This window comes from Variovorax humicola (assembly GCF_037889915.1).
Taxonomy (GTDB): domain Bacteria; phylum Pseudomonadota; class Gammaproteobacteria; order Burkholderiales; family Burkholderiaceae_C; genus Variovorax; species Variovorax humicola.
Genome location: NZ_JBBKZV010000004.1, coordinates 167,799 through 225,469, shown reverse-complemented (window position 1 = coordinate 225,469; position 57,671 = coordinate 167,799). Strand labels below are relative to the sequence as shown.

Genomic DNA, 57,671 nt, shown 5'->3' with positions numbered 1-57,671 from the left:
AACCTGACCATCGATTGGCGCTACGCGGAAGGAAAGAACGAAAGGTACGCCGAGTTCGCCAAAGAGATGCGAGAGAAGGGTGTGGACGCGGTCGTGACGGGCACGTCGACGGCGGCGCGTGCCGTGGTCGAGGCTGGAGGAAACATCCCCGTCGTTATCTTCGGGATCAACGATGCGCTGCGAACCGGTCTCGTGGCGAGCTTCACTCGTCCGGGCGGACAGGTCACGGGGCTGTCGAACTTCGCCGGCGACCTCGTGCCAAAGCGGATCGAGCTGTTCAAGGCTGCGGTCCCGACCGTCTCCAGGATCGCATTTGCCCGCTGCCCGGAATGCGGGCGGATGTCTGGGCTCAGCAGCGCAAGTATCGATGCGGCTTTCCAGAGCTACCGTGAAAGCGCGGGATCGCTTGGAATCACCCTGATCCCCGTGGACATCAACGCGTCCGCCGACTTCCCGGCGGCAACCGCATCGATCAAGAGCGAGCAAGCCGATGGAGTACTTCTGACGCCAAACCAGATCAACGCGAAGCTGCGGGACGACTGGATTGCTTTCGAGGCGGCGCAACGAGTCCCTGTGATGGCGGACTATCGCAGCTATGGATCTCTGCTCTCGTACGGCCCCGACTACGCCGCGGTGTTCCGTCGCATGGCGGAACTGGTGGTGAGGATATTGAATGGCGAGAAGCCCGGCGACATGCCGTTGGAGCAGCCGACCAAGCTCGAGTTCGTTGTCAATCTGAAGGTCGCCAGCGCAATTGGCTTGTCGATCCCGCAGAGCGTGCTCCTTCGCGCCGACGAAATCATTTCGTGAGGCACAGCCCAGCGCTCACGAGCCGCCTGCTGGCTCATCTTTCCCCCGAAATGAAACGCCCCCGATGGGCGATCGGTGCCTCACGCCATGAACTGGAGGCCCGCGGGCGCCTCCGAATCGAAGTCGATGATCTCGCGTTGCAAGTCGTCCAGCGAAGCGGTCTTCGGGGCGGCGGCGGCCGCGTTGGGATGCAAGCCCCCGACTTCACCATGTGACGCGCAGGAAGTCGTCCCCCAACCGGCGGTTGCCGTTGCAAACGTCGAAGGCGCGAACCATGAAGCGCCAGTGGCCGGCGTTGCGACGGCTGCCGGGGTTGTCCTGGCCGCGGTAGGTGTTGCCGAAGGCGGCGTTGCGTTTTGCGGTGTTGTCGAGGTATTCGTCGCCGTTGCCCAGCGCCGAATGCGGGCCGGTGCGATGGCCGTAGCGGGTGTCGGCGGCGTCGCGGTCTTCGATCCAGGTGTTGGCCGCGGTGCCGGCGGGAAAGCCGGCATGCGGCGGTCCACCGGGGCCGGCGGCGGCATAGGCGGCATCCCACTGGATGAACTGGCGGATCTCGCAGCAGGAGGCGAAGAGGCCGTTGGCCGGGTCGTCGGCGAATTCGGCGTCGAAGTTGAAGGTGGCCTGCCGTATCCCGCCGACCAGCGGCGGCGTCAGCGAGGTGACCGCGTGGTACGCCGGGCCGTGGACCAGCGCGCCACGGCCCACGCCCTCGGCGCCGATCTCGCGGAACAGGCGGCGTGCCGTGCCCGGCCCCAGCTTGCCGTCCTGGCCGATGGCCTGCACCGCCTGCCAGCGCACCACTGCATTCACGAAGTCTTCGTCGATGACGGCCGGCACTGGCTCGATGCCAAGCACGTCGCGCAATTCGCTGACGCCGGCCGTGCCGATGACCGTGACCACGCGCTGGTTGAATGCGATGGCCGCGGCGATCTCTGGCGCGGTCAGCACCTTGCCCTCCGCGCGCGGCCGCGGCGGCTCGAGTGCGAAATCGCGCTGGAGGATCCTGCGCGCGCCTGTGCCGGTGCAGGGAGCGGTGTGGTCGGTGCGGGTTGTGTCCTCTTCGTCCTGTTGCGGTGTCGTTGCCTTGGTGGCCGACTTGCGGCGCATCACCGGCGCGCCGGTTTGCTGGATGACGTGGGTCAGTTCGTGCGCGATCAGATGCCGTCCGCGCGAGGTGGCGGGCGCGTACTGGCCAGCGCCGAAGACCACGTCGTGGCCGACGGTGTAGGCGTGCGCCTGGACCTCGCGCGTCGATTGCTCGGCCGCTGCGTCGGCGTGCACGCGCACCTCGGAGAAGTCGTGGCCGAAGCGGTCTTCCATGTCGCGGCGCAGCGCCGGCTCCAGTGGACTGCCCGTACTTGCAAGGCTGCGATGCACGCTCGCAGGCACGGCCGCCGCGCTTTCTTGCGAAGCTTGCGCGGTGGCGCGCTGGATGCGAGGGGCAACGCCGTGTGCCGCTGCATGCGCGGGTCCCGTCAGGACCTGGTCGGCGACGCGGTCGGCTTCACGCTCCAGTGGATCGTTGCTGGCGCCGATCACGAGTTCAGCCTGCAGGAACTCGCGTTCCTTGCGCTGCGCAAGATCGTCCGTCGATGACTTCGCGCTGCACGCGCTGCACGGGCTGCATGCGCACTGCCGCTGCAGCAGCCCGCTGGCGGCGGCCGGATTCGACACTGCGCGGGAGGCCCGCGCCTGCAGGGGTGCAGCGGCTTTCATGGTCGACCTCCTCGGGTCATGTCCAGCCTTTCGTCTCGGCGTCGCTGAAGGGGCGGTCGCGCTTGGAGGCCTCGTGGTGGGCCGATTGCAGCAGGTGCGCCATCGACACCGGCTCGTTCAGTTCGGCCGCCTGGAAGGCCGCGTTGATCGCCATGTTGCGGATGCCGCCACCGGAGACGCCGAGCCGCGCGAGCTTGTCGAAGTCGATGGCGCCGCACGGTGTCCGGGCCGGAAACGCCTGGCGCCAGATGGCCTTGCGCATCGCGGCATCGGGAAAGGGGAAGTGCACGACGAAGCGGATGCGGCGCTGGAATGCCGGGTCCAGCGCGGCTTTCAGGTTGGTCGTGAGGATGGCCAGGCCACGGTACGACTCCATGCGCTGCAGCAGGTAGCTCACTTCGATGTTGGCGTAGCGGTCGTGGCTGTCCTTGACTTCGCTGCGCTTGCCGAACAGTGCGTCGGCTTCGTCGAACAGCAGGATCGCGCCGATGTCTTCCGCGGCGGCGAACACACGGCTCAGGTTCTTCTCGGTCTCGCCGATGTACTTGCTGACCAGCGCCGACAGGTCGATGCGGTAGAGGTCCAGTTGCAGCTCGTGCGCGAGCACTTCGGCGGCCATGGTCTTGCCGGTGCCGCTCTCGCCGGCGAACAGGGCCGTGATGCCGAGGCCGCGCTGGCCCTTGTCGGCGAAACCCCAATCGACGTGGACCTTCAAACGGTTGCGCACGTGGGCACCGATCTGGCGCAGGGCGGCCATCTGGGGCTCGGGCAGGATCAGGTCGTTCCAGTCGGCGACGCTGTCGATGCGCTGGGCGAGTTCGTCGAGCTTCGAACGGCCGATGCTTCGGCACGCGGACCACATCGCGCTGCCGGGGTGGTCGCTGGTGGCGAGCGCGCGCGCGAGCGAAGCGCCCTCGGCCTGAATGGTCCGCGCGCTCAATCTGAACTGGCCGGCGATCGCATCGAGCGCGCCGTCGAGGTGCGCGGCGCCATCGCCCAGCGCCTGTTGCCACAGGCGCTTTTGTTCGGCGGGGTCGGGCTTGTCGACGCGCAAGCGCACTGCGGCGCGTTCCAGTGGCTGTGGTTGGGCAGCGCCGATGAACACGAGGCTGTGCAGGCGCTCGATGAAGCGGATGGCCGCGGGCGGCAAGGGGTCGGCGCCGGCAGACACCAGCAAGGTGCCTCCGAGCATGAAGGTCTCGCGTTCCCAGAGCGTGGAGAGGGCATCCGTCTCGGCGCTGGCGGTGGGGATGTCGTCCGCCTGCAGCACGTGGAGCACCAGCCCCAGTCGCGCAGCCACGTCTGCTGCCACATCGACCTGCCCATTGGCATCGTCGCCGGTCAGCCACAAGGCCGGGCTTGCGGTCGCAGCTTCGAGGGCGGCGGCCACGTCATCGCAGACGCCGCGATGCGCACCGGCGATGAAGGCCGACGGCGTCACGGGGCGCATGAGGCTGCGCAGGCGCGGGTCGAGATAGCTCACGCCGGCCAGGTGGTGCAGAACGCGTTCGTCGATGCGCAGGGGTGCACGCGTGAGCCCGGCTGCGTCGTCGAGTTCCAGCAGGCGCCAGCGCCGCAGCGGGCTGGCGGGGGCGAGTGCGCTCCAGTGGGGTTGGGCCAGCGTTGCCAGGGCGAGGCCGAAGGTGGCGCCCGGCCTGCGCGGTTCAGGGGAGGCGTTTTCGCAGAGCGTGGCGAGACGCGCGTCCATTTCGACACCGGCGCACAGCAGCAGCACGTCGCGTTCGAAGGCGCTGAGGCCGAAGAAATCCGCGAGCACATCGATCGCCGCAGGGGAGGGCATCGCGGCCAGCGCGGATTGCGCGGCTTCTTCCAATGCCTGCGCGTCGCCCGCATCGCCGAGCCGCTGCTTCAGTCTCGCGAACTCCGCCACCATGACGCGCTGGTTCGCATCGAGCCAGGAGACTTGCTGTGGCGAAGACTGCGTGGGCATGCGATGTTTCCCGGGTTCGTGCTCATGGCGCAGGCGCGGCGGCGTCGGCCGCTGCGGCGCGCTCGGCATCGCGCATCCGCTTGTATTCGACGGCGGAAACCACCCGCCGGCCCTTGTGCAGCACGACCTCCCAGTCGATTGCCAGGAGGCCTTGCCCCTCCGCGCCGCGGCCGCGTGTTTCCTTCTCGCGGATCACGTCGCGGCGGTCGTTGCGGAAGCGGCGCGAGTCGGCATCGACGATGACGATGCTCGGGTCGCCGAAGAAATCGCGCAGCACCTTGAGCTCGGCGTCGATGCCGCTGGCATGTGCGCGCGCGAACTCTTTCGCGGGGCCCTCCTGGCTGGCATCGAGCGATTCGGTGCCGATGCGGCGGTCGTAGTTCTTCGTCTGGCCGCGCTCGCGCAACAGGTGCACGAGCGAGGTCTGCAGGCCGAGATCAGAACTGGCGAGCAGGTCGTCGATGTCCACGTAGCCGCTCATCCAGGTGTCGACGTCGACCGGGTCGTGGTAGCCATGCCCCTTGTCGCCGATCAGGCCGTGGCGGTTGGTGAAGCGCATCGGGATGTTGGCCGGGTCGTCGATGAAAGCCTGCATCTGGCGGTCGAATTCGCTCGGGGTTCCCTCGGCGATCGGGGTGACCGTCAGCACGCCGTTGTCGTTGGCGTAGGTCAGGCCCGTCGACATGCCGTTGAGACGGTCGATCAGTTCACCCAGGCGCGGCATGCCCGAGAACTCGCCCTTGCCGACGTCGCGCAGCGGCACACGGCGCTGGATGGACTGCGCAGCCGCGCCGATGGGTGGCATGGCGCTGCTTCGCATGGCTGCGGTGGCCGCATGGTTCGCCTGTGCTTCGAGATGGGTCTCGCCGCCCGGCGTGCTTGCGCCGGCGGCACCGTGCCGTTGCTGGACGACATGGGCCAGTTCGTGCGCGATGAGCTCGCGGCCGGCGGGGCTGCCGGGGGCGTAGCGGCGCGGTGCGAACGAGATGTCGCGGCCGGTAGTGAACGCCTCCGCGCCGAGCGACAACGCAGCCTGCGCGGCGGCCTCGTCGGTGTGGATGCGCACGTTGGCGAAGTCGTGGCCGAAGCGTTGTTCCATGAAGCCGCGGGTCGCCGTCTCGAGCGGTTGCACCGCCGCGTTCGTCGCGCCTGCGCCGGCCGCGCGGCGATCCGGGACGAGTCGGGCGATGGCCGCCGGCTTTTTTCGTTGTTGCTGCGACTGGCTTGCCATGCGGGGGTTCATTTGCGCTCCTTCTCAGGGCCGGCTCAGCAGGCGCGCCGTGGCCCGGGCCAGCACGGGCGCTTCGTCGTCGTCGAAGAAGGTGAAGCCGGGCGAAGGGTTCACCTCGAAGCAGAACCATGCGCCGTCCGCCGAACGGCGCAGGTCGATGCCGGCCATGGCGAGACCGAGCGAGGCGGCGAGGGCGCGCAGGCGGTCGGCCAGGGCTGCGTCCACCGTCCATGGCCGCATCCGCGCGGCGAGGGCGCCCGGGTAGCGGTAGTCGTCCGCGTCGCAGTCGATCCGGTGGCCGAACACTTCGTCGCCGATGACGTGCGCGCGGTAGTCCGGGCCGGGAATGTATTGCTGGAACTGCGTGGGGCAGGTGGCGAGCCGGGCCAGGCGATCGTCGTTGCAGAAGTAGAAGCGCGAGACGATGCTGCGCACGGCGCTGTTCGACTTGTAGACGATGTGGCAGTGCCGTGCGTGGAACGCGCGCAGCGCCTCGCGGTCGTTGGTGACCAGCGTGTCGGGCACGTCGAAGCCAGCCTGCCGGATCAGCGCGATCTGGTAGGGCTTGGACCCGTTCGAGGCCATGGCGGCGGGGCGATTGACGACGCGCGAGTGCGTCAGTTCGAGCCAGGTGAGGACGGCATCCTCGACCTCGGATGCATACAGCCACGGCGCGCTGCCGGGGCCGGCGCGGGCGACGCTGTCGGTGCGATCCCAGGCGTCGGGGCGGATGTAGGCCGAGCGTACCGCCCCGAGGTCGCAACGCTGGTCGCCGACGTGCAGCCAGCCATCGCCGGTGTCGGCGTCGAAGGCGAGCGCGGTCTCGAGCACGCGGGCCTGGTCGACCAGGAACATGGGTGTGCCGAGATGGCTCAGCGCGGTGCAGACGGCCGCGAGCGGCACGTCGTGCGGCGAGCCCCAGAGCAGCACCGGTGCGGTCATGAATGCCAACCCTCGATCACGGCAGCGCTGATGGACGGTTCTTCGACATTCGGGTGAAGGCCGATGCCGACCAGCGTGGCATCGTCGTCATCGCCATCGAACAACAGCTCGAGCAGCTCGACGCCAGCAGCCTCGGCCAGGCGGCGTGCACCATGGCGCCGCCGCGCGGACGCGGTGCCGATCACCTTGCTTCCGACGACGCTGCAGCGGGATGTTGCCGGCGCAGGAGCGGCGGCTTGTGCCTCGCGCTGCACCACACGATGCGATGGTGCGACGTTCAGGCCGGCTTGCGTCGCCAACTGCCGCCACTGCTCCCAGCGCCACGCCGGCCCCGACAACGAAGGCGCGGCCGGCCGGTTCCACACGGGGCAGGGCAGCGCGCTGAGCCAGGCGAGCAGGAAGGCGCTCATCTCCGCGGCGACGTATTCGCGGTCGGCTTCGACGACGTGGGGCAGGTGCGCGGGCGAGATGCCTGCGAGGCGAGTCATCACGCCACCCAGTTGCTCGGCGGCTATGCGCTCGCCAGCCACCATGGCGACGGAGTTCGACGCATCGCCCACGCGATACGACCAGCCCGGCGACGACAGGTCCGCCGGCGCCAGCAAGCGCGCACCTTCGCCGCGGTGGCGCGCGACGAAGGCCGCCGCGGCGCTGTCGCATTCGTCGGCCAGTACGAGCAGGACAGGGTCTTTCATTTTTTCTTGCGCGGCTTGCTGGATGGCTTGGCGGCAGCCTTCGCCGCCGGCTTTTTCTCGCTTGCGGCGGGGGCATCGTCCGGCGCGACCGGCTGGTCCGCTTTCGCAGCGGGCGCTGCCCCCACTTGCGGCCGTTCCTCCGGCGTGATGAACGCGCTGCGGGTCGCCGGCGGCGCCGCCACCGATCGCGGCGCCAACGGCTGCAAGATCACGTCCCGCGTCTTGGGCGTCACGTCCGACACCTTGCTGATCACGTCCGAGACCTTGGTGACCACGTCCGACACCTTCTCGCGCACTTCCTTCGTTTCCTTGGTCTCCTTGGCGTCCTTGTCCTTGTCCTTGCCCTTGGTGCGAACGGTGACCACGGCTTGGGCGCTCCTGGTCGGATCGGCCACGCTGGTCGCGGTGACGGTGAAGCTGCCGGCAACGCCTGGCGCCGTGTAGGTGCCGGTGCGGTCGATCGCGCCGCCGCTGCAGCTCCAGTTCACGGCGGTGCTGATGCCGTCCGGCAGCGCGAGGCCGACGCCGCTGACGGTTGCCGAGAAGCGCTGCGTCGCGCCGACCAGCAGCAACGCGCTCGGCGGCGATACGCCGACGCTCACCACCACCACCAGCACGCTGGCGGACAGCGTCGTGGTCAGCGGCGAATTCGGAACCGGCGGCACTGTCGCGGTGACCGTGACCAGGCTGCTCGACGCCGGCGCATTGATGGTCACCGGCACGTTGACGTTCGACTGGCCGATCGGCACCACGGCCGGGCTGGCCACGGTGACCGCGATCTGCGGCTGGCTCGTCACCGTCAAGGCCACGTTCACGGCCGCCTTCGCCACGCTGGCCAGTTGCACCTGGGCCACGGGGGCGCCGCCGCCGATGATCGTGCCGGGTGCGATGAAGAAGGACCCCAGCGAGACCGGCGTGTCGGCGAACTGCAGCAGGAACCAGCTGTCGAAATCGCTGCTGCGGCGTCCGAGCCCCGAAGGCAGCGCGAGGTCGGTGCGCAGGGTGTTGGGACGCGAAGTGCTCAGCCCGGGCCGGCCGCGCGTGGCGCCGTCCAGGTACAGGCGCTGCTGGCCCTGGTCGCCCCAGACGAAGTCGCCCTTGAGCCGCACGCGCACGCGGGCCTGGCCGCCGGTGGCGCTGTTGACGATGGTGGTCGCGGCGGCGCTCGGCATCCAGGTGAGGCTGTTCGTGGCGGGGTTCCACGAGATCGGGCTGCCGGAAAGCACGACCGTTGCCGGCATCGTCGGCGGCGGATTGGCGCCGGCCGGCTGGTTCGGCACGGCGATGGGCATCTCGATGGTGACGACCATCGAGCTGTCGTTGGCTGTCATCAGCGACAGCAGCGTGGGCGTGTTCTGCAGCGTGACCGAATACTGCGCGATCGGTGCGCCGTCCAGCGTGACCGACAAGCCCGCCGCGAACTGGGCGAGCGACACCACGTCGTCGTTCTGCCAGCTGATGCTGGTGATGTGCAGCGCAGGCGGAATGTCGGTCAGGGGTGCGAAGGCGGGGCGGCAGTCATTGAGGGTGCTGTTCGCGGCGGTGCCGGTCCAGTTCAGGAGGCCGATGCGCGCGAGATGGTGATGGACGCCCTGCGGCGGCTGCGGCGTCGCGTGGTTCCATTCGACAGTGGCAGCGGCGCCTGCGCGGGCCGGAACCAGCCAATAGTCGCCGCATGCGAACTGTCCCGGTGTCAGCGCGACCTGCACCCCGGCTTCGAGGTCGATCCAGCCGCTGCCGCCGGCCGGTATCGCGACCAGCCCGGTGGCACCGTCCCAGCGCCGCATCTTCGGATGCAGGTTCGTGGCGATCGGGCGCGGTGGCGATGCGAAGTTGACGGTCGATTTCGCCGGGTCGACCGTGGCGATCTGGATCATCTGCCCGGGCACGCCATGCAGCTCCTCGAAGTCGCCGAGGATCTCGACCCACTGTCCGTTGGCAAGGCCCAGTGCGTCGTCCGGTCCGGTGCTGGCGACCGTCAGCGTGCTGCCGTTGAAGGACTGCACCGGCGTGACGACGCTGCCGTTGTCGCGCGACCACTTGAAGGTCGCGGTGCCGTCGGCGCCGCTGTCGTGGATCTCGATGCGATAGAGCTGGTTCTCCAGTCCCTGGTAGCCGCCACCGGGCGGGATCAGGCAGGGACCGGCCTGGCCCTGTGACGGCGCGGCCCGTGCTGCGAGGCTGCCGCTGCCAACGCCGGCGAGCGCATCCCATTCGGGGAATGCGGTGCCGCATGCCGCAGCCGACCCTGAGGGTGGCGTGACCTGCAGCAGCTTCAGTTGCCAGACCGTCTTGGCGCGGGCGGCGGTGTCAGGGCCGCCGAGCGCGGTCTCGCGGATTGCGGGATCGTCGAGCGCGCTGACGTGGCGTTCCCACACGTCGAGGTAGGTGACGTACAGCCCGTTGGCCAGCGAGAGGATGGCCGCCCCGGTGGTCGACGTGCCTGCATGGTCGGGGTTCGGAAAGTCCGGCTGCGTGAGGTAGGTGGCGGTGCGTTGCAGCGTGCCGGTGAAGGGGCCGGTCGCGGGGGCTGCGGGTGGCGGGGGGCGCTGGATGGCTCCGGACAAGCCGAGCACGACGCCGGTGTCGGTCGGGCTCACGCTGGTGATGCGCAACTGCTGCTGCGTTCCGGCGGCGGCGCTGAGCACCACCCATTGGCCTGGCGCGAAGGGGGCCAGTTCGGGCCGCGGTATGGGCAGCGTGGCGTTGGTGTCGCCGTTGCTCGTGAAGACGAAAGCGTCGTCGGCATCGTTCTCGCACAGCAGGCCGTCCACGTAGAAGCGGCCGGGCGTGATCGCGAGGTCGGTCCCGTCGGCGGTGAAGCGCAGGCCGAAGCCGCCGCCCGCGTTGGGCGCGCCGCTGAGCCCGATCACGTCGCGCGCCACGCTCGCGCTGCGATGCGCGTCGATCTGGTGCTGTTCGTTGCGATCGGCGTCGAGCTGCACGCGGCCCTGCTGTTCGAGCACGGCGGCGTAGTGCTTGCGCGGGTCGAACGTGTTGCGGCTGAAGTCGGCTTTCATCGGAGTTCTCCCCTCGGCGGCTCAGGTCTCGAACAGCAGGCCGCTGTCCAGGCCGACCCGCAGGTATTCGGCAAGGCGCAGGCGCAGATTGCTCTCGCGTTGCTGTGCCATGACCTCGTGGTAGACGCCCATCTCGCCGCCGTCGTCGGCGCCGGACAGGATTTCGGCGGCGGAGCGCCGGCTCAACTGGCCATAGGCTGCGTCGGCGTAGCGCAGCGAATTGAACATCGGCACGACGCGCGTGCGGTCGGCGCTTGCGGCCGGCTGGCAGCGGAAGCGGCGCGGCACCAGCGACTCGAGCGGCAGGTAGGAAAAGCGCACGTTGCCTTCCTGGCGCCGCTCCGACCACACGGGCGCGGGCCAGGCTGGCGTCTCGGCGACGGTTGCGGCTTGCGCATGGAGGATGCAGTTGGATGCGGACTGCAGTGCCTCGGTGTGGATGCGGCCGATGACGGTGCACTGGTCGGCGCTCAATGGCGCGCCCGGGCCGCTGCCGTCCGGTGCGGCAAAGGCCACGGCCGCCGGGTCGCCGGCATCGACGATGCAACTGGTGAGCGACACGCTCGCCAGTTCGTGGATGCGCAGCGCGCCGACGATGCAGTGGTCCAGTTCGACCACGGTGCCCGGCGTCTCGACGATCAGGCTGGGGGTGCCGGGCTTTTGCTGCGCGCTGCCGTCGGCAGCCAGTGCCATGCCGGGTACCAGCGTGCAGTGGACGAGCCGCAAGCTGCGCAGCGCTCCGCCCGACGCGGTGGCCGCCACATGCAGTGCGCCGCCGGCAATCACGAGGCCGTTGAGTGTCAGCTCCGAGCCGTTGGCGCCGCTGATTTCGAGCGCGCCCGACAACTGCACCACCGGCCGGCTCTGGTCGGCCGCGCGCCATTCGACGACGGCATTGGCGGCGAGCGCGATGGCGGGCGTCTCGACGCGCGTGAGGCTGCCGGCGACCTCGACGGCGCCGCCGGCCGCGACCTGGGTCAGCGCCGCCTGCAAGCCGCCGGGCGTCTGAACCGCGGGGACGACCGGCGCCAGCGCCAGGTTCAGCGTGTCCTGCCGTTCGTACTCGCCGCCGCCCAGGGCGGAGACGCTGCCGTGGTGGAAGCGCACGACCACCGGCGCGGCAGGTGCCTGCGCGAACACGATGCGGCCGCGTTCGGGGTCGACCAGGACCGCCCCGGCCGGCGCGGTGTGCGCCCATTGCGTGCCCGCGGCGTCGAGGTTGGACAGGTCGGCCGCCATCGGCACGGTACCGTCGGCCAGGCCCTCGATGAAGAGCGACGCATCGGGTCCATGGAACGCGGCAGGGCTTGCCGCCAGGCCGCGCCGCGTGATGGGCAGCGGCAGGTTGGACTCGGTCGCGCGCGGCGCATCGCCGGGCATCGGCTGCGGGTCGCGCAACAGCGGCATGTCGGCGCCGAGCGGGTTGAAGAACCAGCGCAGGGCGTCGACCTGGAATGCGCTGACTCGCGTGAGTCCGGTGCTGGCCCGGCGCCACAGGTGGATGCCGAGGTGGGGCAGGTTGAAGCGCCCGCCGCAGGCACCGATGCCGCGCACGTCCACGCTGCGGGCGGTGGCGTCGAAGGCGGTGCCGATGCGTTCGAGCACAGCCTCGTGCCGCAGATCGAGGTTACCGCCAGCGCCGGGGCGCACATGCTTCATGTGCTGCGTCAGCGCGAGCTGCAGGAAGTACTCGGTGGCACGCGCATCCCAGCCGGTCACGTCGCGCGCGAGCCCCTCAAGAACGGTCACGGTGCCCTTGCCGCGGCGCAGGTGGATGGTGTTGGCCACCTCGGCGCGCGGGCTGCTGATGGCGGCCGTCACGCCGTTCAGCTGGCGGTAGCCGATCAGGTCGCCGATGTAGGGCACGACCCAGTCGGCGCAGGTTTCGATGAACTGGTCATCGTAGAGCTGGGCCAGGTCTTCCTGCAGCACCTGCACCGGATGCGCGAGCACGTCGAGCAGGCGGGCCAGCACGTTGCCGCGCTCGGCGTCGCGCAGCCGGTAGAGCGAAGGCAGCAGTTGCAGCAGGGCGTTGCCGTCGAGCGGGGTCATGGCGTCGCTCCGGTGGGCGGGGCCTCGGCCCAGATGGCCTTGAGGTCGAGCGGGCGCGCATCGAGCGTGAGCAGTTCCGCGGCGAGCATCGTGTTGTCCTCGGCGAGCTGGGGCAGGGCGGCGTTGAGTTGCGTGTTCTCGCGCAACACCACCAGGTGCCTCAGGGCGACTTCGAACAGCGCGTTGTCGGTGCGCCGCAAGTCCGAGAGCCGCACCGCGACGACGCCGGGCACGGCCTGCAGCAGCGCGATGACTTCACTGCGCGGCACCGGCTGCCCGAAGGCGCGCGCATCGAAGGCCCAGGCCGCGCGCGCGGCGGCGTCGGCGGCGGCGAGGACGGCGTTCATGTCCCGTGCCGGGTCGACCATCAGCGTCGCGCCGAAGGTGAAGGATGCGCGGCGGTACGAAGCCACGCGCACCGGCACGTTCGGCTCGGCCGCGTCCGCGATCGCTGCCAGCAGGTTCTGATAGACGGGGCTGTCGGGCGGAACGTCGGCGCCCTCGATGCCGGCCACCGTGACGAACACGCCGCGCGACTGGCCGTGCCAGCTCCAGGTGGCCAGCGATTTGGCGATGCCGCCGAAGGCGCGCGCGAAGTCCTCGTAGTCCTGCAGCGAGACGATGCGGTCGAGTGCCCGCAAGGTGAGCGCGGCGTTGGTGCGGATGTCCTCGGGGCCGTCGGCGTCGGTGCCACCGCTGGCATCGACCGGGTTGGTCACGCTCTGCACGCCGAGCGGGCGCACCTGCAGGAGGCTCAGCCTTCCTGCCGCGATGTTGCCGGCCGCGCCGATGCCCTTGCGGTAGCTGGAAACGATGTTCTCGCTGCCGCTGGCGGGCCGCGCGCCGTTGATGCCGTCGCCGAAGGTGACGGTGGTGGTGCCGTCGTCGTTGAGGCGGGTGGTGTAGATGCGGTCGCCGCGCGCGCTGCCGAAGAAGTTGGGCCGCTCGCTCCACAGCACGCCGTTGATGCGCAGCGCCAGCGTGGAAGCCACGCCGCTGGCCGTCGGCGCGCTGACGTACGTGAGCGGCGATTGGCGCAGGGTGAAGCTTTGCGAGGCGCGTGTCGCATCGCCGCTGCCGAGCACCTCCTGCACGGTGCTTCCGTGCGTCGCCGCTGCCACGTTGCCGTTGATGGTGACGGTGTCGCGCACATAGGCGTTGAGGAGCGCGCTGGCCAGCGTCAGGCTGGTGTAGCCGCCGGCCGCGATGACCTGGTCGACTTCGAGGATCTGCACGACCTCGCTGGCCGTGGTGCCGCGCGATGCGTCCAGCTCGCCGGTGACGACGATGTTCTGGCCGGCATGGAGGCCGTCGACCCAGGTGTCGAGGTCGATCACGCTGTCGGCCGCCAGCGGCTCGTCGCTGCGCGGCAGGCGTGCGAGCACGAGGGGCTCGCTTTCGGCGAGCACGCTGGTGCCGCGGTAGACGGCGAAGTTGTTGAAGGTGATGTCGACGGCCCCCTCGTCGCTTTCGCCGAGCAGGCTCAGGTTCAGGCTGGTGGCCTTGCCGGTCAGCGTGAAGTTGGACATGCCGGTTTCCGCGGTGCTGTCAACGCTGGCGACGAGCCAGTGCGGGCCTTGCGCGTCGGTCCAGGTCATGGCGGCGAAGCTGGGCGCGTCGTCGCGCGTGGCGGCGATGCGCGGATAGGTCGTGTCGAGCACGGGCTGCTGGCGCGTGGTCTGCGGCTGCCAGTCGCCGCCGCCGCCGACGCGGTCGCCCGAATACTGCGTGTTGATCGGCGTGGGCAGGCTGCGCGTGTCGGGCGCGTTGTGGCCGAACAAGGAGGCCCGCGTGCGCAAGGCGTAGACAGCCGGCGTCGCCGGCGGCTGCCAGGCCGCAAGGCTGGCGAAGAGGTCGCGTGGACGCAGGCGCCAGCGCCAGGCGAAAGACCTCAGGTCGGCGGCACGGGCGACGAACGGCGTGGCCTGCACGGTGGCGCGGCTCGCCAGCATCGACCAGTTGGTGGGCGCAATGCGCGACACCGCGATGTCCAGCGGCCGGGGCTGGATGCGCTGCAGCGCGAGCGTCTCGATGGCGCGGTCGATGCCCTGCGCGAGGGGGATGCGCACCGGCAGCCGGGGCGGTCGCGGCGCGGCGGTGACGAGGGGGCGCAGCGACACCAGCGTCTGCTGCTGCACAGGCATCGGCGTCACCGTCGCCACCGTGCGCAAGACGGGCCGGCTGCCTTCGTCGTCCGGCACGATCACCAGCGAATCGCCGGGCTTCAGGCCGGTACCGACACCGCTGAACAGGATGCTGGGCATGTCGGCGGACACCGGCTGCGGCCTGGACAGGCTGGGCCGGAAAGCGTTCCACTCGACGCGCGCGGGAACGGCGAGCGTGGTCTCGAAGGTCAATGGCAATTCGCCGGGGCCGGGCACGCTCTGCAGGCGAGTGCCTGCGGGTATCTCGACGGGCCCGGGGGCCGTGGCGGGCGCACCGGGCGCGGCGGTCATCGTGAAGGCCAGCCAGGTGCCGGCCGCCACGCCGGGCTGCGGCACGTAGCCGACCAGTTCGGCCAGCCAAGTGAGCGAACGGCGTTCGCCGGCAGTGCGCAGGTAGGACTCGTTGCCGATGCGCTCCTGGTAGAAGGTCAGCACATCGGCGATGCCGGCCCACGCATCGACCAGGCCGATGGTGAAGTCGCCATCGGAGCGCGTGCGCAACTCGGGCAGGTTGCCCAGCAGGGACTCCATCGTCTGCTTGAACTGCGGCTGCGTGCCGACACGCCGCGCGATGGTCGCGAGGCCGGCGCGGTTGGTCACGGGCGCAGGCGTTTGCGGCGCGGTACCGGCGCAGGCGCCGCAGACGTCCAGGTCGCTCGAGGGCGTGGTCACTTGCCACCTCCCACGCTGAAGTCGAAGACGCCGCGTTCCGGGAAGTCCGGGTTGTTGTCGAGGCGCGCGAGTTCGAGCCGGCCGATGGCGAGCATGCCGCTGTCCAGCGCGGCGCGGCCCGGCGCGTCGCGGCGCTGGAAGCGCGTGATCTGCACCGACGCGACGCCGTCGATGGCCATCGCCGCCGCATAGAGCGGGCTCGAATACACGTCCTGCCCGATGCGGAAGTTGTCGGGGTGAAAGAAGCCGAGCTTGCCGTTCGGCAGCATCCGGCTGCTGAACACCTGGGCCACCGCGCGCGCAATGTCGGCGCGGAAATAATCGGGCTTGGCCGTCACCCGCATGCTGACGTCGAGCGGCACCGGGATCGGGGCTTCGACCTCGATGTCGTGGCCGGCCATGCGCAGGCCTTCGAGGGCTTTCTTGATGGCGTTCCTGTCGTCGTCCGTCAGAGCGCCGCCGCCGAGTTTCTCGGCGGTGATGAAGACGGTGTGCCAACTGCCCGTCCATCGCATCGTGGCCGCGGCGCTCTGGATGCCGGGCAGCGCCGCAGCGACACGGCCGTAGTCGTCGACGGTCACGGCGCGCTGCTGGGTGCGCAGCGCGAAGGGGGCCTTGGCGCGCACCGAGGCGATGCTCTCGGGGTCGGTGCCGCCCTGCGCGGCGAGTGGCTGGCGCACGCCCAGGATGGCCGGGTTGTCGGCGACGATCTGCGTGAGCGTCTGCGCGCCGACGTTGCCGGCGCGGCCATTGCCGATCCGGTAGATCGCGCTGAAGCGCGTTCCCGATGGCGGCCGGCGGCCGTGCAGGCCGTCGCCGAAGCGCAGCCATGCAGCGCCGGCATCGTCGGGCTCGACCACGAAATCGTTGTCCTCGGCATTGCTGCCCAGCAGGTCTTGCCTCGGGGTCCAGTCGCGCTGCAGGCCGCTGAGCCGGCTCTGCAGTTGCACTGCGGGAATCGCCTGTGCCGGGGAGGGTTTCGACAGGGCGGCGGCCGATGACGCGAGGTCGTTGGGGTCGGCCGGCATGGCCCACGTCAGCGGCGCCTGCGCGAGTCGCGGGCGGAAGCGCGGAGGCACGGGTTCGAGCTCTGTGTCGGCACAGGGCAGGCCCGTGTCGGCTGGTGCGCGGAACAGCGCGGGCGCTGGCACGCTGCCCAGCGTCTCCCGCGTGGTGATGTGCCGCCCGTGGTCGGCCAGCACGACGTTGCCATGTGCGACGCTGATGTCGGCCACGTCGGTCTCCGCGCTGCCTTGCGCGATGCGGGCCGAGAGGCACAGCGGGAACGCCAGCGCATCTTCATCGGCCCATTGGATCTCGGTCACCGGCTGGTCGTAGAGCGGGTCCGACAGCGGCCTGCCGTTGGCGTCGTTCAAGGCAACGGTGACGAGGCGCACGGCTTGGCGGTGCTGCGGATCGGCGTCCGCGGGCAGGCCGGTTTCGGGGCCCAGCATTTCCTCGAACACCAGCACGTCCCCGGCCTTGAGTTGCGCGAAGCGCCCGCGCAAGGTGGCCCGCGTGGCGCCGCGCGGCAATGCGCAGCGCCGGTCGCCCCAGGTGTGGAAGCCGATGGTGGCAAGTGATGCGAACAGCGTCGCGGTTTGTGCCGTTTCGAAGACCGTCGGATTGCCCACCAGCGCCGCCGCATAGCCGAGCGTCGGTATCACCGGCGCGCCCGTGAGGCCGTTCGGATTGCCGACGAGCGGCGTGCCGGCGGGCAGCGACACGCCTTCGCCACTCACCGCAACGATGGCCCAGGCGCGCGCGCTGCAGCCTTCGTGCATGAAGTAATCGACCAGCCGCGCATGCCGCCGCACGGAGGTGCGCAGCCTGGCCGTGCCGAGGTAGGCCTCGGTGGCAACGGCGTCCTGCTGGTAGCTGAGCGCATCGGCCACGTAGGCGAGCAACTCGACGACGGTGATGCCGAAGTCCGCGACGTGGCTCTCGTTCCAGTCCGGCACCAGCACGGCCAGCCGGTCGAGCAGCGACTGGCGAAAGGCGGCGTAGTCCTTGGCCAGGTAGTTGAGTTCGGGCGCGGCCTGGACGACCGGCAGGCAAGCGGGCGCTGCGGACGTGTCGAACGGCGAGGGGCAGTCGATCTTGAACGAGAACGCCGCCTGCGACAGCACCGGGTCCATTCCCGTCATCGGCAGCCCGCTGCCATCGGGTTGCACGAGGCTGAGCGTGTAGGTGGAGAAGTCGCCGGCCGCGTTGACGTGCAGCACGAGCGCGTCCCCGTCGTACTTCGGCGGCTGGTCGATGAAGAGTCCGGTGATGCGTTCGCCGCCACTGATCGCGACGTTCGCTGCCACGATGCCTGCCGGTGCAGGTGCGCGCAGGAAGTGCACGCGCAGCCCTTGCTGGAACTGTTTGCCGACGTCGACGACTTCGAGAAAGTCGATGCCGTTCAGCGTGGTCGAATTGGCGACGTCGATCCGGCGTTGGGCGTCGCAGCAGAAGGTCTGGTCCATGTCAGTGCCCCATGGTGCGGAGCGTCTTCCTCGACGCATGAAACCTGGACGAGCACGGCGAGGTCTGTTCGTGGGCACCCGCGGAACCGGCTTTGCCGGGCCGCTGGGTGCGCCCCCTCGAGGGGGAGGCGCCGCAGGCGCATCGGGGGTGGTTCATCACCGCGGTGCGTGCCGAGGGTGCTGGGTATCCCCCTCCGCGAATGTCCCCCGCCTTCGGCTCCTCCTTTATTTCGCTGCGGGGGATACCCAGCACCCTCGGCACGTGGAACGGTGCGTTGTGCGGGCCGATCAACGACAGCGCGTCCGGATCACGTCGATGGTGTGCTCCACGCAGCGAAATAAAGGAGGAGCCGGCAACCGCAGGTTGACGGCGGGGGACATTCGCGGAGTGGAGTACGCCGTCGGCGTGATCGCGCCCCAACCCCGAATCACGCGCACCCCAACGAGTCGAAACGCAAGCCGTCATCCTATGCACCTCCCCGAGTGAACTCGGCAGAGATCTGCCGCTGCGTAGCGAGCACGACGTACTGCACCGTCACCGTCACCGTGCTATCCGACGAATCGACCTGCAGCCCCGTGAACTTGACCAGATCGCCCAGCCACTGCTGCAACGCGCCCTGCACGAGGAACTGCGTCGCGGTCGCCAGCTCCGGCCCCGTCGGCGCGAACAGCAACTGCGCGAGCCCGGTGCCGAAAGTCGGGCGGTTCAGGCGCTCGCCCGGCGAGGTGAACAGCACCTGCTCGATCAGGTCGCGAATGTGATCGTCGCCCAGCGCCTGTGCCGTGCGGCCCTGCGCGTCGAAACCATAGGGATAGCCGAGTTGCATCACATCCCCTTCACACGGACCTGCGTCGTCGTGATCAGCACGCCGGTGCCGTTGGGCGCACACACGGCCTGACTGTCGGCGAGCAGCACGGGTTGCTTGTTGGCCATCACGCGCGTGGCCTGCGTCACCCACTGGGCGCTGATGCAGGGGCAGGGCGAGCCCGACACGTTGAATACGCAGCCGGCCACCGTGTAGGCAGCACTCACCGTCGTCACAGGCTGCTTGCTCAGCATCACGCGCGGGAACGGCGCGCTCGGCATTGCCTGCCCCGCATGCACGCAGGTGACGCCGGCGCCCAGGTGGAGGAGGAAGCCGGGCATCAGATCACCTCCAGCGCACCGTCGTTGATCGAAACGCCGGAAGCCGTCAGCGCGACGCTGAACGCACCCATCGCCAGCTTGATGCCGCTCGCGTCCATCGTCAGCGTGAGCGGCACCGGCACGGCAGGCGCACCGACCTGCAGCGTGAATCCGCCGGCCCCCGGCAGGTCGCTCATCTGCAGTGAAATGCTCTCGGTCTTGAAGAACTTGTTCTGCGGGATGGCGGGCGTGGGCGGGCCGCCCGTGGCGTCCCAGAAACAACCGCTCCAGATCGGCATGTCGATGCTGCCGGCCTCGAATTCAACCCACACATTCGCGCCGATCGGCGGCACCGCGAAAAAGCCGATGCCAGAGCCGCCATACGGGGCGCAGGGCAGCGCCCAACTGAGCGTGCCCGAGCCGAGCACGGCCGGCACGCTCACCTGCACGCGCCCGAGCATCATGGGATCGATGTTGTTCTCGACCTTGCCGCGGTACTTGCCGTAGAACTGCGTCATGGAATCACCGCCGGAACAGTAGACCCCCAGCCCTCGCGCGTCAGCGTGAACGACTGGGTGTAGTTTTCCTTCCGGATGCGGTGCGTCACGTTCTTGACGTACCACAGCCCGTCATGCAGGTAGCCCGCGCCGCGCACGCCGACGAGGCCGCGCGGCTGCAGGAGGTCGCCATAGCGCAGCGCGTCGAGATCGCCCGTGGCCTGCACCGCGTCCATCGAATCCTCCACCTCGGCCTGCGCGCGGCCGAAGGCCTGCATCGTGTCGACGCCCGACTCGCGGAACTGGCGCGTGCGCACATTGGGCTGGCTGATGAGCCAGGCCGGCAGCGCGGCCAGCGGCGGGCGCAGGCTGGCGAACAGGTTCACCGGCAGGGCCTGGTTGGTCAGCCGGTCCTGCACCTGGCCGGCAAGTTGCACGGGGCCGAGGCCATCGCTGTGCACGCTGAAGCGCGAGACATTGGTGTTCGGTCCCATGTTGACCGTGATCGCGCTCTGCGGCAGGCCGACGCGCACCGGCGGCCCCCAGTAGGCCGTGTTCACCATCGGCACCGGGCCGGGCACGACGTAGAAGACGTAGCCATTGCGCGTCGCGAGTTTCTGCAGATGGCCGAGGTCGCTGTGCGTCTGCGCCGGCACGCGGTCGATCGGCAGCGGCGGGTCGATGACCATCGGCGGAATCACCATCGGCGTCAGGCCGAGGCTCGCGTATTCGGCGATCAGCTTCAGGGCGATGAGGCTGTCGTCGAGCGCGGGATGCAGCGTGCTCTGCTCGGCCAGGTCCATCTTCACGCTCACGTCCTCGCCGGTCAGCGTCACGCGCGACTGCCCCGGCTCGTCGCTGGGCGAGAACTCGCGCTGCGTGACGAAGCCATCCATCAGCACGCGCGGCGTGGCATTGAAGGTCACGATCAGGATCACGCGGTTCCAGGTCTGCAGCAACGGGCTGGCCAGCAGGCTGTAGTCGATCAGGTCGGCGGGGCCCGAGCGGCCGGCCTGGAAGCTGATCTGGAAGCCCGAGCGCTCGCCGCCGGTGCTCACCTCCACGCCTTCCAGCGCTTCCATCAGCAGGGCAGGCGCCGGCACCGGCACCGACGGGCCGATCAGCAGCGTGAGGTGGATGCCGAGGAAGTCCATGGTGGCGCCTGTTGCCGGTTCAGAACTGCGGCACCGCGATGCGCAGCACGCGCCCGAGCGTGGCCGTCAGGTCGAAGGGGTCGAGCGCGTTGTTGGCGTCGCAGATGCGCCAGTACTGCTCCGGGTCGCCAAGCGTGCGCGCGGCAATGAGGTCGAGCCTGTCGCCCTGCGTCACCGTCACGCCGACCAGCAGCGGCATGTCGTTGCCCTGGGGCAGCATGCGGCGGCTGAAGTAGCTCGTCATGCGGCCGGTGGCGTCGATGCGTGTCAGCACCGGCAGGTTGGCGTAGCGGCTGGTGGTGGCCATGATCGCTGTCTCAGATCGAGGTGCCGATGCCCGGCGCATACGAAAGGCCACCCGACGACGGCACGTTGCCGACCGTTTTGAGCGTGGCCATCGTTTCCTTGCCGACCTGGTGCGCGAGGAACAGCGCATAGCCCGGATGCGTCACCGGCAGGTCGTTGTAGCTCAGCACGCGCAGGCCCAGCGACACGCGCGCGCGGATCGGATTCAGGTTCGCGTCATAGGCTTCCTCGACGATCGAGAAGTTGCCCACGCGCACCGGCAGCACGCGCTGCGGCCCCCAGATGAACAGTGTGAAGGGTCCGGAGGGCGGGATGATCTCGATGGTGCCGGCCATCAGCAACACGGTGTTCGCGATCACCAGCGCGCTCTTGGGATAGACCAGCATCTCGAGCGCCGAGAGCTGCGGGTAGATGCCCGTGCCCGTGGCCAGCGCGTTGCCTTGCTCGAGCTGGTCGGTCGCGTCGATCTCGATGTCGAGCGTGATCGTCTCGACCGGCGCGCCCTTCAGTCGCAGTGCCTCGCCGCGGTCGCCATCGTCGCTGCGCGTGGTCTGCGCTTCGAGCGTGCGCGTCATCGTGTCGGGGTTGTACTGGAACGAGATGATGCTCGCGAGCGGGTTGAACAGGTCGATGCCAACGATCGCGCCCTTGAGCAGACGGGGGGAGCCGGGGAAAGCGCTCATCTTGGGCTCCTTCGTGCGTTGGCATTGGCGATGGCCTGTGTGATGGCGGCCGCGATGCGGGTATCGAGGTCGGCCGTGGCGAGGCCGGGCGCGGCGGCACGTACGCGGCGTGCGGCAGCCTGTGCGGGTTGCTGCACAGATGCCTGCGAGACCGCCGAGCCGGCGCCATGGTTCACCACCACCTTCGAAATGTTCACCTGGTACTTCATGTGCTAACTCCCCGTTGTTGCACGGAATGCGGACAGGGGCGCGGGCCGAGGGCACCGGGTATTCCCCTCCGCGAATGTCCCCCGGCCTTCGGCCTCCTCCTTTATTTCGCTGCGGGGAACACCCGATGCCCTCGGCCCAGGACACGCTGCGTCGTGCCGGCCGATCAACCACCGGCTGTGATGGATCACGCCGTCGGCGTGATCCCGCCCCTGACGCATCGCGTCATGCGGCATCGAACGCGGCAAGCATTGGCGCTGTTTCAAGTCAGTGCTCCATGACGCCGAGCGTCTTCCGCGACGCATGAATCCAGGACGAGCACGGCGAAGTCTGTTCGTGGGCACCCGCGGAACCGGCTTTGCCGGGCCGCTGGGTGCGCCCCCTTGAGGGGGAGGCGCCGCAGGCGCTTCGGGGGTGGTCCACTCCCCCCGCGGAACCGGCTTTGCCGGGCCGCTGGGTGCGCCCCCTCGAGGGGGAAGTGCCGCAGGCGCTTCGGGGGTGGTCCATTCCCCCCGCGGAACCGGCTCTGCCGGGCCGCTGGGTGCGCCCCCTTGAGGGGGAAGTGCCGCAGGCGCTTCGGGGGTGGGCTTCATATCAGCGTCACCGTCGGGCCGATGGCCTGGTTGAAAGTCGGGCTCGCGGGCACCGTGTCGATGGTCAGCGGGCTGGGAGCACCGTCGACCATCACGCGGGCCAGATAGCTGCGTGCTGCGAAATTGGCGGGAATCGGGAACGATACGTTCGGGCTCGTCGCCGGGTCGCCCGGTGCATGCGTTTGCTGCGGAACGGCGATGTCGTCCAGCAGCAGCACCACCTTCTGTGCCACGCCCACCGGCGGCGACACGCCCAATTGCAACACCGCGCCACGCGCCACGCTGATCGGCGACGCGGTCGTGATCACCGGGCTCAGCATGAAGGCGATCGCGTTGGACTCGATGCCGACGCCGGGATGAACGACCGGCGGCACACCGAGCGCGACCTGCTGCACGAGCTTCACCGTGCCGACGCCGGCCGGCGCGTTCGCGGGCAAGGTGAAAGTGAGCGTGTCGGCGCTGGCGCTGTCCGGCGCAACCGTTATGCCCGCTACGATGACCTGTGTCGACGGGTCGCCAAAATTTGCGCCCCGCAGCGTGATGCTGTCCCCTGGCGCGGCGATCTGCGGCGACAGCGAATCGATGGCCGGGCGCTGCAGCGTCTTGACGACGACCATGGGCGTGCGCACCGGGGGTGCCACGCTCACCGGCTTCGCGCTGTCCATCAACACCACGGATGCCTCGTACGCCGACGAGAGCCGGTACTGCGTCTGGTAGGCCAGCCACAACTTCGACATCTCCTCGAAGCCGAGCGGATGCGGCGTGATGCGCACGCGATCGATCTGGTCCTGCACATTGCCACCGGCCAGCGCGTCGGCGAGGTCGGAGGGCATCAGCACCGCGTTGTCGTGCAGCGCGAGCATCGCGCGGCCCAGCATGAATTGCGAGATGAGTTCGTTGTCGTCCTGGCCATAGGCCGTGAGCATGTAGTGCAGGTTCAGCGCCAGCGGCGCCGCCGCGAGGTCCGCGCCGCGCGAAGGCTGAAGGCTGTTGCGAAAGCTCGGGTTGGGCACGGTGCTGTAGAGGTACAGGTTCAGCACATTGCCGTTGGCGTTGACGGCGCGCACGCGGTCCAGCGGCAGCGTGGTGACGTGCATCTGCCCCGTCGGCAAGACGTCGGCCGGGAGGTTCGCAGGCGGTGCCACCTGCAGCGCCTGGTCGATGAGGCTGCGCAGCGTGCGTGTGACGCAGGCGATGGCGAGGGCGGTGCTCATTTCCGTGAGCGGCGCTCGAGGTAGGCCTGCAGCCCGAGCCGTGGTCCCGCGCGGCCGAGGGCCGGACGTGCGGCACGCGGAGCGGGTGCGGGTGCGGGGTTGCGGACTTCGACGGTGCCGATGTTGATTTCGACGACAGTGGGATCGGCGGATTCACGTGTGGCGGCAGTCGGTATGGCGCGCGGAGGCGGTGGCCCTGCAGTTGCCGGTGCAGGTGCCGGCGTTGACGCGGAAGCGGGCGCGTGGAGCGACACGTACACGCGTTCGCGCGGCGCTACGACGTGCGATTCGCCGCGTGCGGCGTCTACGGGCCGCGCAGCCGCACGGGATTGCTGCGCCTTTTCAGCGAACGGCCGCGGAATGGCGGGGCCTGTGATCGGCTCGGCCCCTTCGACAGGGGGCAATGGCGTGCTCGCGAGAGGGTGCGTGGGCTGTGCGGGGCCGGGCATCCCTGTCGTCGCGCGCGCAAATTCGCGGTCGGCGATCGACGAACGCGCCATGCCTTCTGTGGGCCCGCGGGTGGGTGGCAAAACCTTCTGCGGTGTTTGCCCTGGCAGCGGCTGAGTGGGCCCCGCGGCCGTTTCGGAGGCGATCGACGTTGATGGCGTCGACACCGTCGTCGCGCGCTCTGCCGTCGACGTCACCTCGGCACGCGGTCCGTCCGCATGCACGCTGGCCGGTGCCGCGCGTCGCGCAGGCGAGGGCGCCCGCACTTCCGTTTCGGCTTCGACGGACCCTGCGGCAATCGTCGCATCGGCTGCAGTCACCGGCTCGAACCGCGACGCTTGCCGAGGGCGGATGGCCGATACCGACGCGCCTTCGGTCATTGCCGTCGCCAGCCGTTCGAGGAATCCGCTCATGACCTCGCCAGCTCCATGTAGTGCTGCCGCCGCACGCGACTCAGCGCGAGGATGCTCGCCTCCGACCAGCCATACCGCGATGCCAGGATGTGCACTTCTTCGAGCAGCCTCGGCGCGCGCGACTCGATCTCGGCCCAGCAGAACGCCGCCAGGTCAAGCGGTGCGCGCGATGCGTGACCGCAGGCGGGGCAATCGAAGGACAGCACCATCTCGGCCGCCGGATCGGCGGAACCCAGCCGGTCCTCGACGACGTTCTTCAAGTCGTCGGGCAGCGCATCGGCAACGACTTCCAGGCCATCCGGCCCCACGCCACGGACGCAGCGTTCCATCAGCAGGCGATACCCTTCATCCGCATCCCCCGACGCTGCAGCCGCGATGCAGTCGTCGACCGTCGGCAGCGTGAGATCGATCGCAAACCCGTCCTGCTCCACGCGCAGCGACGCTGCATCCTCCGGCGCTCGCAGGCTGTGCGCCAACTCGTCCGCGTCGAGATCGAACTCGATGCGTTCGCCGCAATGCGCGCAGTTCGCAACGCACGACAGCCGCGCACCGAACATGCCGTTGCGCAACGCCAGCAGGCGCCGGTTCGATTCGCCCAGGCTCAGGCGCCCGACGTCAGCGGCAACGCCCTGCGGCGTCGTGGCCGCGAGCAATGCCGCAACCCTTCGCGGCAGCGGCGCGCGGCGCATGCGCTCCCAGACCGCCAGCAGATCCGCGTCGGCCAGGTGGGTCATGAGAGTTCTGCGCAGGCAAAGTGAAAGTGCGCCGCTCAGGAGTTGAACGAGGGCTCGGACGGCTCGACCACCGCGACGTCGCGTTCCCAGCCTTCGTTCTCGAGCTTGATGTGCTGGATGGCGACCGCGTTGGCATTCGCGTCCAGGTCGGGCAGCGCCTGGTACTCCGAGACCCAGCAGCGGTACACGCGATAGGCCAGCACCTTCTGGCCCGCCTCGTTGTAGAGCTCGATGATGATGTCCTTGCGGAAGTCCTTCAGCGAGACCTCCGAGCCCAGCCCCGCGCCCAGGCTCCAGACCTTGCTGGCCCACTTCTCGAACTCGAGGTCGTGCGTCACGCCGCGCTCCAGCGAGATCGCGTCGAACTCGGTGCGGCCGGGCGACTTGCGCGAAGTGCTCGGGTCGCCGCCTTCGCGGTGCTTGACCACTTCGGTGGTCTTCTTCAGGCCGCCGACCTTGCTGATGCCGGCCACGTAGCGGCCGTCCCACTTGACGCGGAATTTGAAGTTCTTGTAGGGGTCGAAGCGGGTGGGATTGACGCTGAACTGGGCCATGACGTTTCCTCCTTCAGGCGGCGATCTGGCCGGCCATTTGCTGCAGCCGCAGGACCACGAATTCGGCCGGCTTCAGGGGCGCGAACCCGACCAGCACGTTGACCACGCCAAGGTTGATGTCGTTCTGCGTCGTGGTCTCGCTGTCGCACTTCACGAAGTAGGCCGCCGCCGGCGTGCTGCCCTGGAACGCGCCCTGGCGGAACAGGCCCTGCATGAAGGCGCCGATGTTCAGGCGCAGTTGCGACCACAGCGGTTCGTCGTTCGGCTCGAACACCGCCCACTGCATGCCCTGGTAGAGGCTTTCCTCGATGAACAGCGCGAGCCGGCGCACCGGCAGGTACTTGTATTCGTCGGCCATCAGGTCGGCGCCGCGCATCGTGCGCGCACCCCAGACGACGCGGCCCGTGACCGGGAATGCGCGCAGGCAATTGATGCCCAGCGGATTGAGCACGCCGTTGTCGCCGTCGGTGAGGTTGACCTGCAGGCCCTGCACGCCGTTGAGCGCCGCGTCCAGGCCCGCGGGCGCCTTCCAGACGCCGCGCGTGCTGTCGGTGCGGGCGATGATCCCCGCCACCACGCCGCATGGCGCGAACACGTCGAGCTGACCATTCAACTGCGCATCGGACTTGATGACGCGCGGGAAGAACAGCGCCGCATTGCGCGCGGCTTCGCCCGTCAGTCCGAGGCTCGCCACGCCCGTTGTCGCATCCGATGCCGCCGCGGCTGCCGTTTCCTTGATCAGGCCCCATGCCACGGGCGGATCGACCAGCAGCACCGCGCGCCGCGTTGCGCAGTACGCCATCGCGGCCTGGTACACGGGTGAAGACGTGTCGCCGCCGCGCTCGTCCGGCGGGATGCACAGCAGGTTGAACAGGCTCGCTTTTTCGAGCGCATGCAAGCCGGTCTTCAGCGCCGCGGAGCCGACGTAGTCGCTGTCGGCGAGATTCGCGCTGTCCACGCCACCGCTGAAGGCCGCGCTCCCCGCCGTCGGCCGGGCCGCCGGCGCCACCCAGTTGCCGCTGGCGTCCTTCGGCAGCGTGGCCAGCAGCGAGCCGCTGTCGAGCACGCGTGCGACGAAGCGCGCACTGCTCGCGCTCGACGACACGTTGAGGAACTTCTCGGTCGCGCCGCCGGCCTGCACGATCGTCAGGTTGAACAGCGAGGTGTCGCTCGGCGTGCCGGTCGCGTTGTCCGATGTGACCGTGAGCGAATTGGCCCAGGTGCCCGGGCTCCTGGCGAGCAGCCTGAGCGCCTCGTTGTTGGCGCCGCCCGTGGGCAACTGGGCGCTGGCCGCGACCGCGCCGGACTCCAGCCGCACGATGATCGCCTGGCTGCCGCCGTTGAGATAGAAGTCCTGTACCGCGTAGCTCAGCGGGTAGTCGAACTGGACCCCGCCGAACAGCCGTTCGAAATCCCCGAAGCTCGTGATCAGCGCGGGCTCGCTGACGATGCCCTGCGAGGTGCGGCCAACGAACGCGGTGATCGACGTGGCGACGCCCGTGATCGTTCGGACCCCGCTCGCAACCTCTTCGATGTAGACACCTGGAGACAGCAATGCTGATGGCATGGTGAACTTCCTCCGGCAGATGACGAACAGCCCATCGCGACATTGCGACGGCTTGAATCGGGACGGGAATCGCGCACCGCGGCGTGAGGGTTCGCCGGGTTTCCATTGCAGCAGTTCGCCGGAGCTGCAGAGCATGCGCTCTTGCCGCCACAGGCCTTGAGTGGGCTCGCAATGTGCCAGCCAAAACGCACTCGGGGCGCCGAGCGTAGGACGATCAAAGGCGGGGCGCAAGGCTCTATAACTTCTGGCCGGTGCGTGGGCCGCGCAAGGCAGGAGCGCCTTGGCGGCGGCCGCGAAGCAGGGGCCGGACCACCTTGGTGCCAGTGATCGAGCGGCCATGTGATCGATCACGAAACGCGTCGCAAGCAGATCCAGCTGGAGGGTAGATTGGCATTACCGGAATCAGAACAATCGAGAGGCGCCCCGCCTTCATTCGCTGTCTATTGGAAGGGGGGTGAAAAATCCCAGCGACCCTCGGCAGCGGCGCCAGCGTCTGACGTCGTGGCTGACAGGCGCGCTGTCGATTTTTAGCGCTCCATCGGATTCCGAGGCGAGGTTGCCACAGCCGAAGCGCTATTGCGGTCGGCCTTTCCTCGAGAGCTGGAAAGACGCCTCGTGTCGGCCTTTGCGACGAAGGGCGTATCAGCGCGGTCTCGGCTAATGCAGCTTGCCCAGGTCCGTCAGCCCACCGGGTATCGACATGAGCCGCAGTGCTTCGGCTGGCGTCACTGTCTGTTCTCCGGCAAGGAAGCGAAGCGGGCAGTCGCCGACGTGGATGGTGTCGCCGTTCGAAAGGGCCCGCGACTCCACGCGTTGGCCGTTCACGAAGGTGCCGTTGCTGCTCTTCAGGTCGCGGATCCAGACGCGGCCGTTTTCGATGGTCAAGATCGCGTGGAAGCGGCTGACGCGCTCTGAATCGACGACGACGTCGTTGCTGTTGGCCCGCCCTATCTTGGTGTTGGTCGCCTCCACCGGAATCAGCTTGGTCTTGCCCGGATGGGGCATCACGATGAGCTTGGGCATCCGATTTGTCCTTGGTCTTGCGCCGGGCTGCGCGGAGTGTGTGGTGGTATCGGGCTGTAAGCCGTTGTCCTACACGGTACGAACCGCAATATGACTCGCAACTGACCGTTTGTACAGACGTTCATGTGTCGACCGGCATCATTTCGGATGCCGCGGGGCCGGTGCACGGGTCATTCGACGATCAACCCTTTGAGCCCCGGGTCGGCCGGTGGCTCCTTCAGCTTCATGTCCTGCAGCGTCTTGATCAGCAGGCGCGCGACCATCAGGTTGCGGTGCGTCTTGCTGTCGGACGGAATCACGTACCAGGGCGCATGCCGGGTCGATGTCGCGCCGAGCGCTTTTTCATAGGCGTTCTGGTAGTCGTCCCATTTCTTGCGCGCATCGAGGTCGCCGAGGGCGAATTTCCAGTGCTTCCCTGGCGTGTCGATGCGTTCCTGCAAGCGTGCGCGCTGGACATCCTTGCTGATGTGCAGCATGCACTTGACGATCACGGTGCCGGTTTCGCTGAGCAGCCGCTCGAAGTCGTTGATCTGGGCGTAGCGGCGCTGCAGTTCCTTCTTGTCGATCCAGCCTTCGACGGCCGTCACCAGCACGTCTTCGTAGTGACTGCGGTTCCACACCATGATTTCGCCCGAGCGCGGCACGACGGCATGGCAGCGCCACAGGTAGTCGTGCGCCAGTTCGTCGAGGGAGGGCGCCTTGAAGGCAGCCACGCGCACGCCCAGGGGCGAGGTGCGCGAGAACACCCAGCGGATGGTGCCGTCCTTGCCGCTGGTGTCCATGCCCTGCAGCACCAGCAGCAGCTTGCGGCTGCCTTCCGCATGAAGCAGGTTCTGCAACACGTCGAGCTGGAGCGCCAGCGCGTCGAGTTGCGCGAGTTGTTCGCTGCGGGAGCCTTCCTTGAAGGGCGTTGCGCCCGGCTTGATGTCCGCGAGCCGGAACGACCCGCCGGCGCGGTACTTGTTGAAGCTGGCCATGCGCAATCCCCTTGGTTGTGCAAAGCCGCAGGGTACGCGACGCGCGGCACCGGCGCATAGCCTTCGGGCCTTTCAATTCGAACGCCGAATGCGGGCTGAAACTGATTGACATCTAAACATGTGAAAAGTAATGTACCTAGGCCCGACGCGGAAGCAGTGTGTTGGCACACGGCCGTCGGTAAATCATCAATCTCGAATCCTGTGGGGTGTCGCTTCATGAAAATTGCAATCCTGGGCGGAGGCCACGGCTGCTACGCCGCCGCTGCCGACCTTTCCGAAGCCGGTCATGAGGTTCGCCTCTGGCGCCGCGATGCGGCAGCGCTGGGGGCCGTCATCGCGGCAGGGTCGATCCACCTCAAGGACGCGCAGGGCGCGCGCGACGTCCAGATCGCGAAGGCCACGGCCGACATCGGCGACGCCATGCGCGGCGCCCAGCTCGTCCTGATTCCCTCGCCGGCCATTGCCCAGGCCGATATCGCGCGCGCCATGGCGCCGCACCTGGCCGACGGACAGGTGGTGTTCCTGCCGCCGGGCACCTTCGGCAGCTACGTCATGGCGCAGATCGCCCGCGAGGCCGGCAGCAAGGCTGACGTGGCCTGGGCCGAGACCGGCACGCTGCCTTACCTGGCGCGCAAGCACGGGGAGCGCGAGGTCAACGTGACGATCCGCGCGATCCATCTGCCCACCGGCGTGTACCCGGCGCGCAAGGAGAAGGAAGCGATCGAGGTGATCCGCCAGGCCTATCCCAGCGTGCATGGCTGCGGCGATGCGCTGTCTGGCGCGCTGATGAACGCGGGGCCGGTGATCCATCCGCCGCTGATGGTGATGAACGCCGCGCCGCTGCAGCACTTCGAGCGCTGGGACATCCACAACGAAGGCACGCAGAAGGCCGTGCGCGCCGTGACCGACCAGCTCGACAACGAACGCATCGCCGTACGCGAGGCCTTCGGCCATGCGGGGCCGCACTATCCGCTGTCCGATCACTACAACAATGACAAGTGGATGTACGGCGATGCGCACAAGCAGCTGGTCAAGTCGGGCGATTGGCGCGAGAACATCGACCTGTATGGCCACCGCTATATCACCGAGGACACCGAGCTGGGCCTGGCCTTCCTGGCCTCGGCAGCGCGCCATGCCGGCGTGGACGCGCCGATCGCGCATGGCCTGCTGGCCATCGTGGGTGGCTTCCTCGGACGCGACCTGCGCAAGGGGCCGCGCACTTTCGACGCGCTGGGCCTCAATGGCCTGAGCCGCGATGCGCTGAAAGAACGGCTCCATGACGGCGCGTGATCCGGTGAACGCATCGCTGCCGCGCGTGGCGGCGGTCGGCGCGGGGCGCATGGGGCGCGGCATCGCGATCGCCTTTGCGTATGCGGGTCATCGCGCGTCGCTGGTCGACCTGCGCGAGCGCAGCGACGAGGCCTGGCGAAAGCTGCACGGCGAAGTGATCGCAGAGGTCGAATCGAGCCTCGCCGGACTTGCGTCGCTGGGCGTGATGCCGCTCGAATTGGTGCCGGAGATCGTGGCGCGCATCGACGTCGTGCGGGCCGCCGACGCGCCGCGCGCACTGGCCGCCGCGGAACTCGTGTTCGAAGGCGTGCCCGAAACCCTGCAAGCCAAGCGCGAGGCCTTCGCGCAGATCAACGCGCATTGCCGGGACGACGCCATCCTCACATCGACCACGAGCAGCATCCTGGTCACGCAGATCGCGGAGTTCGTGAAGCGGCCGGAGCGCTTCCTCAACATCCACTGGCTCAACCCGGCGTACGTGATCCCGGTGGTGGAGCTGAGCTATCACGCCGGCACCGACCCGGCCGTGCTGGCGCGCGCCAAGGCGCTGATGGAAGCGATCGGAAAGTTGCCGGTGGTGTGCGGGCCGACGCCGGGCTACATCGTGCCGCGGCTGCAGGCGCTCATCATGAACGAGGCGGCTCGCATGATCGAGGAGGGCGCGGCCACCGCCGAGGAAATCGACAAGGCGACGCGCTACGGGCTGGGCCTGCGCTTCGCGGCGCTCGGCGTGGTGGAGTTCATCGACTTCGGCGGCAGCGACATCCTGCATCACGCGAGTCGCGAGATGTCGGCGTCCATCGACGCGAACCGCTACAAGGCGCCGGCGATCCTCGACAAGATGATGGGCGAAGGGCGCCTGGGCCTGAAGTCCGGCAGCGGCTTCTACGACTACGCCGGCCGCGACGTGGCTGCCTACCGCAGCGACGTGCTGCTGCGCACGCTCGGCATGTTGAAGCACGCCGGCCTTTGGCAGCCGCCCGCGGCGGCTACGCGGTGACATGGAACGCCCCCGAAGCGCCTGCGGCGGCTCCCCCTCGAGGGGGCGCACCCGGCGGCCCGGCAAAGCCGGTTCCGCGGTATCCCCGGCATTTGACGGCGCCGTTTCCAGGCGTCGCGGGTCACGCGGTAGCGTGGTGGAAAACTGAATGAAGGACTTGAACGCGTCGGTCATTTGCCGTGCGTTCGCGGAGCTTTCCGTCGGGCAGGTTCATTACGCGTGCGCAGGAGAGGCGAGCGCGCCGGCTGTGCTCTTCCTGCACCAGACGCCGCGCAGCTGGGCCGAGTACCGCGCGGTGCTTCCGCTGGTCGGCCAGCGCTACCACGCGATTGCAATGGACACGGTGGGCTTCGGTGATTCGGCGCCTGCGCCGTGGGCGCCGACCATCGAGCATTGGGCCGCCATTGCGGCGGAGCTTCTGGATTCGCTGGGCATTGCGAAGGCGCACGTGGTGGGGCATCACACCGGTGGCGTGATTGCCGTCGAATTGGCCGCGACCTTCCCGGAGCGCGTGAGTTCGCTTGTGCTGTCTTCCACGCCCTTCACCGGCGAAGCCTTCCGGGCCGCGCGTGCCGCAAGCAAGCCCATCGACGCGGTCGAGCGCAGCGGCGACGGCGCGCACCTGCTGCAGATGTGGCGCAACAGGCAGGCTTTCTATCCGCCGGAGCGGCCCGACTTGCTGGAGGCGTTCGTCCTCGACGCGCTCAAGGTCTCGGGCGACCTCGAAGGCGGCCATCGCGCCGTGGCGTCCTATCGGATGGAAGAGCGCATCGGTCGCGTCACGCAGCCAGTGTTGTTGCTGCGCGCACCAGACGATCCCTATGCGTCCTCACATGCCGCCGAGCTGGGCGAGCACCTGCACGACGCGCGCATCGTCGACATCGCGGGCGGCATGGTGCCGTTGCCCGACCAGTTGCCTGAAGCCTTCGCCGCGGCGGTGCTCGACTTTCTCGACTCGCTGCGCTGAGGTTCGGCGTTGACGCCTGATCATTCAATCGTGCCGTCGAAGCCCGCTTTGCGCAGATGGCGCCTCATCTGCGAGACCCGCCAGCGCTGCCAAAGCGAATGAGCCACCCGCTTGCGCAGGCTCGTCGGCTTCGCGCGTGGCTCTTCCTCGTCTTCACCTCGATCGGGGGTGCCGACCCGCATGACCCCAGTGTTCTGGTCGTGTAGGAAATTGACGCCCCGCCCAGTGATCTCGATGACTTTGCCGGTCCCGTCGTCCTGCAGCCAGCGGGCGCTGCTCTTTCGCTAGAAAGCGTCATGAACGTGTGACGCGATCAGCGTTCCGCGCAGTGCCATCCAGAAACGGCGTGGGTCGCACCGATGAGGCAAGCGGCCAATTTCCCCCGACCAAGCCCTGGAGGTTTGCCAGCAGCCTCGAATGGCGGTAGTTGCTGCAGCCGAGACGGAGGTGCGGCCCTACACGTCGTCCTCATCCACGTCGTCCGCCGGATCCGCGTGCAGCGCGATCATCTGCCGCAGCGTGTTCTTCAGCGCTTCGGCGCTCTGCAATCCAAAGGGCTCCAGCACGCGGTGTTCGTGCTCGCGGGCCAATTCCATCAGGTTTGTCACCGTGCGCTCGCCGGCGTCGGTGATGCGCACCAGCGTGATGCGCCGATCACTGTCATGGGGCAGGCGCTCCACATGGCCCTTGGCCGTCATGCGGTCGAGCATGCGCGTGACGGTCGGCTGCTTCATCACGGCGATCTGCGCGAGTCGGCCGATGCTGATGGCGTGGCCGCCCGCCAGCGTGGCCATCACGCGCCACTCCGACACCGAAAAACCGTGCTGCCGCGCGACCTTATGGAACTCCGACGAGATCAGGTGGCTGGCCTGCGCGAGCAGCGCCGGCAGGTAGTCATCGACGAAATGCCGCGGCTCGGGCAGCGGCGCAGCAGTTTTGTAACGCTGGCTTTTGGATGGCACGGTGCTTGCTCGTGTAGGGTTATTCATGATTGTGAATACATTCAGATCTAAAGAATATACGCACATCGGGCCCCCACGTCCGAGGGTTTTCTAGGAGCACCATGGCTGAGCGGTCTTTTGTCGAAGAAGTGAAGAAGCTGCGGCTCGGCGCTGGAGATATTTTCAGTGGCGAGGGCATTCTGGCCGTGACCAAGGGCTTGCTGGAAGCAGGCGTGGCCTACGTCGCCGGCTACCAGGGCGCGCCGATCTCGCACCTGATGGACGTGCTGGCCGACGCGCAGGACATCCTGGCCGAGCAGGGCATCCGCTTCGAGAACAGCGCGAGCGAGGCGACGGCCGCGGCCACGCTGGCGGCATCGGTCAACTACCCGCTGCGCGGCGCGGTGACGTTCAAGGCGACGGTGGGCACCAACGTGGCCTCCGACGCGCTGGCCAACCTGGCTTCGGGCGGCGTGACCGGCGGCGCGCTCATCATCGTCGGCGAGGACTACGGCGAAGGCTCCTCGATCATGCAGGAGCGCAGCCACGCCTTCGCGATGAAGTCGCAGATCTGGCTGCTCGACCCGCGGCCGAACCTGCCGTCCATCGTCGATGCGGTGAAGCAGGGCTTCGATCTTTCCGAGGCGAGCAACACGCCGGTGATGCTGCAGTTGCGCATCCGCGCCTGCCACGTGCACGGGCAGTTCGTGGCGTCCGACAACCGGCCGCCGAAGTTCACGCTGAAGGACGCCATGGAGTCGCCGCAGCGCGACGTGAGCCGCATCGTGCTGCCGCCCGCGAGCTTCGTGCACGAGCAGGAAAAGGTGCGCGACCGCTGGCCCGCGGCCGTGCGCTTCATCGAGGAGCGGCGGCTCAACGAGTTCTTCGCCGAGGATGCGGACGACATCGGCGTGATCGTGCAGGGCGGCAGCTACAACACGCTGGTGCGTGCGCTCGAGCGACTCGGGCTGGCCGACGTGTACGGCAACTCGAAGGTGCCGCTCTACGTGATGAACGTGGCCTACCCGGTCATCGACAGCGAGGTGCTGCGCTTCTGCAAGGGCAAGCGCGCGGTGCTGCTGGTCGAGGAGGGGCAGCCGAACTTCATCGAGCAGAACCTGGCTGCCATCCTGCGGCAGGCCGGTGTCGACGCGGCGCTCCACGGCAAGGACATGCTGCCGATGGCGGGCGAGTACACGGCGGCCGTGCTGCTCCAGGGCGCGCGTACGTTCTTCGAGCGCTACGGCCGGCTGGCGCCGCTGCCGGTGCCCGCGCCGGTGCGCAAGATCATCCCGCTGATCGAAGTCGCGAACATCGGCGTCGATGCGGCACCGGAACCGTCGCGCCCGCTCGAGGAAAGCGTGCATGCGCGGCCGCCGGGCTTTTGCACAGGCTGCCCGGAGCGGCCGATCTTCAGCGCGATCAAGCTGGTCGAGCGCGAACTGGGGCCGCATCACATCAGCGCCGACATCGGCTGTCACCTGTTCTCGATCCTGCCGCCGTTCCACCTCGGCAACACCACGATGGGCTACGGCCTCGGCGCGGCCGGCGCGGCGGCGCTCAACGTTCAGGCGGGCAAGCGGGCCATCTCGATGATGGGCGACGGCGGCTTCTGGCACAACGGCCTGACCAGCGGCATCGCCAACGCGGTGTTCAACCGCAGCGACAACCTGACCATCGTCGTCGACAACAACTACACCTCGGCCACCGGCGGGCAGGACATCCTTTCGTCGACCGCGCTGAATCCCACGCGCAGCACCGGCCACGCGATCGAGCGCGCCGTGCGAGGCGTCGGCGTCGAATGGGTCAGGACGATCCGCCGCACCTACGACGTCGCCGGCATGCGCGATGCGCTGCGCGACGCGCTGACGACGAAGCAGAAGGGCCCGAAGGTGCTGATCGCGCAGTCGGAATGCATGCTCAACAAGCAGCGCCGCGAGAAGCCGCTGGTGCGCAAGGCCGTGGCCGAGGGCAAGCGCGTCGTGCGCGAGAAGTTCGGTGTCGATGCGGACACCTGCACCGGCGACCACTCGTGCATCCGGCTGTCCGGCTGCCCGTCGCTGTCGATCAAGCCCAATCCCGATCCGCTGCGCACCGACCCGGTCGCGACCGTGCTAGACAGCTGTGTCGGCTGCGGCAACTGCGGCGACGTCTCGCATGCGGCGGTGCTGTGCCCCTCTTTCTACAAGGCGCAGGTCGTGAGCAACCCGAGCGGCTGGGACCGGCTGCGCGAGCGCGTTCGCGCCGCCGTCATCGGCTGGCTGCAACGCGGCGATGCGAAGCGGCGCGAGCGCTACGCCTTCTGACGAACATGAACCCCACACAACCCATCAAGATCGCGATCCTCGCCATGGGCGGCGAGGGCGGCGGCGTGCTGGCCGACTGGATCGTCGACCTCGGCGAGCACAACGGCTACATCGCGCAGACCACCTCGGTGCCCGGCGTGGCGCAGCGCACCGGCGCGACCATCTACTACGTCGAGCTGTACCCCGAGGCCCGCGCCAATGCCGACGGCGGCCGGCCGGTGCTGGCGCTGATGCCGCTGCCGGGCGATGTCGACGTGGTGCTGGCGTCGGAGCTGATGGAAGCGGGTCGCGCCGTGCAGCGCGGGCTGGTGACGCAAGACCGCACCACGCTCGTCGCCTCCACGCACCGCGTGTATTCGATTGCCGAGAAGTCGGCGATGGGCGACGGCCGGGTCGACAGCACGCAGCTCGTCGAGCACGCGCGGAAGGCGGCCAAGCACTTCATCCGGTTCGACATGGCGCAGGCGGCGGAGCAGTCGGGCAGCGTGATCAGCGCCGTGCTCTTCGGCGCGCTGGCCGGTGCCGGCGTGCTGCCCTTCAGCCGCGCGCAGTTCGAGGCGACGGTGGAGCGCGGCGGCGTCGGCGTCAAGCCGAGCCTGAAGGCGTTCGGCGGAGCCTTCGAACGCGTCCAGTCGGGCTCCGAGCAGGACGCGCCGCCGACGCCGCTGCCGGCACGTGCGGCGCCGGCGCCCCGGCATCCGCAAGTGCGCGCGCTTGTCGAGCGCGTGCAGCGCGACTTCCCCGCGTCGTCCCAAGCGATCCTGCTCGAAGGCGTGCGCCGCCTCATCGACTACCAGGACACGGCCTATGCCGGCACCTTCCTCGACCGCATGCGCGAGATCCATGCGCTTCGGGTGGACGACGGCGGCCGGCTCGCCCAAAACACCGCCCGGCACCTGGCGCTGTGGATGTCGTACGAGGACACCGCTCGCGTAGCTGCGCTGAAGACGCGCACCACCCGCTTCGACCGCGTGCGCGACGAGGCCGGCGTGCAGTCGGGCCAGGTCATGGCCATCAACGAATACATGCATCCGCGCCTGCAGGAAATCTGCGAGACGCTACCGGGCGCACTGGGCCGCTGGCTGACGAACTCGGGTGCGCCGCGGCGCCTCGTCGAACGCTTCACGCGCAAGGGCCGCGTGGTCCAGACCAGCTCGATCCACGGCTTCCTTCTGCTGCGCGGCGTGGCGGCGGCCGCGCGCTGGCGCCGATCCACGACGCGCTTCGCGGAAGAGAACCAGCTCATCGAGCACTGGCTCGAACGCATCGCGCAAACGGCGGCGATCAACCCGGCGCTGGCGCTGGAAGTCGCCGAATGCCAGCGCCTCGTCAAGGGCTACAGCGACACGCATGAACGCGGCCTGCGCAACTACGGGCTGGTCATGGGCGCGGCGCAGCGGGCCGGCAGCGCAATGGCGCCCGCCACCTTGCGCGAGCTTCGCGACGCTGCGCTCGCCGACGAGCATGGCCACAAGCTGCGCGACATGCTGGCCCGCTACGCGCTCGCCTGATACACGAGAGAAGACACCAATGTCACACGAACAACTTCCCACACTTGCAGTGCGTGTCGTGGAGGCGCGCCAGCTCAATCCGCTGATCCGCATGTTCCGGCTGCGCGCCGATGACGGCTCGGTGCTGCCGGGCTTCACCGCCGGCGCGCACATCCGCGTGAAGGTCGTGCTGCCCGACGGCAAGGAAGACTGGCGCCACTATTCGCTGGTCAGCCCCGAAGCGAAGCAGGGCGTGAACGACGCGCCGACCGAATACGTGATCGCCGTGCGCATCGAGGATGAAGGCCGTGGCGGCTCGCGCTTCATGCACCAGGGCCTGAAGGAGGGCGATGCGCTGACGATCGAAGCGCCGAAGAACGATTTCCCCTTGCACGAAGGCGCGGCGCGGGCGGTGCTGATTGCCGGCGGCATCGGCATCACGCCGCTCATCAGCATGGCGGCGCGGCGCAAGGCCGAGGGCGCCGCGGTGCGCATGCACTATGCCGGCCGCAGCCGCGACCTCATGGCATTCCTGCCGGAACTGCAGACGCTGCTTGCGGATGACCTGGTCGTGCATGCCGACGTCGAGGCCGGTGCGCCGCTGGACATCGAGGCGCTGCTGGACGCCTGCGAAGCGCAAGACCAGCTGTACGTGTGCGGCCCCAAGGTCATGCTCGATGCCGTGCTGGCGGCCACGCAGAGGCGTGGCTGGACGCACGACCGCGTGCATTTCGAGCTGTTCACCACGCCGGCCGTGGAAGAGGGCGACCATCCCTTCGAGGTGGTGCTGGCGCAGTCGGGCAAGAGCTTCACCGTGCCGGCCGACCAGACCATCCTCGACTGCCTGATCGAGCACGGCTGCGACCCGATGTACGACTGCAAGCGCGGCGAATGCGGCGTCTGCGCGACGCCGGTGATGGAAGGCGAGATCGATCACCGCGACTACGTGCTGATGGCCAGCGAGAAGGCAGCCGGCAACGTGATCCAGATCTGCATCTCGCGTGCCAAGGGCGCGCGGCTGGTCCTGGACATCTAGACACAGAAGGAGGCAACACCACATGACAAGCTACCGCGGCAACCCCGAAGCGATTCGCGCGCTGGTGCAGCCCGACCGCGTGCACCGCGACCTCTACATCAACCAGGAACTGTTCGACCTGGAGCAGGAACATTTCTTCGCGAACACCTGGAACTACGTCGGCCACGACAGCCAGTTGCCCAAGCCCGGCGACTACATCAGCAACGAGATCGCCGGCCGTCCGCTGATCGTGGTGCGCCACACCGATGGCTCGGTGCGCGTGATGATGAACCGCTGCGCGCACAAGGGCTCGCGGCTGGTGAGCGCGCCTTGCGGCAACACCGGCAAGTTCTTCCGCTGCCCCTACCACGCATGGACCTTCAAGACCGACGGCTCGCTGCTGTCGATCCCTCTGAAGAATGGCTACGAAGGCACGAAGCTGACCGAGTGCGAATCGGCCAAGGGCCTGACGCAGGTGAAGAACGTGCGTCTCTACCGCGGCTTCATCTTCGTCAAGCTCAACGACGTGGGGCCCGACTTCGAGGAGTTCTTCGGCGAGTCGCTGAGCTCCATCGACAACATGGCCGACCGCTCGCCCGAGGGGCAGCTCGAGATCGCCGGTGGCTGCCTGCGCTTCATGCACCAGTGCAACTGGAAGATGTTCATCGAGAACCTCAACGACACCATGCACCCGATGGTGGCGCACGAGTCCTCGGCCGGCACCGCCAAGACCATGTGGGCCGACAAGCCGGGCGATGCGCCCAAGCCCATGGCCATCGAGCAGTTCGTGCCCTTCATGTCGGACTACAAGTTCTTCGAGGACATGGGCGTGCGCGTGTTCGACAACGGCCACAGCTTCTCGGGCGTGCACTACAGCATCCACAGCAAGTACTCGGCAATTCCGGAGTACGAAGCGGCCATGCAGGCGGCCTACGGCCCCGAGCGCACGCAGCAGATCCTGGGCCTCGCGCGCCACAACACGGTGTACTACCCGAACCTCACGATCAAGGGCGCGATCCAGTCGATCCGCGTGATCCGGCCGATCGCGGTCGACAAGACGCTGGTCGAGAGCTGGACCTTCCGGCTGAAGGGCGCGCCGCCGGAGCTGCTGCATCGCACGACGATGTACAACCGGCTGATCAATTCGCCCTTCTCGGTGGTCGGCCATGACGACCTGCAGGCCTATCGCGGCATCCAGGCCGGCCTGCACGCGAGCGGCAACGAGTGGGTCAGCCTGCATCGCAACTTCGATGCGGCGGAGATCGGGCAGAAGGACGTCACCACCATCGGCACCAGCGAGATCTCGATGCGCAACCAGTACCGCGCATGGGAACGCCACATGACCGCGACGATGTGAGGCGCATGCGATGACCACCATCACCCGCCAGGACCTCATCGACTTCGTCGTGCACGAATGCCGCCTGCTCGACGCCAAGCGCTACGAGGAGTGGAACGCGCTCTTCACCGACGACGCCTTCTACTGGCTGCCGCTCGTGCCCGAGCAGGAAGACGGCATCCAGCACACCTCGCACATGTTCGAGGACAAGCTGCTGCGCGAGCTGCGCATCGAGCGCCTGAAAAGCCCGCGCGCCTTCTCGCAGCAGCCGCCGAGCCGCTGCCATCACCTGCTCCAGACGCCGACGGTCGAATCCTTCGACGAGGCGGCCAACCAGTTCGTCGTGCGCACCGAGTTCCACTACACCGAGTCTCAAGGCGACGAGCTTCAGTTCTACGTGGGCACCTTCTTCCATCACCTCACGGTGAGCGGCGGCGCGCTGCGAATGACGCTCAAGCGCGTGAACCTTCTCAACTGCGACGCGGCCCTGCCGGCGGTGCAGTTGTTCATCTGATCGAAGCCATGCACGCCACTGTCTACGACGTCTTTCGCGCCACCGCGGCGCGCACGCCGGATGCGGATTTCCTGTTCACCGAGCCGGTGACCGCGGCCGCCTATGGCATTGCATCGGGCGCGGTCTGCTGGAGCGAAGCCGCGGCCGAGGTCGAGCGCCTGCGCATCGCCTACCAGGGCGCCGGCTGGGGCCACGGCCACCGTGTCGGGCTGCTGCTGGAGAACCGCCCGGCTTTCCTCTTCCACTGGTTCGCGCTCAACGCGCTGGGCGTGAGCGTGGTGCCGATCAATGCCGAGATGCGCTCGGCAGAGTTGATCTACCTCATTGGCCACAGCGAGATCGGCCTGGCGGTCACGCTGCCGGCGCGCGCGAACGACTTGCGAGCGGCCGCGTCCGAAGCCGGGGTTGCCTTCGACACGATGGAAGCGGGCGGCGCCGTGCCGACCGCCAGGACCGCGGCGCCGCATGCAGGCCAGCCGGTCGGCACTGGCAGCGAATGCGGCTTGCTCTATACCTCGGGCACCACAGGCCGACCCAAGGGCTGCATGCTGGACAACGCCTACTTCCTGCGCGCAGGCGAGTGGTATGCGGCGCTGGACGGCGTGTGCAGCGTCCGCCGCGATACCGAACGCGTCATCACGCCGCTGCCGCTGAACCACATGAACGCGATGGCGTTCTCGACCATGGTGGTGCTGGTCGCGGGCGGCTGCCTGGTGCAGCTCGACCGCTTCCATCCGAAGACCTGGCTGCAAAGCGCGCGCGACAGCGGCGCCACCATCGCGCACTACCTCGGCGTGATGCCGGCCATGCTGCTGAGCGCGTCGGCCTCGAAGGCGGACCGCGACCATGCGATCCGCTGGGGCTTCGGCGCCGGTGTCGATCGCAAGAACCACGCGCCCTTCGAGGAGCGCTTCAATTTCCCGCTGGTCGAGGCCTGGGCCATGACCGAGACCGGTGCCGGCGCCTGCGTGATGGCGAACCGCGAGCCGCGCCTCGTCGGCAGCAGCTGCTTCGGCCGGCAGCCCGGCTTCCTCGAAGTGCGGCTCGTCGACGAGGAAGGCGGCGACGTGCCCGCCGGCGCACCGGGCGAACTGCTGGTGCGCTCCGCGGGCGACGATCCGCGCCGCTATTTCTTCTCGGGCTACCTGAAGGATGACGAAGCCACGCGCGAGGCCTGGGCCGATGGCTGGTTCCACACGGGCGACCTGGTGCGCCGCGACGCTGACGGCAACTTCTTCTTCGTCGACCGCAAGAAGAACGTGATCCGCCGCAGTGGCGAGAACATCTCTGCCGTGGAGGTGGAGAGTGTGCTCAACCAGCATCCGGCCGTGAAGGCTTCGGCAGTGGCCGCCACGCCCGACGCGGTGCGCGGCGACGAGGTGCTGGCCTGCATCGTCATGCGCGAGGAAGCCGACACGTCGCAGTCCGCCGCGCTGGCGGCCAGCATCGTGGAGCACGCGCTGGCGCAACTCGCGTACTACAAGGCTCCGGGCTATGTCGCCTTCGTCGACGCGCTGCCGCTCACGCCATCGCAGAAGATCCAGCGCGGGCAGTTGCGCGAGCTTGCCCATGCGTTGCCGGGGCAGGCGAATTGCATCGACACGCGGTCGATGAAGAAGAGGCAGGCATGACCAACAGAAAGTCGTACGAGGGCGTCGCGGTGGCCGTGCCGGTCACCGTGCCCTATGTGCGCTACTCCACCCGCTCGGCGCACTGGTTCATCGGCCATGCGGTCGATGCGCTGGTCAAGGCCAGCGGGCTCGCGAAGGAGCAGATCGACGGCCTGTGCCTCAGCAGCTTTTCGCTGGTGCCCGATACGGCCGTCGGCGTGACGCAGCACCTCGGCCTTTCGCCGCGCTGGCTCGACCATGTGCCGACTGGCGGCGCGTCGGGCGTGATGTGCCTGCGCCGCGCCGCGCGTGCGGTGCAGTCGGGCGACGCCGACGTGGTCGCCTGCGTGGCGGCCGACACCAACCATGTCGATTCATTCCGCCAGACGCTGGGCGCCTTCAGCAACTTCGCGCGCGATGCGACCTATCCCTACGGCGCGGGCGGGCCCAACTCCATCTTCGCCTTCATCACGGCGAACTACATGCGCACCTACGGCGCGACGCGCGAGGACTTCGGGCGCGTCGCGGTCGACCAGCGCACCAATGCGCTGGGCAATCCGCACGCGATGTTCAAGAAGCCCTTGACGCTCGACGAGTACATGGCCGCGCGGCCGATCTCCGATCCCATCCATCTGTTCGATTGCGTGATGCCCTGCGCCGGCGCCGAGGCCTTCCTCGTGATGAGCGAGGAGCGTGCGCGCGACCTGGGCCTGGCGCACGTCGTGATCCGCGGCGCCATCGAGCGCCACAACGCCTATGCCGACGACCCGGTGATGGTGCGCGGCGGCTGGCGCGTCGACCGCGACGACCTGTACGCTCAGGCCGGCGTGCAACCCGCTGCGCTCGATTTCGTGCAGACCTACGACGACTACCCGGTGATCGTGATGATGCAGTTCGAGGACCTGGGCTTTTGCGAGAAGGGCGAGGCCTCGGCCTTCGTGCAATCGCACGGCATGACATACGAAGGCAGCTTTCCGAACAACACCAGCGGCGGGCAGCTGTCCGCGGGGCAAGCCGGTGCGGCGGGCGGCTTCCTCGGCATGACCGAGGCGATCCGCCAACTGACCGACCAGGCCGGTCCGCGTGCCGTGAAGGATGCCCGGCTCGGGCTCGTGGCGGGCTTCGGCATGGTGACCTACGACCGCTGCCTGTGCACCGGCGCCGTGATCCTTGGGAGACCCGAATGACCATGCCCTTGATGCGCCCCAAGCGCAAGAACCCGGTCCTGCGCACGCGGCAGATGAACCTGCCGCCGTGGGCGCGCGGCCGCGTCGCGCTGGGCATCACCGCCGCCGCCGCCGAAGGACGCTTCGAGCTGCAGGTCTGCGATGAATGCGGCACCGTGCAGTACCCGCCGCGCGAGGCTTGCCACAAGTGCCTGTCCGCTGCCTTGCGCTGGCGTGAACAGTCGGGCGAGGGAAACCTGCTCGGCACCACCACGCTGCATCACAGCAACGACATGTACTTCCGCGAGCGCCTGCCGTGGCGGCTGGGCCTGGTGCACCTCGACGCCGGCCCGACGCTGATGGTCCACATGCACGGCGAGGTCGGCGACGCGCCGACTCGCGTACGCGTGGGCGCCCGGCTCGACCGCGCGGGACAGGCAGTTCTGATTGGATTTCCGAATGAAGGGAGCGCCCATATGGCCGACGACAAGATGCTGCGAGAAATGACCAGCGATCCGAAGTTCCGCAAGGTGCTGGTGACCGATGGCAAGACCGAGGTGGGCCAGTCCATCGTGCGTGCGCTGGTGAAGGCCGGCGCCGACATCGTGTGGGTCGGCCATGCCGAGCCGTGGAAGAAGACTGGTGGGCTGGAGGACATCACCGCGCTGCCGCAGGTGACGCTGGTGCCGCTCGACCTCACCAACGGCCGCTCGGTGACCGAACTGGCGGGCGAGATCGGCGGCAAGGTCGACATCGTGATCAACAACGCCGAGGTGCACCGCACCTTCGGCATCGGCGCGCGCCGCGGCACCGACGTGGCCAAGGCCGAGATGGACATCAACTACTTCGGCCTGCTGCGCCTGGCGCAGGAGTTCGGCCCTGCGCTGAAGGGCCGCTCCGCCGACGGCGAGACGGGCGCGACCGCCTGGGTCAACCTGCTGTCGGTCTATGCGCTCAGCAACTTCCCGCCGCACGGCACCTTCAGCGCGTCGAAGGCGGCGGCGCATTCGCTGGCGCAATGCCTGCGCGCCGAGATGCGGCCGGCCGGCATCCGCGTGGTCAACGTGTTCCCGGGGCCGATCGACGACGAATGGAACCAGCACGTGCCGCCGCCGAAGTTGTTGTCGGCCACGCTGGCGAATGCCATCGTCAAGGCGCTGCGCGATGGCGTCGAGGACGTCTATCCCGGCGACGTGGCACAGGAATGGCTGGAGCGCTGGCGCGACAACCCCAAGGTCCTCGAGCGCGAACTTGCGGCAGGTGGTTGATATGGGTCAGCGCCGACGTTTACTTTCGCTGCTGGCGGCCGAGGTTGTGGATGGGGGGCGGGATCACGCCGACGGCGTGCTCTGCTCCGCGATGTGTCCCGAAAGGAATCCGACTAAATGACGACAAGCACTCTCGCATCCGCCGCCGAACTGCTCGGCGGACTGGTCAGCGCGATGTCCACCGGCGAGATCCGCGTGGTCGACCTCACGCAGACGCTCACGCCCGAGTTCCCGCAGATTGCGCTGCCGCCCGAGATGGGCCAATGCTGGCCTTTCCGCATCGAGGAGGTCTCGCACTATGACGAGCGCGGCCCCGGCTGGTACTGGAACAACTTTTCCTGCGGCGAACACACCGGCACGCACTTCGATGCGCCGATCCACTGGATCTCCGGCAAGGACCTGCCGAACAACTCCGTCGACACGATCCCGGCGCAGCACTTCGTGGCCCCGGCCTGCGTGATCGACTGCTCCGAGCAGGTCAAGGCCAACCACGACTACCTGATGACGGTCGAGGACATCGAGCGCTTCGAAGCAACGCATGGCCGCATCCCGAAGGGTGCCTGGGTGCTGATGCGCACCGACTGGTCGCAGCGCCGGGACCCGGAGGCCTACCAGAACTTCGACGAGACCGGCCAGCACACGCCCGGCCCGAGTTCGGAAGCCGTGCGCTTCCTGGTCGAGCAGCGCGACGTGCTGGGCTTCGGCTCCGAGGCCATCGGCACCGACGCAGGCCAGGGCTACCACCTGCGCCCGCCATATCCGTGCCACTACTACATGCACGGCGCGGGGCGCTACGGCCTGCAGTGCCTGTGCAACCTGGACCAGTTGCCGCCGACCGGCGCCGTGCTGATCTGCCCGCCGCTCAAGATCCAGAAAGGCAGCGGCAGCCCCTTGCGCGTGCTGGCGCTGGTGGAAGGAAGAAGATCATGACCATCCGCAAAGTCGCCGCCGTCACAGGCGGCAGTGCCGGCATCGGCAAGGCCATCTGCGAGGACCTGCTCGCCAAGGGCTACGAAGTGATCTCGCTCGCGCGCCGCAAGAGCGACATCGCGCATCCGAAGATGCACAGCATCGAAGTCGACCTGATGGACCGCGTGGCAACAGCGCAAGCCGTCCACCAACTGGCGCACCAGTTCGACGTGAACACGGTGGTGCACAACGCCGGCGTCATCCGCGCCGCCTTGCTGGCCGACGTGAAGCTCGACGATCTCGACGCGCTGGTCGACCTGCACCTCGGTTGCGCCATCCAGCTCGTGCAGGCGACTCTGCCGGCGATGCGGGCGCAGCATTTCGGCCGCGTGGTGCTGCTGTCGTCGCGCGCTGCCGTGGGCCTGGCCACGCGCACCAGCTATTCGGCGACCAAGGCCGGCATGCTGGGCATGGCGCGCACATGGGCGCTCGAGCTGGCGCCGGAGGGCATCACGGTCAACGTCGTCGCGCCGGGCCCGATTCGCACCGACATGTTCTACGACGTGGTGGAGCAGGGCAGCGACAAGGAGCGTGCGCTGGCCTCGTCGGTGCCCGTCAAGCGCCTCGGCGAATCGGCCGACGTGGCGCGTGCGGTGAGTTTCTTTGCCGACCCGGCCAACAGTTTCGTGACCGGGCAAGTGCTGTACGTCTGCGGCGGCACCAGCGTGGGCAGCCTGGCGCTCTAGTTGCTCCATCACTGGCGCAAGTAGGTAGTTCCTCTGGTCGCCATGGCAGCCCATCACTAGTATTGTTTAGAGTTAAATAGTTGATTAATCATGTTGTTGTGCCGAATCACCCACGAAGGAAAGCCATGAAAGCCTCGACCCGCCTCTGCATCCGCACCGGACTTGCCCTGGGCATCAGCGCGCTCGCCGTCGCCAGCGCCTTCGCGGCCGACTTGAAGGTCGGCTTCATCACCTCGCTCTCGGGGCCGGTTTCCTCGCTGGGCATTCCGTATGAGAAGGGCATCAAGGCCGGCATGGCCTGGAAGTCGGAAGTGGCCGGCCACAAGATCACCATGGTGCAACTCGACGACGCGTCCGATCCCTCGACCGCGGCGCGCAACGCCCGCAAGATGATCGAGGAAGACAAGGTCGACGTGATCATCGGCACGGCCGGCTCGCCGGGCGCGTTGGCCATCGCCGCCGTGGCGCGCGAAACGAAGACACCGCTGATCTCGATCGCCAACGCCAACCTGCCGGGCGAGGAGGGTGCCTGGATGGTCACGCTGCCTCAGCCGGCGCCGCTGATGGTGAGCGCGGTGGTCGAGCGGATGAAGAAGTCGGGCGTGAAGACGGTCGGCTACATCGGCTTCTCCGACGCGTGGGGCGACCTGGTCTACGACGCGTTGAACAAGAGCGCGGAACCGGCCGGCATCAAGGTGGTGAGCAACGAGCGCTATGCGCGCGCCGACACCTCGGTGGCGGGGCAGGTGCTGAAGATCGTTGCGCTCAAGCCGGATGCGGTCATCACCGGCACGTCAGGCACGCCGGGCGCGCTGCCGTACCTGGCGCTGACCGACCGTGGCTACAAGGGCCAGATCTATGGCACGCATGCCTTGATCAACCCCGATTTCGTGCGCGTGGGCGGGCCATCCGTCGAGGGCCTGCTGGCGCCGACCGGGCCGGTGATCGTGGCCGAGCAACTGCCGGATGGCAATCCGATGCGCAAGGTGTCGATGGACTTCCGTGCGGCCTACCAGAAGGCCAATGGTGCGGCGCCGACCGATGCGTTCTCGGCCTACTCGTTCGACGGCTGGCTGGTGATGCTCGACGCGGCTTCGCGCACCAAGGGCGAGCCTGGCACGCCGCAATACCGGGAGGCGTTGCGCGATGCCATCGTGAGCACCAGGGAGCTGGTGGGAACGCACAGCGTCTACAACTTCAAGCCGGACAGCCGCTATGGCTCCGACGACCGCTCGCGCGTGATCGTCAAGCTCGAAAAGGGCCAGTGGAAGCTGGTGCCATGAACATGAAGCGATGCACACGCGTGTTCGTTGTCGCAGCGCTTGCGCTGGGTGTGGCGCAGGCTTTCGCGGCGGACCTGAAGATCGGCGTGATCAGTTCGTTGTCGGGGCCGGTCGCCGCGCTGGGCATTCCTTACGAGAAGGGCATTCGCGCGGCGATTGCGGAGCATCCGACGATCGGCGGCCGGAAGGTCGAGCTGATCGTTCTGGACGACGCCTCGGACCCGACGACTGCCGGGCGCAATGCGCGAAAGCTGGTCGTGGATGACAAGGTGGACGTGCTGATCGGCACCTCGGGCGTGCCGGGGGCGATGGCGATTGCGGCGGTAGCGAATGAGTTGAACACGCCGTTGATCTCGCCGACGCCGGTGGTCATCCCGGGCCCCGAAGGCGCCTGGACTGTGACGGTGTCGCAGCCGTTTCCGTTGATGGTGGAAGCGGTGGTGGACCGCATGAAGAAGCAGGGCGTGAAGACTGTTGCGTACATCGGGTTCTCCGATGCGCTGGGCGACCTGGCTTATGACTCGCTGGCGAAGAGTGCGGAACCGGCGGGCATCAAGATCGTGGCGAACGAGCGGTACGCGCGCAGCGACCAATCCGTTGCGGGGCAGGTGCTCAAGATCGTTGCGCAACGGCCTGATGCGGTGTTCGCAGGCAACTCGGGAACGCCAGGCGCGCTGCCTTACCTTGCGTTGGCGGAGCGAGGCTACAAGGGGCAGATCTACGGGACGCACGGGCTGATCAACGCGGATTTCGTGCGGGTCGGCGGTGCTTCGATCGAGGGGCTTCAGGTACCGAGCGGGCCCGTGCTGGTGGCGGACCAGTTGCCGGACGGCAACCCGATCAAGAAGGTGTCGATGGGGTTCCGTGCGGCCTATCAGAAGACAAACGGAGCTGCACCGACGGATGCGTTTTCTTCCTACACCTACGACGCGTATCTGCTGCTTGCGGATGCGGCTTCTCGCGTGAAGAGCGAGCCCGGGACGCCGCAGTACCGGACGGCGCTGCGCGATGCGATCGTGAACACGAAGGAGCTGGTGGGAACGCACGGCGTCTACAACTTCAAGCCGGACAACCGGTATGGGTCGGATCGGCGGGCTGTCGTGATCGTCAGGATGGAGAAGGGCCAGTGGAAGCTGGTGCCCTGAAGCCATGTCGAATGTGAGTCGTTCCTCGTTCACCCTCTCCGCGCGGAGCGCTGCACATGAACTACCGTGACCGTCCCGATGCGATCCGCGCACTCGTTCAGGAGGACCGCGTGCATCGCGATCTCTACCTGAGCGAGGAACTGTTCGCGCTCGAGCAAGAGCACTTCTTCTTCAATACCTGGAACTACCTCGGGCATGCGAGCCAGGTGCCGAATGCGGGTGACTTTCTTGCGCAGGACATCGCCGGCAAGCCGCTGCTGCTGGTGCGGCAGCCCGACGGTGGCATCCGGGTCTTCTACAACCGCTGCGCCCACAAGGGCACGCAATTGGTCAGCGATGCCTGCGGCAACGCCGGCAAGTTCTTTCGCTGCCCGTATCACGCCTGGACCTACAAGCTCGACGGGTCGCCGCTCGCGATTCCGATCAAGAGCGGCTATGAGGGCACTCGGCTGAAAGAGTGCGAGTCAGGACAGGGGCTGACCGCGGTGAAGCACGTCGCCGTGTATCGCGAGTTCGTGTTCGTGCGGCTTGGCGACGAAGGGCCAGGGTTTGAGGACTACTTCGGCGAGGTGCTGCGAGCCATCGACAACATGGTTGACCGCTCGCCGCAAGGCAAGCTCACATTGGCGGGTGGCGCAATGCGCAACATCATCCACTGCAACTGGAAGATGTACCTCGAGAACATCAACGACACGGTGCATCCGATGTCGACGCACGAATCGGCCACGCGGGCCGCCAACACGGTGTGGAAGGAGCGCGCTGCCGATGAGCCCAAGCCGATGGCCATGGAACAGATCCTGCCGTTCGGCTCGGGCTACGACTTCTTCGACAAGATGGGCGGACGGGTGTTCGCGCACGGGCACAGCGTGCTGGGGATCAACTTCAGCATCCACTCGAACTATGCGCAGTTGCCCGACTACGAACAGGCGATGCGCGAGGCTCATGGCGTGGATCGCGCGACGGAAATACTGCAGCGGTCGCCGCAGAACTCGGTGCTGTTTCCGAGCCTGTCGGTCAAGGGTTCTCCGCAGGCCATCCGCGTGATCCGGCCGCTGGCCGCCGACCGCACGCTGGTCGAGGCCTACGCCTTTCGCGCTGCCGGGGCGCCCGACGTGCTGTTCGAGCGCGCCATGAGCTACAACCGGCTCGTGTTCTCGCCGATGTCGATGGTCGCGCATGACGACGTGCACCTGTTCGAAAGCATGCAGCAAGGCTTGCGCGCCGAAGGCAACGAGTGGGTGAGCCTGCATCGCGACTTCAAGGCTGGCGAGTTCGACGTATCCACGCAGGACACGAACGGCACCAATGAACTGCTGATGCGCAACCAGTTTCGTGCCTGGTCGGCGTTCATGACCCTGCGCATGGGGGCTGCCGCGTGAACGAGTTGGCCATCACCGCATTCGACGAGACCGCGTTGCGCGCACTGGTCGTGAACGAGGCCGCTCTGCTCGACGAACGGCGCTTCGACGACTGGCTCGCCCTGTTCGCCGAAGACGGCCGCTATTGGGTGCCGCTGCTGGGTCGCTTGCAGACCGACCCGCACTCGCACAACTCGCTCGCGTATGAAGACAAGCTCCTGCTGCAATTGCGCATCGAGCGCCTGAAGGATCCGCGCGCGCATTCGCAGCATCCGCGGAGCCATTGCCAGCACGTGCTGCAGTCGCCGGCCGTCGAGGCCATCGCCGCGGACACGGCCACGCTGCGCACGCCCTTTCTCTACATCGAAGCGCGCGGCGAGCAGCAACTGATGCTCGCCGGCAGCTACCAGCACACGCTGGTGCGCACAGCCGAGGGCCTGCGCATCCGGCAGAAGCGCGTGGACTTGCTGGAGGCCGGTCGCGCCTTGCCGGCCGTGCAGCTTTTCATCTGATTTTCCTGTTTGACACCACTACCTACCCCCCGAGGAGCCACTTCATGAATCGCTTGATGCAGACCCTGACCCGCAGCGCGGTTGCGACGGCCGTGATGACCGCATTCGTCACCACCGCGCTGGCGGCCGATCTCAAGGTCGGGCTGAGCGTGTCGCTCTCCGGTCCCAATTCGTCGCTCGGCGTTCCCTACTCCAAGGGCATGCAGGCCGCACAGGCCTACAAGGGCGAGATCAATGGGCGCAAGGTGCAGCTGATCGTGCTGGATGACGGCTCCGACCCGACCACGGCCGGGCGCAACGCGCGCAAGCTGGTCGAGGAAGAAAAGGTCGACGTGCTCATGGGCACGTCGGGCGTGCCGGCCGCCATTGCGATGGCGCAGGTGGCCAAGGAAACGAAGACGCCGATGATCGGCCTCACGCCCATCCTGCTCGACGCTGCCGACAACCCCTGGGTCGTGACGGTCGCGCAGCCGACGCAGCTCATGATCGATGCGGTGGTCGAGCGCATGAAGCGCAACAACGTGAAGACCGTCGGCTACATCGGCTTTACCGACGCCTGGGGCGACCTGGTCTACAACGCCATGATGAAAGCCGCGCCCAAGGCCGGCATCACGGTGGTAAGCAACGAGCGCTACGCACGCGCCGACGCGTCGGTCACGGGCCAGGTTCTGAAGATCGTCGCGCTCAAGCCCGATGCGGTGATGACGGGTGGCGCCGGCACGCCAGGCGCGCTGCCGTTCCTTGCGTTGCAGGAGCGTGGCTACAAGGGCGGCGTCTATGGCCAGCATGGACTCATCAATCCCGACTTCGTGCGCGTCGTCGGCGCGGCCGGGCAGGGCGCATTGATGCCGACAGGCCCGATCATCGTCGCCGAACAACTGCCGGACACCCATCCGACAAAGAAGATCGGCCTGGATTTCCGCGCGGCCTTCCAGAAGGTCAATAACGCGCCGACGACCGATGCGTTCTCGGCCTATTCCTTCGACGGCTGGCTGGTGTTCGCCGATGCCGCCTCGCGGGCCAAGGGCGAGCCCGGCACGCCGGAGTTTCGCGTGGCGCTGCGCGATGCGATCTTCAGCGCCAAGGAAGTGGTGGGCACGCACGGCGTCTACACCTTCAAGCCGGGCGACATCTCCGGCGTCGACGAGCGTGCGCGTGTCATCGTCAAGCTGGAAGACGGCAAGTGGAAGCTGGCGCCCTGAAATGATGGTCCACCCCCGTGTCGGCGCACTTCCTGTCGCCGAGTACCCCCTCGAGGGGGCAACACCAGCGGCCCGGCAAAGCCGGTTCCGCGGTGTTCCCCGCCTGGCTTGCATTGCTTCATGCGTCACTGCACGTGCAATGGCGGTATCCCTTCCATTCGGCGAGGAAGCTTGACATGACCTGGGACGTTGCACTCATATTGGGCATCGACGGCCTGGCCAATGGTGCCGTTTATCTGCTCGCCGGCCTTGGCCTGGTGCTGATCTTTTCGGTCACGCGCGTGGTGTTCGTGCCGTTCGGCGACGTGGCCGCATTCGCGGCGCTGACGCTGGCGGCCTTCGAGACCGGCCGCACGCCGCCGACCATCGGCCTGGTGCTGACGCTGGCGGCGCTGGCGGTGTTGACAGAGGTTGGCAGCCTGGTCCGGCGCCGCGAATATGCGCACATTCCCAAGGCCGTCGCGCTGTGGGGACTGGTGCCTGCCGTGCCCTGCGTGCTGGCCTGGCTGGCCGCTCGCGCAGGCATTCCTCCCGTCCTGCAGATCGTGGCGACGGTGCTGTTGGTGGTACCCATCGCGCCGCTGCTGGCGCGTGTGGTGTTCCAGCCGATCGCGGATGCGTCCGTGCTGGTGCTACTGATCGTTTCGCTCGCGCTGCACTTTCTGATCTCGGGTCTGGGCCTGCTGTTCTTCGGGCCCGAAGGTTCGCGCACGCAGCCGCTGGCGTCCGGCATGCTGACGCTGGGCGACGGCTTCACGGTGAGCGGGCAGGTGATCCTGATGGTGACGTCTGCCATCGTGCTCAGCGGATTGTTCTTCCTGGTGTTCGAGCGCACGGTGGCGGGCAAGGCGTTGCGCGCGACTGCGGTCAATCGCGTCGGTGCGCGCCTGGTCGGCATCCGGCCGGCACGCACCGCGATGCTGGCCTATGGCTGCGCCTCGTTGCTGGCGGGCCTGATCGGCATCCTGATCGCGCCGGTGACCACGATGTACTACGACTCGGGCTTCATCATCGGCCTCAAGGCCTTCGTCGCCGCGATCATCGGCGGGCTGGTGAGTTATCCGATGACGGCCATCGGCGCACTGGCGGTCGGCCTTGTCGAAAGTTTCGCTTCGTTCTGGAGCGGCGCGCTGAAGGATGTGATCGTGTTCAGCCTGCTGATTCCGGTGCTGATGCTGAGGTCGTTCCTGACCACGCATTCCGAGGAAGAGGAAGAGGAGGTGGATCAATGAACGCCGCGCCGGGCCGCCCCAAGCAAGTTCGCGCCCCTTTGTGGGGGCAGCGAGGACACGGCAGTGCCGAGCGTGGGGGCACTATGAACGCCGCGCCGGGCCGCCCCAAGCAAGTTCGCGCCCCCTTGTGGGGGCAGCGAGGACACGGCAGTGCCGAGCGTGGGGGCACTATGAACGCCGCGCCGGGCCGCCCCAAGCAAGTTCGCGCCCCCTTGGGGGGCAGCGAGGACACGGCAGTGCCGAGCGTGGGGGCACTATGAACCACCGCTCTAACTTCCGTGTGCTGATTGGCGTGGTTATCGCTGCTATTGCGCTTGCACCATTGGTGCTTGGCAACTTCACGGTCTCGCTGATGAACGACATCGGCATCGGCGCACTCGTCGCGCTCGGGCTGGTGCTGCTCACCGGCGTGGGTGGCGCAACGTCCTTCGGGCAGGCGGCGTTCGTCGGCATCGCCGCGTATTCGACCGCATGGCTCACCACCGCGCAGGGCATGTCGCCGTGGATCGGGCTGCTGTTCGCGCTGCTGTTGACGGGCTTGTCGGCGCTGGCGATCGGCATGCTCACGTTGCGGCTCGGCGGGCACTTCCTGCCGCTCTCCACGATCGCGTGGGGCCTGTCGATCGCGATGCTGTTCGGCAATGTCGATGCGCTCGGTCGCCATACCGGGCTGTCGAACATTCCGGCGTTGCAGATCGCGGGCTGGTCGCTGGTCGAGCCGCGCGCCATCTACTACCTGATCTGGCTCATCGTCGGGCTGGCGTTCCTGTTCAGCTACAACCTGCTGGCGTCGCGCCCGGGCCGTGCGATCCGCAGCCTGCGGGGCGGTGCGACGCTGCTGGCCAGCGTGGGGGCGGACGCGTACCGTGTGCGCCTGTCGCTGTTCGTGCTGGCCGCCTTGTTCGCGGCGCTGGCCGGATGGTTGTACGCGCACATGAATCGCTTCGTGAGCCCCGCGCCATTCGACGTGCGTGCCAGCATCGAATACCTGCTGATGGCGGTGGCCGGCGGTCTCGGGCAACTGGCTGGCGCGGCGGTGGGCTCAGCCCTGGTGCTGGTGCTGAAGAACGCGCTGCAGGACGTGCTGCCGTTATTGACGCAGCGCGCCGGCCAGTTGGAAGCCGTCACGTTCGCAGCGATCTTCATCCTGCTGGTGCACTTCGCGCGCGGCGGGCTGATGGGCTTCCTGCGCAAGCTGACGCAAGGGCGCTTCGGCGCACCTCGATCGGACGAGAAGCTTGCCGGGCCGGTCGAACCGCTGCCGCATCGCAAGTTGCCGGAGCGCGGCACGCGCATCCTGTCGGTCAACGGTGCGGTCAAGCGCTTCGGTGGGCTGGTGGCGGTGAACGAGGTGAGCTTCGACGTGAATGCGGGCGAGATCATCGGCCTCATCGGTCCGAACGGCGCCGGCAAGTCGACGATGTTCAACCTGCTGACCTGCACGCTGCCGATGACCGCCGGACAGGTGCGCTTCCTCGACCGCGACATCGCCGGCATGCCGCAACGCGAAGTGGCACGGCTGGGGCTGGCGCGCACCTTCCAGCACGTGAAGCTGCGGCCGCAGATGAGCCTGCTCGACAACGTGGCGCTCGGTGCCCATGCGCGAACCCGGGCCGGCGTGCTCAAGGCGGGCCTGCGGCTCGATCGAATGGAAGAGCATCAGATCCTGCAGGAGGCGAAGCGGCAGCTGGACCGCATCGGCCTGGGCGACCGCGCGCACGAACTCGCCGGCAGCCTGCCGCTGGGCACGCAACGCATCCTGGAGATCGCGCGCGCACTCGCGGCCGACCCTGTGTTGCTGGTGCTCGACGAACCCGCCGCCGGCCTGCGCCGCAAGGAAAAGATGGCGCTCGGCGACCTGTTGCGCAAGCTGCGCGAGGAAGGGGTGACGATCTTGATCGTCGAACACGACATGGACTTCGTGATGAAACTGGTGGACCGCCTGGTCGTGATGAACTTCGGCTCCAAGCTGGTCGAGGGCGTGCCTTCGGCGGTGCGTGCCGATGAGCGCGTGCAGGCTGCATACCTGGGGAGCGTGGCATGAGTTCCATGTTGGAAATCGGGGACCTGCATGTTTCGTATGGGCAGGTCGAAGCAGTGCGCGGCGTGTCGCTCTCGCTCGAAAAGGGCCAGATCATCTCGGTGATCGGCCCGAACGGCGCCGGCAAGACGACGCTGCTCGCAGCCGCGATGGGCTTGCTGCCGTCGAAAGGCATCCTGCGCTTCGAGGGCGAGGACATGCACGGCCTCGACGTGGAGTCGCGCGTCGAGCGCGGCCTGTGCCTCGTGCCGGAAAAGCGCGAGCTGTTCGGCGAACTCACCGTGCTCGACAACCTGCAACTGGGCGCCTACACCAAGCGCCTGCGCAGCGATGCGCTGAAGAAGCGCATGCAGTCGGTGTACGACCGCTTCCCGCGGCTGGCCGAACGCAAGTCGCAGCGCGCCAACACGCTCTCCGGTGGCGAGCGGCAGATGCTGGCGGTCGGCCGTGCGCTGATGTCCGCACCGCGACTGCTGATGCTCGACGAGCCCAGCCTCGGCCTCGCGCCGCTGGTGGTGCGCGACATCCTCACCATCGTGCGCAAGCTGCGCGACGACGGCGTGTCGATCTTGCTGGTGGAGCAGAACGCACGCGCAGCGCTGGAAAGTTCCGATGAAGGCTATGTGCTGGAAACCGGAGAGATCGCGCTGCATGGTGAATCGCAGGCACTCGCCAGCGATCCGCGCGTGCAGGCCACCTACCTCGGCGGCGGCACGCATGACTAGGACGAAACACCCCCGAGGCGCCCGCGGCGCCTCCGCCTCGAGCCCCTCGAGGGGGCGATACCAGCGGCCCGGCAAAGCCGGTTCCGCGGTATCCCTGGCATTCGACGGCGCCGGTTTCATGCGTCGCGGGTCACGCGATAGCGTGGTGGAAAACTGAAATGAATCCGGGCTCACTCGAAAGATCGCAGGAAGCGCGCGTGACGGAACCTGAAGCGCTGGCCCCGGTCGCGCGCACGCTGCCGGCGATGCTCCAGCGCCAGCGCGCGAACTTCGGCGACAAGCCGTTGCTTTCGATCGCCGGCACACGCTGGACGCATGCGCAGGCCGCCGACATCGTTGCCCGGCGTGCCGGCGCACTGCAGCGCGCGGGCGTGCAGCGCGGCGACCGCGTGGCGCTCATGTGCGGCAATCGCGTCGAATGCCTCGAAGTGTTCCTGGCCTGCGGCTGGCTCGGCGCCGTGTCTGTGCCGATCAACACCGCATCGATGGGGCCGCAGATCCAGTACTTCCTGGCCAACAGCGGCGCGCGCCTGCTGGTCATCGAAGATGCGCTGGCCGAGCGGCTGCAAACGGCAGATCTTTCGCAGACCGCGCTTGCCGCAGTCTGGATCGTCGGCGAGAAGGCTGCCGACGGATCGAGCATCGGCGGCGTGACGAGAGTCCGCATGCCCGCCCCCGGCGATGCAGCCGAGGCGGCGGACGTGCAGCCGGGCGACACGCTCGCCATCCTCTACACCTCCGGCACCACCGGCCCGGCCAAGGGCGTGATCTGCCCGCATGCGCAGTTCCATTGGTGGGGCGCGAACACCGCGCGCATCCTTGGTCTGAGCGACCGAGACGTGTTGTGCACCACGCTGCCGCTGTTTCACATCAATGCCCTGAACACCTTCGCGCAAGCCGCGCTCACGGGCGCCGAAGTGGTCTTCGCACCGCGCTTCTCGGCCTCCGGCTTCTGGCCCGCCATGCAAGCCTGTGGCGCCACGGTGGTGTACCTGCTCGGCGCGATGGTGCCGATCCTGCTGGCGCAGCCCGAAGGCGAGGGTGAGCGCGCGCATCGCGTGCGCGTCGGCCTCGGCCCCGGCGTGCCCGCACAGGCGGGTGCGGACTTCCGCCGACGCACGGGCGTGCAACTGCTCGAAGGCTACGGCTCGACCGAAACCAACTTCGTCATCGCCACGCGGCCCGATGCGCAGCGCACCGGCGTCATGGGCTGGCTGCAGCCTGGCTTCGAGGCGCGCGTGGCCGATACCGCCGATGCCGCATTGCCCGATGGCGAGGCCGGCGAGTTGCTGCTGCGTGCCGACGAGCCGTACGCGTTCGCCACCGGCTACTTCAACATGCCCGACAAGACGGTGGAGGCATGGCGCAATCTCTGGTTTCATACCGGCGACCGCGTGGTGCGCGAGCCCGATGGCGCGTTCCGATTCATCGACCGCATGAAGGATGCGATCCGCCGCCGCGGCGAGAACATCTCGTCGTACGAAGTGGAGCAGGTGCTGCTGAGCCATCCCGCGGTCGCGACCGTGGCGGTCTACCCCGTGCAGTCCGAACTGGCCGAAGACGAAGTCATGGCCTCGCTGATCGCGCAACCCGGCAGCCACCTCGACGTTGCTGAACTCGCCACGTTCTGCGAAAGCCGCCTCCCATACTTCGCGATCCCACGCTATATCGACATCGTCGACAACCTCCCGCGCACCGAGAACGGCAAGGTCCAGAAATTCAAGCTGCGCGAGCGCGGCGTCACCGCGACCACATGGGATCGCGCCCCCACAACAAAGAAATGACAACCACGCAATCACTCGACAACCGTCACGCCGTCGTCACCGGCGCGGCGCGCGGCATCGGCGCTGAAATCGCACGCACGCTGGCCGCTGATGGCGCAAGGCTCACCTTGCTCGGCCGGCAGCGTGAAAGCCTGCAACGCCTGGCCGACGAACTGCCCGGCGGCGGGCACTTCATCGCGGTGGCCGACGTGGCCGACCAGGCCTCGGTCGCCGCTGCATTTGCCGACGCGCGCGCGGCGCTCGGCCCCGTCTCCATCCTGGTCAACAACGCCGGCCAGGCCGAGAGCGCGCCTTTCCACAAGACTTCGCTCGAACTCTGGCAGCGCATGCTCGCGGTCAACCTCACCGGCAGCTTCCTGTGCGCGCAGGCTGCATTGCCCGACATGCTGCAGGCGGGCTGGGGCCGCATCGTCAACATCGCCAGCACGGCGGGCCAGCGGGGGTACGCCTACGTCAGCGCCTACACGGCGGCCAAGCACGGCGTGGTCGGGCTCACGCGTTCGCTTGCGCTCGAAGTGGCGCGCAAGGGCATCACGGTCAACGCCGTCTGCCCCGGCTACACCGACACCGACATCCTGCGCGACAGCGTCGCCAACGTGGTCGCCAAGACC

Annotated in this window: 49 protein-coding genes (2 of these 49 cut by a window edge); 24 read left to right on the top strand and 25 right to left on the bottom strand. The window is 68.0% G+C overall.

All coding sequences use genetic code 11. The annotated features are described in order from the left end of the window. On the top strand, positions 1-810 hold the 3' portion of the coding sequence (locus tag WKW80_RS09795; protein ID WP_340363378.1) for an ABC transporter substrate-binding protein. The gene continues 189 nt to the left of window position 1, outside the view; 810 of the gene's 999 nt are visible here — the last part of the coding sequence; its start codon lies off the left edge, out of view; it ends in the stop codon at positions 808-810. 204 nt (positions 811-1,014) lie between these two features. Here the strand turns inward: WKW80_RS09795 and WKW80_RS09790 are convergent, their stop codons facing one another. The 23 genes from WKW80_RS09790 to WKW80_RS09680 form a co-directional block, all read right to left on the bottom strand. Then, complete coding sequence (locus WKW80_RS09790; RefSeq protein WP_340363377.1) at positions 1,015-2,526, bottom strand: eCIS core domain-containing protein; 1,512 nt, start codon at positions 2,524-2,526, stop codon at positions 1,015-1,017. A 16-nt stretch (positions 2,527-2,542) separates the two neighbouring features. Beyond that, positions 2,543-4,477, bottom strand: a complete 1,935-nt coding sequence (locus tag WKW80_RS09785) for an ATP-binding protein (protein WP_340363376.1) — start codon at positions 4,475-4,477, stop codon at positions 2,543-2,545. Positions 4,478-4,499: 22 nt separating this feature from the next. Further along, the gene (locus WKW80_RS09780; RefSeq protein WP_340363375.1) at positions 4,500-5,720 is read right to left on the bottom strand and encodes an eCIS core domain-containing protein; all 1,221 of its coding nucleotides are present in this window, start codon (positions 5,718-5,720) and stop codon (positions 4,500-4,502) included. A gap of 12 nt (positions 5,721-5,732) precedes the next feature. Further along, positions 5,733-6,650, bottom strand: a complete 918-nt coding sequence (locus WKW80_RS09775; RefSeq protein ID WP_340363374.1) for an ATP-grasp domain-containing protein — start codon at positions 6,648-6,650, stop codon at positions 5,733-5,735. Further along, complete coding sequence (locus WKW80_RS09770; protein ID WP_340363373.1) at positions 6,647-7,345, bottom strand: hypothetical protein; 699 nt, start codon at positions 7,343-7,345, stop codon at positions 6,647-6,649. Before WKW80_RS09770 ends, WKW80_RS09775 begins: the two co-directional genes overlap by 4 nt. Further along, on the bottom strand, positions 7,342-10,365 hold the full coding sequence (locus WKW80_RS09765; protein ID WP_340363372.1) for a DUF6519 domain-containing protein: 3,024 nt from the start codon (positions 10,363-10,365) through the stop codon (positions 7,342-7,344). The genes WKW80_RS09770 and WKW80_RS09765 overlap by 4 nt, the downstream gene beginning before the upstream one ends. A gap of 21 nt (positions 10,366-10,386) precedes the next feature. Beyond that, positions 10,387-12,417 carry a hypothetical protein gene (locus WKW80_RS09760; RefSeq protein WP_340363371.1) on the bottom strand — a complete coding sequence of 677 codons (2,031 nt, stop codon included), beginning with the start codon at positions 12,415-12,417 and terminating at the stop codon, positions 10,387-10,389. Beyond that, on the bottom strand, positions 12,414-15,254 hold the full coding sequence (locus WKW80_RS09755; RefSeq protein WP_340363370.1) for a putative baseplate assembly protein: 2,841 nt from the start codon (positions 15,252-15,254) through the stop codon (positions 12,414-12,416). The genes WKW80_RS09760 and WKW80_RS09755 overlap by 4 nt, the downstream gene beginning before the upstream one ends. Next, entirely contained in the window at positions 15,251-17,725 is a 2,475-nt protein-coding gene (locus WKW80_RS09750) for a putative baseplate assembly protein (protein ID WP_340363369.1), read from the bottom strand. The genes WKW80_RS09755 and WKW80_RS09750 overlap by 4 nt, the downstream gene beginning before the upstream one ends. 467 nt (positions 17,726-18,192) lie before the next feature. After that, positions 18,193-18,552 carry a GPW/gp25 family protein gene (locus WKW80_RS09745; RefSeq protein WP_340363368.1) on the bottom strand — a complete coding sequence of 120 codons (360 nt, stop codon included), beginning with the start codon at positions 18,550-18,552 and terminating at the stop codon, positions 18,193-18,195. Beyond that, positions 18,552-18,872, bottom strand: coding sequence for a hypothetical protein (locus WKW80_RS09740; protein WP_340363367.1), 321 nt, complete (start codon positions 18,870-18,872; stop codon positions 18,552-18,554). Before WKW80_RS09740 ends, WKW80_RS09745 begins: the two co-directional genes overlap by 1 nt. Next, positions 18,872-19,369, bottom strand: a complete 498-nt coding sequence (locus WKW80_RS09735; protein WP_340363366.1) for a phage baseplate assembly protein V — start codon at positions 19,367-19,369, stop codon at positions 18,872-18,874. Before WKW80_RS09735 ends, WKW80_RS09740 begins: the two co-directional genes overlap by 1 nt. Next, positions 19,366-20,502, bottom strand: coding sequence for a hypothetical protein (locus WKW80_RS09730; protein ID WP_340363365.1), 1,137 nt, complete (start codon positions 20,500-20,502; stop codon positions 19,366-19,368). The genes WKW80_RS09735 and WKW80_RS09730 overlap by 4 nt, the downstream gene beginning before the upstream one ends. Positions 20,503-20,521: 19 nt before the next feature. Further along, positions 20,522-20,809, bottom strand: coding sequence for a LysM peptidoglycan-binding domain-containing protein (locus tag WKW80_RS09725; protein WP_340363364.1), 288 nt, complete (start codon positions 20,807-20,809; stop codon positions 20,522-20,524). 10 nt (positions 20,810-20,819) lie between these two features. Further along, the gene (locus WKW80_RS09720; protein ID WP_340363363.1) at positions 20,820-21,491 is read right to left on the bottom strand and encodes a hypothetical protein; all 672 of its coding nucleotides are present in this window, start codon (positions 21,489-21,491) and stop codon (positions 20,820-20,822) included. Next, a complete protein-coding gene (locus WKW80_RS09715) occupies positions 21,488-21,700 on the bottom strand; it encodes a hypothetical protein (RefSeq protein WP_340363362.1) in 213 nt (70 codons plus the stop codon). The genes WKW80_RS09720 and WKW80_RS09715 overlap by 4 nt, the downstream gene beginning before the upstream one ends. Before the next feature lie 587 nt (positions 21,701-22,287). Next, complete coding sequence (locus WKW80_RS09710) at positions 22,288-23,505, bottom strand: Pvc16 family protein (protein WP_340363361.1); 1,218 nt, start codon at positions 23,503-23,505, stop codon at positions 22,288-22,290. Next, a complete protein-coding gene (locus WKW80_RS09705; RefSeq protein ID WP_340363360.1) occupies positions 23,502-24,365 on the bottom strand; it encodes a hypothetical protein in 864 nt (287 codons plus the stop codon). Before WKW80_RS09705 ends, WKW80_RS09710 begins: the two co-directional genes overlap by 4 nt. Then, positions 24,362-25,099: a T4 family baseplate hub assembly chaperone gene (locus WKW80_RS09700; protein ID WP_340363359.1), complete on the bottom strand. Its 738-nt coding sequence runs from the start codon at positions 25,097-25,099 to the stop codon at positions 24,362-24,364. Before WKW80_RS09700 ends, WKW80_RS09705 begins: the two co-directional genes overlap by 4 nt. 35 nt (positions 25,100-25,134) lie before the next feature. Further along, the gene (locus WKW80_RS09695; protein ID WP_340363358.1) at positions 25,135-25,653 is read right to left on the bottom strand and encodes a phage tail protein; all 519 of its coding nucleotides are present in this window, start codon (positions 25,651-25,653) and stop codon (positions 25,135-25,137) included. A gap of 13 nt (positions 25,654-25,666) precedes the next feature. Further along, on the bottom strand, positions 25,667-27,220 hold the full coding sequence (locus tag WKW80_RS09690) for a phage tail sheath family protein (RefSeq protein WP_340363357.1): 1,554 nt from the start codon (positions 27,218-27,220) through the stop codon (positions 25,667-25,669). Positions 27,221-27,877: 657 nt separating this feature from the next. Next, positions 27,878-28,243 carry an FHA domain-containing protein gene (locus tag WKW80_RS09685; protein ID WP_340363356.1) on the bottom strand — a complete coding sequence of 122 codons (366 nt, stop codon included), beginning with the start codon at positions 28,241-28,243 and terminating at the stop codon, positions 27,878-27,880. 170 nt (positions 28,244-28,413) lie between these two features. Continuing rightward, positions 28,414-29,220 carry a PPK2 family polyphosphate kinase gene (locus WKW80_RS09680; protein ID WP_340363355.1) on the bottom strand — a complete coding sequence of 269 codons (807 nt, stop codon included), beginning with the start codon at positions 29,218-29,220 and terminating at the stop codon, positions 28,414-28,416. Positions 29,221-29,436: 216 nt separating this feature from the next. On the opposite strand from WKW80_RS09680, the gene WKW80_RS09675 reads away from it, so the two are divergent. The 3 genes from WKW80_RS09675 to WKW80_RS09665 all read left to right on the top strand — a co-directional run bounded on the left by WKW80_RS09675 (position 29,437) and on the right by WKW80_RS09665 (position 32,477). Beyond that, positions 29,437-30,510, top strand: coding sequence for an NAD/NADP-dependent octopine/nopaline dehydrogenase family protein (locus WKW80_RS09675; protein ID WP_340363354.1), 1,074 nt, complete (start codon positions 29,437-29,439; stop codon positions 30,508-30,510). Next, entirely contained in the window at positions 30,497-31,510 is a 1,014-nt protein-coding gene (locus WKW80_RS09670; RefSeq protein WP_340363353.1) for a 3-hydroxybutyryl-CoA dehydrogenase, read from the top strand. Before WKW80_RS09675 ends, WKW80_RS09670 begins: the two co-directional genes overlap by 14 nt. Before the next feature lie 148 nt (positions 31,511-31,658). Then, the gene (locus WKW80_RS09665) at positions 31,659-32,477 is read left to right on the top strand and encodes an alpha/beta fold hydrolase (RefSeq protein WP_340363352.1); all 819 of its coding nucleotides are present in this window, start codon (positions 31,659-31,661) and stop codon (positions 32,475-32,477) included. Between the two features lie 20 nt (positions 32,478-32,497). Here WKW80_RS09665 and WKW80_RS09660 read toward each other — a convergent pair whose 3' ends face one another. Both WKW80_RS09660 and WKW80_RS09655 read right to left on the bottom strand, forming a co-directional pair. Next, complete coding sequence (locus WKW80_RS09660; RefSeq protein ID WP_340363351.1) at positions 32,498-32,659, bottom strand: hypothetical protein; 162 nt, start codon at positions 32,657-32,659, stop codon at positions 32,498-32,500. A gap of 273 nt (positions 32,660-32,932) precedes the next feature. Beyond that, complete coding sequence (locus WKW80_RS09655) at positions 32,933-33,439, bottom strand: MarR family winged helix-turn-helix transcriptional regulator (protein ID WP_340363350.1); 507 nt, start codon at positions 33,437-33,439, stop codon at positions 32,933-32,935. A 101-nt stretch (positions 33,440-33,540) separates the two neighbouring features. Here WKW80_RS09655 and WKW80_RS09650 point away from each other — a divergent pair, with 101 nt between their 5' ends. The 20 genes from WKW80_RS09650 to WKW80_RS09555 form a co-directional block, all read left to right on the top strand. After that, entirely contained in the window at positions 33,541-35,724 is a 2,184-nt protein-coding gene (locus WKW80_RS09650) for a thiamine pyrophosphate-dependent enzyme (RefSeq protein ID WP_340363349.1), read from the top strand. A gap of 5 nt (positions 35,725-35,729) precedes the next feature. Next, entirely contained in the window at positions 35,730-37,235 is a 1,506-nt protein-coding gene (locus WKW80_RS09645; protein ID WP_340363348.1) for an indolepyruvate oxidoreductase subunit beta family protein, read from the top strand. Positions 37,236-37,254: 19 nt separating this feature from the next. After that, positions 37,255-38,250 (top strand): PDR/VanB family oxidoreductase, encoded by a 996-nt coding sequence (locus WKW80_RS09640; protein ID WP_340363347.1) that lies wholly within the window; start codon positions 37,255-37,257, stop codon positions 38,248-38,250. 22 nt (positions 38,251-38,272) lie between these two features. After that, entirely contained in the window at positions 38,273-39,586 is a 1,314-nt protein-coding gene (locus WKW80_RS09635) for an aromatic ring-hydroxylating dioxygenase subunit alpha (RefSeq protein WP_340363346.1), read from the top strand. A gap of 10 nt (positions 39,587-39,596) precedes the next feature. After that, positions 39,597-40,079, top strand: coding sequence for an aromatic-ring-hydroxylating dioxygenase subunit beta (locus tag WKW80_RS09630; protein WP_340363345.1), 483 nt, complete (start codon positions 39,597-39,599; stop codon positions 40,077-40,079). Positions 40,080-40,087: 8 nt separating this feature from the next. Then, on the top strand, positions 40,088-41,710 hold the full coding sequence (locus WKW80_RS09625; RefSeq protein ID WP_340363344.1) for an AMP-binding protein: 1,623 nt from the start codon (positions 40,088-40,090) through the stop codon (positions 41,708-41,710). Then, positions 41,707-42,876 carry a thiolase family protein gene (locus WKW80_RS09620; RefSeq protein ID WP_340363343.1) on the top strand — a complete coding sequence of 390 codons (1,170 nt, stop codon included), beginning with the start codon at positions 41,707-41,709 and terminating at the stop codon, positions 42,874-42,876. The genes WKW80_RS09625 and WKW80_RS09620 overlap by 4 nt, the downstream gene beginning before the upstream one ends. Beyond that, positions 42,873-44,123, top strand: a complete 1,251-nt coding sequence (locus WKW80_RS09615; protein ID WP_340363342.1) for an SDR family NAD(P)-dependent oxidoreductase — start codon at positions 42,873-42,875, stop codon at positions 44,121-44,123. The genes WKW80_RS09620 and WKW80_RS09615 overlap by 4 nt, the downstream gene beginning before the upstream one ends. Positions 44,124-44,240: 117 nt before the next feature. Continuing rightward, positions 44,241-45,053, top strand: a complete 813-nt coding sequence (locus WKW80_RS09610; RefSeq protein ID WP_340363341.1) for a cyclase family protein — start codon at positions 44,241-44,243, stop codon at positions 45,051-45,053. Continuing rightward, positions 45,050-45,778 (top strand): SDR family oxidoreductase, encoded by a 729-nt coding sequence (locus tag WKW80_RS09605; RefSeq protein WP_340363340.1) that lies wholly within the window; start codon positions 45,050-45,052, stop codon positions 45,776-45,778. Before WKW80_RS09610 ends, WKW80_RS09605 begins: the two co-directional genes overlap by 4 nt. Before the next feature lie 125 nt (positions 45,779-45,903). Beyond that, entirely contained in the window at positions 45,904-47,061 is a 1,158-nt protein-coding gene (locus WKW80_RS09600) for an ABC transporter substrate-binding protein (protein WP_340363339.1), read from the top strand. 2 nt (positions 47,062-47,063) lie between these two features. Then, positions 47,064-48,206, top strand: a complete 1,143-nt coding sequence (locus WKW80_RS09595) for an ABC transporter substrate-binding protein (RefSeq protein ID WP_340363516.1) — start codon at positions 47,064-47,066, stop codon at positions 48,204-48,206. 56 nt (positions 48,207-48,262) lie between these two features. Next, a complete protein-coding gene (locus WKW80_RS09590) occupies positions 48,263-49,585 on the top strand; it encodes an aromatic ring-hydroxylating dioxygenase subunit alpha (protein ID WP_340363338.1) in 1,323 nt (440 codons plus the stop codon). Further along, positions 49,582-50,076 carry an aromatic-ring-hydroxylating dioxygenase subunit beta gene (locus WKW80_RS09585; protein ID WP_340363337.1) on the top strand — a complete coding sequence of 165 codons (495 nt, stop codon included), beginning with the start codon at positions 49,582-49,584 and terminating at the stop codon, positions 50,074-50,076. The genes WKW80_RS09590 and WKW80_RS09585 overlap by 4 nt, the downstream gene beginning before the upstream one ends. Positions 50,077-50,120: 44 nt before the next feature. After that, positions 50,121-51,278 carry an ABC transporter substrate-binding protein gene (locus WKW80_RS09580; protein WP_340363336.1) on the top strand — a complete coding sequence of 386 codons (1,158 nt, stop codon included), beginning with the start codon at positions 50,121-50,123 and terminating at the stop codon, positions 51,276-51,278. 176 nt (positions 51,279-51,454) lie between these two features. Further along, complete coding sequence (locus WKW80_RS09575; protein ID WP_340363335.1) at positions 51,455-52,510, top strand: branched-chain amino acid ABC transporter permease; 1,056 nt, start codon at positions 51,455-51,457, stop codon at positions 52,508-52,510. A gap of 256 nt (positions 52,511-52,766) precedes the next feature. Continuing rightward, on the top strand, positions 52,767-54,554 hold the full coding sequence (locus WKW80_RS09570) for a branched-chain amino acid ABC transporter ATP-binding protein/permease (protein WP_340363334.1): 1,788 nt from the start codon (positions 52,767-52,769) through the stop codon (positions 54,552-54,554). After that, positions 54,551-55,276 (top strand): ABC transporter ATP-binding protein, encoded by a 726-nt coding sequence (locus tag WKW80_RS09565; RefSeq protein WP_340363333.1) that lies wholly within the window; start codon positions 54,551-54,553, stop codon positions 55,274-55,276. The genes WKW80_RS09570 and WKW80_RS09565 overlap by 4 nt, the downstream gene beginning before the upstream one ends. Before the next feature lie 245 nt (positions 55,277-55,521). Beyond that, complete coding sequence (locus tag WKW80_RS09560; RefSeq protein WP_422822885.1) at positions 55,522-57,060, top strand: ATP-dependent acyl-CoA ligase; 1,539 nt, start codon at positions 55,522-55,524, stop codon at positions 57,058-57,060. Then, on the top strand, positions 57,057-57,671 hold the 5' portion of the coding sequence (locus WKW80_RS09555) for an SDR family NAD(P)-dependent oxidoreductase (RefSeq protein WP_340363331.1). The gene runs 165 nt beyond the window's last position; only the first 615 of its 780 coding nucleotides appear in the window; it begins with the start codon at positions 57,057-57,059; its stop codon lies beyond the right edge, outside the window. Before WKW80_RS09560 ends, WKW80_RS09555 begins: the two co-directional genes overlap by 4 nt.

Coding starts and splice junctions, on each gene's coding strand:
- WKW80_RS09790 (WP_340363377.1), bottom strand. CDS start 2,526: ATGAAAGCCGCTGCACCCCTGCAGGCGCGGGCCTCCCGCGCAGTGTCG.
- WKW80_RS09785 (WP_340363376.1), bottom strand. CDS start 4,477: ATGCCCACGCAGTCTTCGCCACAGCAAGTCTCCTGGCTCGATGCGAAC.
- WKW80_RS09780 (WP_340363375.1), bottom strand. CDS start 5,720: ATGAACCCCCGCATGGCAAGCCAGTCGCAGCAACAACGAAAAAAGCCG.
- WKW80_RS09775 (WP_340363374.1), bottom strand. CDS start 6,650: ATGACCGCACCGGTGCTGCTCTGGGGCTCGCCGCACGACGTGCCGCTC.
- WKW80_RS09770 (WP_340363373.1), bottom strand. CDS start 7,345: ATGAAAGACCCTGTCCTGCTCGTACTGGCCGACGAATGCGACAGCGCC.
- WKW80_RS09765 (WP_340363372.1), bottom strand. CDS start 10,365: ATGAAAGCCGACTTCAGCCGCAACACGTTCGACCCGCGCAAGCACTAC.
- WKW80_RS09760 (WP_340363371.1), bottom strand. CDS start 12,417: ATGACCCCGCTCGACGGCAACGCCCTGCTGCAACTGCTGCCTTCGCTC.
- WKW80_RS09750 (WP_340363369.1), bottom strand. CDS start 17,725: ATGGACCAGACCTTCTGCTGCGACGCCCAACGCCGGATCGACGTCGCC.
- WKW80_RS09745 (WP_340363368.1), bottom strand. CDS start 18,552: ATGCAACTCGGCTATCCCTATGGTTTCGACGCGCAGGGCCGCACGGCA.
- WKW80_RS09740 (WP_340363367.1), bottom strand. CDS start 18,872: ATGCCCGGCTTCCTCCTCCACCTGGGCGCCGGCGTCACCTGCGTGCAT.
- WKW80_RS09735 (WP_340363366.1), bottom strand. CDS start 19,369: ATGACGCAGTTCTACGGCAAGTACCGCGGCAAGGTCGAGAACAACATC.
- WKW80_RS09730 (WP_340363365.1), bottom strand. CDS start 20,502: ATGGACTTCCTCGGCATCCACCTCACGCTGCTGATCGGCCCGTCGGTG.
- WKW80_RS09725 (WP_340363364.1), bottom strand. CDS start 20,809: ATGGCCACCACCAGCCGCTACGCCAACCTGCCGGTGCTGACACGCATC.
- WKW80_RS09720 (WP_340363363.1), bottom strand. CDS start 21,491: ATGAGCGCTTTCCCCGGCTCCCCCCGTCTGCTCAAGGGCGCGATCGTT.
- WKW80_RS09715 (WP_340363362.1), bottom strand. CDS start 21,700: ATGAAGTACCAGGTGAACATTTCGAAGGTGGTGGTGAACCATGGCGCC.
- WKW80_RS09710 (WP_340363361.1), bottom strand. CDS start 23,505: ATGAGCACCGCCCTCGCCATCGCCTGCGTCACACGCACGCTGCGCAGC.
- WKW80_RS09705 (WP_340363360.1), bottom strand. CDS start 24,365: ATGAGCGGATTCCTCGAACGGCTGGCGACGGCAATGACCGAAGGCGCG.
- WKW80_RS09700 (WP_340363359.1), bottom strand. CDS start 25,099: ATGACCCACCTGGCCGACGCGGATCTGCTGGCGGTCTGGGAGCGCATG.
- WKW80_RS09695 (WP_340363358.1), bottom strand. CDS start 25,653: ATGGCCCAGTTCAGCGTCAATCCCACCCGCTTCGACCCCTACAAGAAC.
- WKW80_RS09690 (WP_340363357.1), bottom strand. CDS start 27,220: ATGCCATCAGCATTGCTGTCTCCAGGTGTCTACATCGAAGAGGTTGCG.
- WKW80_RS09685 (WP_340363356.1), bottom strand. CDS start 28,243: ATGCCCAAGCTCATCGTGATGCCCCATCCGGGCAAGACCAAGCTGATT.
- WKW80_RS09680 (WP_340363355.1), bottom strand. CDS start 29,220: ATGGCCAGCTTCAACAAGTACCGCGCCGGCGGGTCGTTCCGGCTCGCG.
- WKW80_RS09675 (WP_340363354.1), top strand. CDS start 29,437: ATGAAAATTGCAATCCTGGGCGGAGGCCACGGCTGCTACGCCGCCGCT.
- WKW80_RS09670 (WP_340363353.1), top strand. CDS start 30,497: ATGACGGCGCGTGATCCGGTGAACGCATCGCTGCCGCGCGTGGCGGCG.
- WKW80_RS09665 (WP_340363352.1), top strand. CDS start 31,659: ATGAAGGACTTGAACGCGTCGGTCATTTGCCGTGCGTTCGCGGAGCTT.
- WKW80_RS09660 (WP_340363351.1), bottom strand. CDS start 32,659: ATGCGGGTCGGCACCCCCGATCGAGGTGAAGACGAGGAAGAGCCACGC.
- WKW80_RS09650 (WP_340363349.1), top strand. CDS start 33,541: ATGGCTGAGCGGTCTTTTGTCGAAGAAGTGAAGAAGCTGCGGCTCGGC.
- WKW80_RS09645 (WP_340363348.1), top strand. CDS start 35,730: ATGAACCCCACACAACCCATCAAGATCGCGATCCTCGCCATGGGCGGC.
- WKW80_RS09640 (WP_340363347.1), top strand. CDS start 37,255: ATGTCACACGAACAACTTCCCACACTTGCAGTGCGTGTCGTGGAGGCG.
- WKW80_RS09635 (WP_340363346.1), top strand. CDS start 38,273: ATGACAAGCTACCGCGGCAACCCCGAAGCGATTCGCGCGCTGGTGCAG.
- WKW80_RS09630 (WP_340363345.1), top strand. CDS start 39,597: ATGACCACCATCACCCGCCAGGACCTCATCGACTTCGTCGTGCACGAA.
- WKW80_RS09625 (WP_340363344.1), top strand. CDS start 40,088: ATGCACGCCACTGTCTACGACGTCTTTCGCGCCACCGCGGCGCGCACG.
- WKW80_RS09620 (WP_340363343.1), top strand. CDS start 41,707: ATGACCAACAGAAAGTCGTACGAGGGCGTCGCGGTGGCCGTGCCGGTC.
- WKW80_RS09615 (WP_340363342.1), top strand. CDS start 42,873: ATGACCATGCCCTTGATGCGCCCCAAGCGCAAGAACCCGGTCCTGCGC.
- WKW80_RS09610 (WP_340363341.1), top strand. CDS start 44,241: ATGACGACAAGCACTCTCGCATCCGCCGCCGAACTGCTCGGCGGACTG.
- WKW80_RS09605 (WP_340363340.1), top strand. CDS start 45,050: ATGACCATCCGCAAAGTCGCCGCCGTCACAGGCGGCAGTGCCGGCATC.
- WKW80_RS09600 (WP_340363339.1), top strand. CDS start 45,904: ATGAAAGCCTCGACCCGCCTCTGCATCCGCACCGGACTTGCCCTGGGC.
- WKW80_RS09595 (WP_340363516.1), top strand. CDS start 47,064: ATGAAGCGATGCACACGCGTGTTCGTTGTCGCAGCGCTTGCGCTGGGT.
- WKW80_RS09590 (WP_340363338.1), top strand. CDS start 48,263: ATGAACTACCGTGACCGTCCCGATGCGATCCGCGCACTCGTTCAGGAG.
- WKW80_RS09580 (WP_340363336.1), top strand. CDS start 50,121: ATGAATCGCTTGATGCAGACCCTGACCCGCAGCGCGGTTGCGACGGCC.
- WKW80_RS09575 (WP_340363335.1), top strand. CDS start 51,455: ATGACCTGGGACGTTGCACTCATATTGGGCATCGACGGCCTGGCCAAT.
- WKW80_RS09570 (WP_340363334.1), top strand. CDS start 52,767: ATGAACCACCGCTCTAACTTCCGTGTGCTGATTGGCGTGGTTATCGCT.
- WKW80_RS09565 (WP_340363333.1), top strand. CDS start 54,551: ATGAGTTCCATGTTGGAAATCGGGGACCTGCATGTTTCGTATGGGCAG.
- WKW80_RS09560 (WP_422822885.1), top strand. CDS start 55,522: ATGCTCCAGCGCCAGCGCGCGAACTTCGGCGACAAGCCGTTGCTTTCG.